Source organism: Metamycoplasma auris (assembly GCF_003253435.1).
Lineage (GTDB): Bacteria > Bacillota_I > Bacilli_A > Mycoplasmatales > Metamycoplasmataceae > Metamycoplasma > Metamycoplasma auris.
The window spans coordinates 57,672-115,342 of record NZ_QKUB01000001.1; the positions used below are offsets into that span (position 1 = coordinate 57,672).

General features: G+C 27.5%; 50 protein-coding genes and 10 tRNA genes (2 of these 60 cut by a window edge). 44 read left to right on the forward strand and 16 right to left on the reverse strand.

Features of this window, described 5'->3' with window-relative positions:
• The 10 genes from pepF to BCF89_RS00325 all read left to right on the forward strand — a co-directional run.
• Nucleotides 1–1,518, forward strand: the 3' portion of a protein-coding gene (pepF, locus tag BCF89_RS07395) for an oligoendopeptidase F (protein WP_111517976.1). Its footprint begins 309 nt before the window's first position; only the last 1,518 of its 1,827 coding nucleotides appear in the window; the start codon falls outside the window, past its left edge; its stop codon occupies nt 1,516–1,518.
• A gap of 236 nt (nt 1,519–1,754) precedes the next feature.
• Complete coding sequence (locus BCF89_RS00290) at nt 1,755–2,999, forward strand: DNA cytosine methyltransferase (RefSeq protein ID WP_111517977.1); 1,245 nt, start codon at nt 1,755–1,757, stop codon at nt 2,997–2,999.
• Between the two features lie 2 nt (nt 3,000–3,001).
• Nucleotides 3,002–3,574 carry a hypothetical protein gene (locus BCF89_RS00295; protein ID WP_277870027.1) on the forward strand — a complete coding sequence of 191 codons (573 nt, stop codon included), beginning with the start codon at nt 3,002–3,004 and terminating at the stop codon, nt 3,572–3,574.
• Complete coding sequence (locus BCF89_RS07400) at nt 3,564–5,327, forward strand: DUF262 domain-containing protein (protein ID WP_111517978.1); 1,764 nt, start codon at nt 3,564–3,566, stop codon at nt 5,325–5,327. The genes BCF89_RS00295 and BCF89_RS07400 overlap by 11 nt, the downstream gene beginning before the upstream one ends.
• A gap of 271 nt (nt 5,328–5,598) precedes the next feature.
• Complete coding sequence (locus BCF89_RS00305) at nt 5,599–6,441, forward strand: variable surface lipoprotein (protein ID WP_111517979.1); 843 nt, start codon at nt 5,599–5,601, stop codon at nt 6,439–6,441.
• Between the two features lie 177 nt (nt 6,442–6,618).
• Nucleotides 6,619–7,080: a variable surface lipoprotein gene (locus BCF89_RS00310; protein WP_111517980.1), complete on the forward strand. Its 462-nt coding sequence runs from the start codon at nt 6,619–6,621 to the stop codon at nt 7,078–7,080.
• A gap of 325 nt (nt 7,081–7,405) precedes the next feature.
• A complete protein-coding gene (locus tag BCF89_RS07405; RefSeq protein ID WP_277870028.1) occupies nt 7,406–8,815 on the forward strand; it encodes a hypothetical protein in 1,410 nt (469 codons plus the stop codon).
• Nucleotides 8,805–9,236, forward strand: coding sequence for a S41 family peptidase (locus BCF89_RS03890; RefSeq protein ID WP_277870029.1), 432 nt, complete (start codon nt 8,805–8,807; stop codon nt 9,234–9,236). Before BCF89_RS07405 ends, BCF89_RS03890 begins: the two co-directional genes overlap by 11 nt.
• A gap of 278 nt (nt 9,237–9,514) precedes the next feature.
• On the forward strand, nt 9,515–11,320 hold the full coding sequence (locus tag BCF89_RS07410) for a S41 family peptidase (RefSeq protein WP_111517982.1): 1,806 nt from the start codon (nt 9,515–9,517) through the stop codon (nt 11,318–11,320).
• Nucleotides 11,321–11,551: 231 nt separating this feature from the next.
• Complete coding sequence (locus BCF89_RS00325; RefSeq protein WP_111517984.1) at nt 11,552–12,097, forward strand: variable surface lipoprotein; 546 nt, start codon at nt 11,552–11,554, stop codon at nt 12,095–12,097.
• 37 nt (nt 12,098–12,134) lie between these two features.
• Here BCF89_RS00325 and BCF89_RS00330 read toward each other — a convergent pair whose 3' ends face one another.
• From BCF89_RS00330 to BCF89_RS00365, 9 genes are all read right to left on the reverse strand, one after another.
• Nucleotides 12,135–12,566, reverse strand: a complete 432-nt coding sequence (locus tag BCF89_RS00330) for a 23S rRNA (pseudouridine(1915)-N(3))-methyltransferase RlmH (RefSeq protein ID WP_111517986.1) — start codon at nt 12,564–12,566, stop codon at nt 12,135–12,137.
• Between the two features lie 9 nt (nt 12,567–12,575).
• A complete protein-coding gene (gene mnmG / locus BCF89_RS00335) occupies nt 12,576–14,411 on the reverse strand; it encodes a tRNA uridine-5-carboxymethylaminomethyl(34) synthesis enzyme MnmG (RefSeq protein WP_111517988.1) in 1,836 nt (611 codons plus the stop codon).
• 8 nt (nt 14,412–14,419) lie between these two features.
• A complete protein-coding gene (gene rbfA / locus BCF89_RS00340; protein WP_111517990.1) occupies nt 14,420–14,746 on the reverse strand; it encodes a 30S ribosome-binding factor RbfA in 327 nt (108 codons plus the stop codon).
• 2 nt (nt 14,747–14,748) lie between these two features.
• The gene (infB, locus tag BCF89_RS00345; protein WP_111517992.1) at nt 14,749–16,554 is read right to left on the reverse strand and encodes a translation initiation factor IF-2; all 1,806 of its coding nucleotides are present in this window, start codon (nt 16,552–16,554) and stop codon (nt 14,749–14,751) included.
• The gene (locus BCF89_RS00350) at nt 16,515–16,811 is read right to left on the reverse strand and encodes a YlxR family protein (protein ID WP_111517994.1); all 297 of its coding nucleotides are present in this window, start codon (nt 16,809–16,811) and stop codon (nt 16,515–16,517) included. Before BCF89_RS00350 ends, infB begins: the two co-directional genes overlap by 40 nt.
• Nucleotides 16,798–18,393, reverse strand: a complete 1,596-nt coding sequence (gene nusA, locus BCF89_RS00355; RefSeq protein ID WP_111517996.1) for a transcription termination factor NusA — start codon at nt 18,391–18,393, stop codon at nt 16,798–16,800. Before nusA ends, BCF89_RS00350 begins: the two co-directional genes overlap by 14 nt.
• A 145-nt stretch (nt 18,394–18,538) precedes the next feature.
• Nucleotides 18,539–19,087 carry a phosphatase PAP2 family protein gene (locus tag BCF89_RS07415; RefSeq protein ID WP_277870030.1) on the reverse strand — a complete coding sequence of 183 codons (549 nt, stop codon included), beginning with the start codon at nt 19,085–19,087 and terminating at the stop codon, nt 18,539–18,541.
• A 173-nt stretch (nt 19,088–19,260) separates the two neighbouring features.
• On the reverse strand, nt 19,261–19,602 hold the full coding sequence (locus BCF89_RS07420; RefSeq protein WP_277870031.1) for a hypothetical protein: 342 nt from the start codon (nt 19,600–19,602) through the stop codon (nt 19,261–19,263).
• Nucleotides 19,603–19,963: 361 nt separating this feature from the next.
• On the reverse strand, nt 19,964–22,129 hold the full coding sequence (locus tag BCF89_RS00365; RefSeq protein ID WP_111517998.1) for a helix-hairpin-helix domain-containing protein: 2,166 nt from the start codon (nt 22,127–22,129) through the stop codon (nt 19,964–19,966).
• Nucleotides 22,130–22,317: 188 nt separating this feature from the next.
• On the opposite strand from BCF89_RS00365, the gene BCF89_RS00370 reads away from it, so the two are divergent.
• A complete protein-coding gene (locus tag BCF89_RS00370) occupies nt 22,318–23,214 on the forward strand; it encodes a nucleotidyltransferase (protein ID WP_111518125.1) in 897 nt (298 codons plus the stop codon).
• Between the two features lie 54 nt (nt 23,215–23,268).
• Here the strand turns inward: BCF89_RS00370 and BCF89_RS00375 are convergent, their stop codons facing one another.
• A complete protein-coding gene (locus BCF89_RS00375; protein WP_277870032.1) occupies nt 23,269–23,829 on the reverse strand; it encodes a 5-formyltetrahydrofolate cyclo-ligase in 561 nt (186 codons plus the stop codon).
• Nucleotides 23,830–24,106: 277 nt separating this feature from the next.
• Between BCF89_RS00375 and BCF89_RS00380 the strand changes: the two genes are divergently transcribed.
• From BCF89_RS00380 to BCF89_RS00390, 3 genes are read left to right on the forward strand one after another with little or no spacing between them, the layout of a single operon-like run.
• Nucleotides 24,107–25,156 carry a Dam family site-specific DNA-(adenine-N6)-methyltransferase gene (locus tag BCF89_RS00380; protein ID WP_111518000.1) on the forward strand — a complete coding sequence of 350 codons (1,050 nt, stop codon included), beginning with the start codon at nt 24,107–24,109 and terminating at the stop codon, nt 25,154–25,156.
• A 12-nt stretch (nt 25,157–25,168) separates the two neighbouring features.
• On the forward strand, nt 25,169–25,369 hold the full coding sequence (locus BCF89_RS07425) for a DpnII family type II restriction endonuclease (RefSeq protein ID WP_111518002.1): 201 nt from the start codon (nt 25,169–25,171) through the stop codon (nt 25,367–25,369).
• 15 nt (nt 25,370–25,384) lie between these two features.
• Nucleotides 25,385–26,026 (forward strand): DpnII family type II restriction endonuclease, encoded by a 642-nt coding sequence (locus BCF89_RS00390; RefSeq protein ID WP_277870034.1) that lies wholly within the window; start codon nt 25,385–25,387, stop codon nt 26,024–26,026.
• 143 nt (nt 26,027–26,169) lie between these two features.
• Here BCF89_RS00390 and pip read toward each other — a convergent pair whose 3' ends face one another.
• Nucleotides 26,170–27,105 (reverse strand): prolyl aminopeptidase, encoded by a 936-nt coding sequence (gene pip, locus BCF89_RS07430; RefSeq protein WP_111518006.1) that lies wholly within the window; start codon nt 27,103–27,105, stop codon nt 26,170–26,172.
• A 74-nt stretch (nt 27,106–27,179) separates the two neighbouring features.
• Nucleotides 27,180–30,056: a cation-translocating P-type ATPase gene (locus BCF89_RS07435; RefSeq protein ID WP_277870033.1), complete on the reverse strand. Its 2,877-nt coding sequence runs from the start codon at nt 30,054–30,056 to the stop codon at nt 27,180–27,182.
• Nucleotides 30,057–30,121: 65 nt separating this feature from the next.
• Between BCF89_RS07435 and BCF89_RS00405 the strand changes: the two genes are divergently transcribed.
• A tRNA-Ser gene (locus BCF89_RS00405) sits at nt 30,122–30,211 on the forward strand.
• A 146-nt stretch (nt 30,212–30,357) separates the two neighbouring features.
• A tRNA-Ser gene (locus BCF89_RS00410) sits at nt 30,358–30,447 on the forward strand.
• A 71-nt stretch (nt 30,448–30,518) separates the two neighbouring features.
• Here the strand turns inward: BCF89_RS00410 and BCF89_RS07440 are convergent.
• The gene (locus tag BCF89_RS07440) at nt 30,519–32,195 is read right to left on the reverse strand and encodes a BspA family leucine-rich repeat surface protein (RefSeq protein ID WP_111518008.1); all 1,677 of its coding nucleotides are present in this window, start codon (nt 32,193–32,195) and stop codon (nt 30,519–30,521) included.
• 444 nt (nt 32,196–32,639) lie between these two features.
• On the opposite strand from BCF89_RS07440, the gene lepA reads away from it, so the two are divergent.
• From lepA to metG, 7 genes are all read left to right on the forward strand, one after another.
• Complete coding sequence (lepA, locus tag BCF89_RS00420) at nt 32,640–34,448, forward strand: translation elongation factor 4 (RefSeq protein ID WP_111518010.1); 1,809 nt, start codon at nt 32,640–32,642, stop codon at nt 34,446–34,448.
• Between the two features lie 47 nt (nt 34,449–34,495).
• On the forward strand, nt 34,496–35,401 hold the full coding sequence (locus tag BCF89_RS07445; RefSeq protein ID WP_111518012.1) for an MSC_0882 family membrane protein: 906 nt from the start codon (nt 34,496–34,498) through the stop codon (nt 35,399–35,401).
• Nucleotides 35,402–35,413: 12 nt separating this feature from the next.
• Complete coding sequence (locus BCF89_RS00430; protein WP_111518014.1) at nt 35,414–35,638, forward strand: YneF family protein; 225 nt, start codon at nt 35,414–35,416, stop codon at nt 35,636–35,638.
• Nucleotides 35,639–35,780: 142 nt separating this feature from the next.
• Entirely contained in the window at nt 35,781–36,026 is a 246-nt protein-coding gene (locus BCF89_RS07450) for a hypothetical protein (RefSeq protein ID WP_211305403.1), read from the forward strand.
• Between the two features lie 79 nt (nt 36,027–36,105).
• A complete protein-coding gene (locus BCF89_RS07455; protein WP_211305404.1) occupies nt 36,106–37,704 on the forward strand; it encodes an MFS transporter in 1,599 nt (532 codons plus the stop codon).
• Between the two features lie 155 nt (nt 37,705–37,859).
• Entirely contained in the window at nt 37,860–38,657 is a 798-nt protein-coding gene (locus BCF89_RS00445; RefSeq protein WP_111518016.1) for a tRNA1(Val) (adenine(37)-N6)-methyltransferase, read from the forward strand.
• A complete protein-coding gene (metG, locus tag BCF89_RS07460) occupies nt 38,647–40,209 on the forward strand; it encodes a methionine--tRNA ligase (RefSeq protein WP_111518017.1) in 1,563 nt (520 codons plus the stop codon). Before BCF89_RS00445 ends, metG begins: the two co-directional genes overlap by 11 nt.
• Before the next feature lie 95 nt (nt 40,210–40,304).
• Here the strand turns inward: metG and BCF89_RS07465 are convergent, their stop codons facing one another.
• Entirely contained in the window at nt 40,305–40,529 is a 225-nt protein-coding gene (locus BCF89_RS07465) for a hypothetical protein (RefSeq protein WP_111518018.1), read from the reverse strand.
• A gap of 140 nt (nt 40,530–40,669) precedes the next feature.
• Nucleotides 40,670–41,155, reverse strand: coding sequence for a hypothetical protein (locus BCF89_RS07470; RefSeq protein WP_111518019.1), 486 nt, complete (start codon nt 41,153–41,155; stop codon nt 40,670–40,672).
• A 227-nt stretch (nt 41,156–41,382) separates the two neighbouring features.
• On the opposite strand from BCF89_RS07470, the gene BCF89_RS07475 reads away from it, so the two are divergent.
• The 12 genes from BCF89_RS07475 (at nt 41,383) to BCF89_RS07485 (ending at nt 45,799) form a co-directional block, all read left to right on the forward strand.
• Complete coding sequence (locus tag BCF89_RS07475; protein WP_111518020.1) at nt 41,383–42,543, forward strand: phosphatase PAP2 family protein; 1,161 nt, start codon at nt 41,383–41,385, stop codon at nt 42,541–42,543.
• Nucleotides 42,544–42,561: 18 nt separating this feature from the next.
• Complete coding sequence (locus BCF89_RS07480; protein ID WP_170108349.1) at nt 42,562–42,735, forward strand: hypothetical protein; 174 nt, start codon at nt 42,562–42,564, stop codon at nt 42,733–42,735.
• 132 nt (nt 42,736–42,867) lie between these two features.
• Entirely contained in the window at nt 42,868–44,139 is a 1,272-nt protein-coding gene (gene obgE, locus BCF89_RS00470; RefSeq protein WP_111518021.1) for a GTPase ObgE, read from the forward strand.
• A gap of 105 nt (nt 44,140–44,244) precedes the next feature.
• Nucleotides 44,245–44,321: transfer RNA gene (locus BCF89_RS00475), tRNA-Pro, on the forward strand.
• Between the two features lie 5 nt (nt 44,322–44,326).
• A tRNA-Ala gene (locus BCF89_RS00480) sits at nt 44,327–44,403 on the forward strand.
• Between the two features lie 4 nt (nt 44,404–44,407).
• Nucleotides 44,408–44,484, forward strand: a tRNA-Met gene (locus tag BCF89_RS00485).
• 31 nt (nt 44,485–44,515) lie between these two features.
• A tRNA-Ile gene (locus BCF89_RS00490) sits at nt 44,516–44,591 on the forward strand.
• 2 nt (nt 44,592–44,593) lie between these two features.
• Nucleotides 44,594–44,684 (forward strand) — tRNA-Ser (locus tag BCF89_RS00495).
• Nucleotides 44,685–44,690: 6 nt separating this feature from the next.
• Nucleotides 44,691–44,765, forward strand: a tRNA-Met gene (locus tag BCF89_RS00500).
• A gap of 1 nt (nt 44,766) precedes the next feature.
• Nucleotides 44,767–44,843, forward strand: a tRNA-Asp gene (locus BCF89_RS00505).
• Nucleotides 44,844–44,847: 4 nt separating this feature from the next.
• Nucleotides 44,848–44,923 (forward strand) — tRNA-Phe (locus BCF89_RS00510).
• A gap of 93 nt (nt 44,924–45,016) precedes the next feature.
• Nucleotides 45,017–45,799, forward strand: coding sequence for a PQ-loop domain-containing transporter (locus BCF89_RS07485; protein WP_111518022.1), 783 nt, complete (start codon nt 45,017–45,019; stop codon nt 45,797–45,799).
• Between the two features lie 49 nt (nt 45,800–45,848).
• Here BCF89_RS07485 and BCF89_RS07490 read toward each other — a convergent pair whose 3' ends face one another.
• On the reverse strand, nt 45,849–46,193 hold the full coding sequence (locus BCF89_RS07490; protein WP_111518024.1) for a YigZ family protein: 345 nt from the start codon (nt 46,191–46,193) through the stop codon (nt 45,849–45,851).
• Nucleotides 46,194–46,225: 32 nt separating this feature from the next.
• On the opposite strand from BCF89_RS07490, the gene BCF89_RS00525 reads away from it, so the two are divergent.
• The 9 genes from BCF89_RS00525 to mip all read left to right on the forward strand — a co-directional run.
• Nucleotides 46,226–47,128 carry an RluA family pseudouridine synthase gene (locus BCF89_RS00525; protein ID WP_111518026.1) on the forward strand — a complete coding sequence of 301 codons (903 nt, stop codon included), beginning with the start codon at nt 46,226–46,228 and terminating at the stop codon, nt 47,126–47,128.
• A gap of 86 nt (nt 47,129–47,214) precedes the next feature.
• Complete coding sequence (locus BCF89_RS07495; RefSeq protein ID WP_111518028.1) at nt 47,215–48,228, forward strand: hypothetical protein; 1,014 nt, start codon at nt 47,215–47,217, stop codon at nt 48,226–48,228.
• A 51-nt stretch (nt 48,229–48,279) separates the two neighbouring features.
• Nucleotides 48,280–49,443 carry an ABC transporter permease gene (locus BCF89_RS07500; protein ID WP_111518030.1) on the forward strand — a complete coding sequence of 388 codons (1,164 nt, stop codon included), beginning with the start codon at nt 48,280–48,282 and terminating at the stop codon, nt 49,441–49,443.
• Nucleotides 49,444–49,474: 31 nt separating this feature from the next.
• Entirely contained in the window at nt 49,475–49,759 is a 285-nt protein-coding gene (locus tag BCF89_RS00540; RefSeq protein ID WP_111518032.1) for a hypothetical protein, read from the forward strand.
• Nucleotides 49,760–50,244: 485 nt separating this feature from the next.
• Nucleotides 50,245–50,661: a 30S ribosomal protein S12 gene (gene rpsL / locus BCF89_RS00545; RefSeq protein ID WP_111518034.1), complete on the forward strand. Its 417-nt coding sequence runs from the start codon at nt 50,245–50,247 to the stop codon at nt 50,659–50,661.
• A gap of 28 nt (nt 50,662–50,689) precedes the next feature.
• On the forward strand, nt 50,690–51,160 hold the full coding sequence (rpsG, locus tag BCF89_RS00550) for a 30S ribosomal protein S7 (RefSeq protein ID WP_111518036.1): 471 nt from the start codon (nt 50,690–50,692) through the stop codon (nt 51,158–51,160).
• A gap of 25 nt (nt 51,161–51,185) precedes the next feature.
• Entirely contained in the window at nt 51,186–53,279 is a 2,094-nt protein-coding gene (gene fusA / locus BCF89_RS00555) for an elongation factor G (protein ID WP_111518038.1), read from the forward strand.
• Nucleotides 53,280–53,540: 261 nt separating this feature from the next.
• Nucleotides 53,541–55,742, forward strand: a complete 2,202-nt coding sequence (locus BCF89_RS07505) for a putative immunoglobulin-blocking virulence protein (protein ID WP_170108350.1) — start codon at nt 53,541–53,543, stop codon at nt 55,740–55,742.
• A 50-nt stretch (nt 55,743–55,792) separates the two neighbouring features.
• Nucleotides 55,793–57,671, forward strand: the 5' portion of a protein-coding gene (mip, locus tag BCF89_RS07510; protein ID WP_111518040.1) for an Ig-specific serine endopeptidase MIP. Its footprint extends 731 nt past the window's final position; only the first 1,879 of its 2,610 coding nucleotides appear in the window; it begins with the start codon at nt 55,793–55,795; its stop codon lies off the right edge, out of view.

The following is a 57,671-nucleotide window of genomic DNA, read 5'->3' on the forward strand; positions in this document are numbered from 1 at the left end:
GAAAAAAAATTTGGATCAGAAATAAATCGAATTGCAAAGAATAAAAATAAGATTGAAAAATGAATTAATTTACCACAACTTAAGGATGTAAAAAAAGATCTTGAAGCAATCCTAAGAGAGTTAAATCATAAATTAGATGATAAGATTGAAAACTATTTGAGTGCAACTGCAAATGGTGAACCTAATGTTGAAGAGTTATTTAGTGTTTTAACTGATAGCGAAATTGATTATGGCCACGCGCATAATAAATGAGGAAGAAAATTTAAAATTACTGAAGGTACAAGAGCGAATCTTTTAAAAAATAAGGACGAAAAAGTTAGAAAAGAAACTTATTTTAATTATGCAAATGCATATTTAAAACATAAGCAAAGTCTTGCAAAAATGTTATATCAACATATTAAATCAATCTCAGTAGATGCACTATATCGTAATTACCCATCATCGATTGAATCAATATTAGCATCTGATAATATTGATAAAAAACTTTTAGAAATTCTTTTTTCTAATGTTAAAAATAATATTTCAATTTTTAAGAAATATTGAAATGCTCATGCACGATTTTTTGAAAAGAAATTCAATAAAAAAATGGAATTATGAGATACCGTACTTGATTTAGTTAAAATAAAAAATAAATACTCAATTGAGGATGGTCAAAGAATTTTAAAAAATATTAGTGAGATTATGCCTTTTGAGTATAAAGAAATTGTTGATAAAGCAATTAATGAAAATTGGGTCGACTATATAAATGTTCCTTCAAAAAGATCAGGAGCATATTCGATTGGTGGTTCGCATGGAATCAATAAAATATATATTTTAATGAATTGAGACTACACAATTAATTCAGTTAATACTTTATGCCATGAAATGGGACACTCAATGCATTCATATTTTTCTAACAAGAACCAAAGTGTTTTTCGTAGTCAATATCCTTTATTTTTGGCTGAAATTGCTTCAATCTTCAATGAATTATTGTTGAATGACTATCTAATTTCGAAAGCTAAAACAAAGCAAGAAAAATTCTTCCTAATAAATGAAAGTATCAATGATTTTATTGGAACTGTTTTAAGACAAACACAATGAGCTAATTATGAATATGAGTTATACAATAGAATTGATAAAAATGAACCGCTTAATTCATACGAAGCACTTGAAGAGTTATATGTAGAAATAGCTAAAGATTATGCAATTTCAAATCGAAGTCCTCAAATTAATGATGTAGCAAATGTATATAGTATTATGGTTCCACATTTCTATTACTATTTTTATGTTTATAAGTATGCAATTGGTTACATTGTTGCGAATGTATTCTTCCAAAAATACAAAAAAGAAGGAACTAAAGCCCTAGAAGATTACATTAATAAATTTTTAAGTGCTGGCGATCGAGATTGACCTGCAACAATTCTAAAGGAGGCAGGAATTGATGTATATTCATCATCAATTTATGACCAAGCATTTTCACTTTTGAATGAAAAAGTTGATCTATATATCAAACTTGGGAATGAAATTTTTGAAGATTAATTAAGTTTTAAATTTAGATAAAAAATAAGACTGCAATTTTTATTGCAGTTTTTTATTTTATATAAAAAAATGAATATGCTAAAATTAAAAAGAATATGAATAAAAGCAATTATATTGACTTTGGAATTATATATATATATATATATATAATAAACAATTAAGATTAATAAATAAGATTTTAAATTCAAATTTTTTGTTTCCTTCAAATAATAATTCAATCTCAAAGGTTTAATATCATGTCTAAGATTAATGTCTTAGAAGCTTTTTCTGGTATCGGAGCTCAACATAAAGCTATTTCAAATCTAGAAAGAAAACAAAAAATTAAAATCTTTAATATTGTAGCCACAGCAGATTGAGATGCTAGGGCTAATATTGCTTATTCCACAATTCATAATAACTTACTTTCCAAATTGGATAAGATCTTAAATAAACATAAATTAATTGATGAAAATAAGATTGATCGATTTCTAGAAAAATATTATTTTTCTTTAAATTCAAAGAATATTTCAAAAATAACTAGAAAAGATTTTGAATTTAAAAAACTACTTGCAGCCTCAGTACTATTAGATAACAATCAAGTAGATATTAATGATCTTGATCCTAAGATTATAGAAAAACTAAAAATAAATCTAATTACTTATTCGTTTCCATGTCAAGGATTAAGTATTGCAAATATGGGAAGAGCAAAAGGAATTAATAATGAGGAATCAAAATCTAATTTAGTTTGGCAAATATATCGAATATTAAATGAATCATCTTGTAAACCTAAATATCTATTAATGGAAAATGTCCCTAACTTACTATCAAACAAATTTAAGCCTGAGTATGAGCATTGAAAAAATAAACTTAGTGATCTAGGATACAAAACATTTACGATTATTCTTAATTCAATTGATTGTGGTTCGATTCAACATCGTCGACGAGTCTTTGCAGTTTCTGTACTTAAAGAATTAAAAACCCCATTTCGTAATGATTTTGAATTTAAAAACTATATCGATAAAATCACATCTAATAAAAAATTATCCTTAGCCAAAAAAAAGAAAAAATTTAATGATATATTTAAAAAATTTCCTCACAATGAAGAAAATCTTGATTGCTTAATCAATCATACCCCTTCAAGGATCAAGATGATTGATAGTGTAAGAATTATTAATGAATCTAATAATTATGAAATACCAACACTTACAACTAAACAAGATCGAATTCCTAACGTAGGAGTGATCAAACTAGAAAATGATTATACTCATAAGACTAACTATAGATTTATAAGTCCTAGAGAAGCATATAGGTTGATGGGTTTTGATGATAAGGACTTTAATAAGCTTATCCCTCTTATTGAAAAGAGAATTCTAAATAAAGAATCTTTATATCGACAAGCTGGAAATTCTATCTCAGTTGAAGCGATTGAAATTATTTTTCAAGTTATAAGTGAGATTGAGATGAATAATAATTCCAATGAAAATTTGAAAGAAGTAGAGTAAATATGAATACATTTGAGAGATTAAAAAATGTTGTCTTTCATACAATTGGAACAAATTGTAATGCTTATATTAAAAGATTTCAAGATAAATATAAGAATACATCTTTTTTCTATGATATAGATGTTGGCGATAGTCTTATTTATTTGTATGATGATAATAACAAAATAATTGATTTATTTAAAGGCAAATCTACATATAAACAATTTATAAGTGTGCTTCTTTCATTTGGTTTTATAGAAAATGGAATTGGTAAATATATCATTAAAAAAACTAAGTTTGATTATGACTATATTACTGAAATTCTCTTCGAAAAATCGAATACGGATGAAATTAATATCATAAGACAAAGTAGATTTATAACTCTACTATTAGATGCTAACTATATAAATAATGATAACTATGCTTCCTTTGAATTAAGGGGTATAAGGTCAAAAGAACCTCAATTCAATAAAATGAAATTAGAAATTAGTGATTGAGAAAAACAAACAACTAATGATTTTAAAAGACTAGCAAACGTGCTTAGCAAATTAGACAAATATGACTTTATAAAAAAGGAAAAAGAAAATGAGCAATAAGAGTGAAACAACCTTTAAATTTAAACAAAAAAGTATCCGTCAACTTTTTGAAGAGGAATTTGAGATTATTGAAATACCGCTTTATCAAAGAGAATATGTATGAGATGATGAACAGATTATTCCCTTACTCGATGACTTAATTGATCGATACAAAGATCAAAACCAACATTATTTTGGCATTATTGCGCAAAGCGTTAAACGGGTAGAAAAAGACGATAATTATAATAAGCATCGAATAATTGATGGACAACAAAGAATCACAACATCAATACTTTTAATTTATTATCTAGACAAAAAAATCAATGAAAATGAAAATACAAATATTTTTAATGACTTCAGAATTTCAGATATTCTGTTTGAAATAGGTGCAAATATCCGTGAGGACATATTACAAATTATAAAATCTCAAAATAGAAATCTAATTCCTCTTAAACATTCTAGAATTAAGAAAAATTATGAAATAATTGAAGAATACTTCAAAAATAGACATTTTAATAATGAGGAATTAAAAGAAATATTAAAGACATTTCTTGATAAGTTTATTTTTGGAATTTTAGAATATACAATTGAAAAAGAAAATGAGATGTTGGTTTTTGAAAACTTAAATTCTAAAGGTTCGCCATTAGATTCATTTGATTTGATTCGAAATGCAATTATTCTTCAAAATAAAGATAATGATTCTAAACAAAATCTTATAGATTTTAATAGTATTGTATTCAATGTATTGAAAGATGGATATTGGAGATCAGAAATAAAGGAAAGCAAACGTGGCGAAGAGTTTGAAGAATTTATTAAAAACTACACAAAATGATTGGGATATACTAAGAAGTATAAAAGTTATAAAACATATAAGAACTTCGAACAATTAATCAATGATAAAGTATCTAATGGAGATCAATTTAAGGAATTTCTTGGTGATTTAAGAAAATATTTAATTCTTTATTTGGAAATTAAACATCACCAAGATTCCCCTGATATTGGAAATAGACTTTGATATCGTGTAATTGAACAAAAAAATGTTCATATTCCTTTGGCATTCGAATTATTTTCAAGATTTTCACATTTTAATATTAATAATGATAAATGAGATACATCTAATAAACTAATTGATTTATACATGAAAGTTTGAGCATCACACATTATAAAATTAATATCTGTAGAAGGAACAGGGCAATCCTTATCTAATTTAGTTTTCACTGTCATTAAGTTGATTAAGGAAGGACTTCCACCAAGAAAAATTAAGGAGTATTTAAGTAAAATGGAATATTATAATACTCCTAGTGATTGAAAATTTATAGAGTCTCTAAAATCTCCCAAGAAGGAATCATGATTATCAAAATCAATTATAGATATTATTGAAACGGTTATTTTAGATCAGAATGCTGGGGAAAACATCAAACAAGTTGATATGCAAACAATTGAACATATAATGCCCCAAGATTTAAGTGAATGAAAAAACGACTTAGGTTATGAAGAGGAAAAATTGAAACAATTGCACTCAAAGTGTAAGGATCAAATCGGTAATTTAATTCATTTAAATAATAAACAAAATACCAAAATATCTAACAAGTCATTTAAGCATAAAGTAAATGAAGTGTATAAAAAATCATCTTCAATACTAGTAACAGCTAAAGGTCTTGAAAAGTATGGATTAAAAAATATTTGTGAATATGATCAATGAACATTTGACATCATTGAGGAAAGAACTGAAAAATTAGGAAAAGTCATTATTGATATAATGAATAGTGACTAAAAATAACTTATTTTGTTGAAATAAAAATAGACTACGAATATGAAGGGTAGTCATTTTTTATTCCTTTTTTTAGACTTTTTTTGTCATTTTAGCATTATTTTTTAGTGTTTTTTTGCTATTTTGGCAAAAAAAAAAAAAAAAGTAAAATTTGGACATAGCAATGCATAGTCCCTAAAAAACCAAACAAAAAATGTGGAGTCTAGACAATAAAAAATTGCTATATAAATTCAAATTAAGATATTTAAATATTTAAATTAAATTAGGAAGTTATATGAAAAAACTAAACAAATTTTTATTTGCTTTAGGTTCCGTTGCTTCATTAGCATCACTACCATTAATTGCTGCAAAATGTGGTGGTACTAAGGAAGAAAGCAAACCTGAAGCAAATAAGAATCCAAAAGATCCTAATCCTGGAAATAAGGATCCAAACACTAAAAATAAAATTAATTTAAGTTCCTTAGAAAGTTCAGTTGTAGATAAGATAAAAAAATCAATCAAAAATAATAATGTAGAACAAGCAGAAATTTTAGATATTTTAAAAGAAGTTAAAGGTCTAGAAACTTTAAGATTCGGTGATTTTAAAACTCTTGATTTTAAAGATTTCAAATTAACAATTGAAGCTAATACATCCTCTTCTTTAATTGAAGGAAAATTTGAATTTTCAGAAGAAATTAAAAAAGAAGAGAATGCAAAATTAAAGACAGAATTAAATATGTTTTTAAAAGAAAAACTTGTTGCTAATGTAAAAGTAAAGAGAGCAGATTTGATTGACTCCTTAGACTTTGATAACGTTAAGACAAAAGCAGACCTTTACGATGTCAAAGAAGAAATTAAAGATTTCATTAATGATTACTATTCTGTTTTTAGAGAAAAACTTAATGTTTTATCTAGAAATGTAGATTTCAATTTTAAAGAAGTATCTGAAGATGAACTAAGATTATTTATTCCTGAAGAATGATTACTAGAAATTGAAAAAGAAACAAAACAAGAAGATAAGCATAAGGTATTCGAACAACTACTATTGAACACACAAGTAATCAAAGAGGCTTTACAAGCTCAATATCAAGAACAAACTAAAGAAGTTGAAAAATTATTCAATACAACCTTAAAATAATCTAAAACTAGAATACCGCTATTAAAGCGGTATTTTTTTAATTAAATTTTTGCTATTTTGGCAAAAAAAAAAAAAAAAAGTAAAATTTTTCGAGTATTGCAAAACTGGCCCAAAGCAATACAAATAATACCTAATTTAAATATTTAATTATTACTTATAAGGATTACATATTATTTTATGAAAAAACTAAACAAATTTTTAATTGCTTTAGGTTCAGTTTCTTCTCTAGCAGCATTACCTTTAATTGCAGCATCATGTGATAAAACTAAAGAAGAATCCAAAGAAAGTAAAGATAATAAAAACAATGAAGGAAACTCAAACACAACAACTCCTTCAACCTCTCCCTCTGATTCATCTATAGAACAACCACAATCTGACCAACCATCTACATCGCCTTCAACATCTCCTAAATCTCCAGTCACTCCTAAAGGCGAGAGAGAAAGCAAAAAATATATTAGTAAACCTGCACTAGAAACAGTAAATAAACCAGGTAGTTCAATTCAAATTATTAAATTTGAAATTGGTACACCAAGTGGGGATATATTTTCAGAAGAACCCGGAGATAGAACAAGTTCCGATCGTGAAGATAGAATTGAGGATTGATTATATAAGAATAAAAAAACTATTAAAAAGCAATAGTTAAAACTAAAAACATTGATTTTCTTTTAAATTTAATTAAAACGTTATTTTGCATTACATCATAGCAAACTAACGTTTTTTATTTATCTAAATTTTCAATTGATTCAATCGTTTATCAAATCATTAATGCAATATTTTAATCAAATAGTTGAATGCTACCAAAAAATTAAAATATGAATTTATTATTTAAAATTCTTTAAAAAATTCAGTATTTTAAATCAATTAATTCAATCTTTGATTTATTTTAATTGAATTAGGAATACAATCTTTTTTAAGGAGAGAATCTTTTTTCTCCTTAAAAAAATAAAAAAAGGAATATAAATTTATGCTTGCAAGTAAAAATAAAAAATTTGGAATGCTTCTATCTTTAATGACTATAGCTACAATGCCAATCGTTACTCTTTCAGCTAGTTGTCAAACTAAAGCAAAAAATGATAATGCGCTTAATATGAATGTAACCAAAGCTTCATTTAAAAACTTCAACAAAGAATACACAATAAAAGATGTAGATTTATCATTATATACAATTAAAGATGAAGAAGAAATGGTATATGTTGATTTAGATGAATTTTTAAAAAATTTAGAAGGACTATTTGATAATAAGTCATTTAGTTCTCGAATCGATGAAAAGAATAATAAGAAGTTCTATGAAATTAAAAATGATAAGAATGAAGTAGTAAATAGATTAGTTATTGACTGAGAAAACAATAAAATAACAACTCCAAGTACAAATTTCTTTTTTGAAATTCAAAAAGAACAACAACTAACAGATAATAGTCAATTCCTTGAAACAAACTATGAAAGCAAAAAGGATAACGAGAAATCTGAGGTAGTTTTTGATCTAGGTAAATATAAGATGGATATTTTATATAAGGATAAAAAAATCTTGTTACCTTTTAATGTATTCAATACATTATTTATGAGTTATAGTTTTAATAACATTTATTGAAATGGCAAAAGTCTTACAAACCTAGAAGCAGGAATTGATGCACACGGTAATACTGAGAAGGAAATAAAAGCAAGAATTAAAAAAGACCAAGAAATAAAAAATAAACCTCAAACTAAAAAAGAGCGTGAAATTAACTTTAATCATCTAGCATTTGCAATGGATAATTTCTATGGTCTAAAATACCATAAAGAAATTAAGTCTTTTGAAGAATGAATCGGGCCTGATTATAAGCAAAAACTTCTTTCAATTGACCCTAAGGTATTCCATCAAGCATACATTGATATATTCCATAAAAAATTGAATGAATTACATACAAGAATTAATACATTATCATATTATGATGAATATGATGAAAAAGAAACAACAAGAGAAAAGTTAATCAAAGAAAAAGAAAAGAATTTTGGTAAATTCTTTAATGATTTCAATAAAAATAAGGCTGAGTTAGTTAAAAATTTTGAGGCTAAGTTTGGAAAGAAAATTGATGAATTTGGTCCAAATGACTATATTAGATACCATGGTAATACTGCGATTGTAACAACTCTTGGATTTGAAGATGGAACTAAAGATGAAATAGCAAAAGAAAATGAAGCTTGAAAACACGACACTTATTTTCTAATGCGTCATTTAATGAAACAAATTGAAGAGAGAAATAAAAAAGCAAAGAATAAAGAAAAAGAAGGTAACAAAGAACTCAAAGAAATTAAAAATATTGTTCTAGATCTATCTTTAAATGGTGGTGGTAGTGTTAATTCAATGGTTAGAGTTTTTAGGCTTTATGACTGATAAAGAAGTTTTGAATCGTGAATATAATATCCTTGATAAAAGAGCTGATCTAAGCAAATCTAAAGTCGATACCAATGGTGATAAAAACTATGATAATGATGCATACACTAAGTATAATTGAAGTCTACTTGTTGGAATTAATACATTTAGTGCAGCTAATCAATTAACAAGTATTGTTAAAGAAATGGGTATTGCAAAAATCATTGGTAAACAAGCAGGAGGTGGTATGTCTGCAATTATGCCTCTTGTATTAAATGATGGAACAACAATTACCATTAGTGGTCCAAATAATGCAGTCTTTGGTGAAAAAAATGAATCTATTGAAGGGGGAATTACACCTGATATTAATTTAGAATACAAAGACTTCTATAATGATGATGCAATCGACAAGGCTCTAAATGAAGCTTCAAAACTAAGTAAATAAGAGTCAATTTTTAAACTTTAATCTCCTTGTCTATTTATGCAAGGAGATTTTAATTATTAAAAATTTAACAAAATTTAGTATTTTTCGATGAAAAAATTCTTATATTTTTATAAAAATATAAGAGTTTATATATCAATCTATTCAATTAGTTTTTTGTTGGAATTTTTAATAAAAAGAATGTAAAAATAAGTTGAAATGAATGATTATTCAATATACATTGAGTGTAATTCAATATAATTTATCTAAGGGCTTATGCCCAAAAACATAAAAGGATTTATATGGAAAAAACATCGAATAAAACAAGGTTAGTTAAGTTTATATTACCAATACTAAGTGGAAGTATTTTGCCAATAGCAATGCTATCAGCAAAATGCCAAACAAAAGAATATTTAGATGATCTTACAATTACAAAACATTCATTTAAAAACTACAATCCAGAGTTTAATGTAAAAGAAAAAGCAGATTTAAAAGCTTATTGAAAAAATGAAGAAATGTATGTTGATGTTGATGAATTTTTAAGTACACTTGAAGGTTTTATTGATAACTCAAAATTTACAACAAAAATTGACCTAAATAAAAAAGAAAAATCGTATATATTAAAAGGTTCAACACTTGGAAATGAGGGAGAATCTGAAACACAACCTGATGCTTTAGTTATCAATTGGGAAAAAAATACAATCTCAGTTCCTAACACTTGATTCTTTTATTCAATTATAAAACCACAACAATTAACTGATGGTAATCAATTTCTTAAGAGTGAATATGAACAAAAGATTGATGCTACAGGAGATGTTGTATTTGATTTAGGCAAATATAATATGGATATCTTGTTTAAAGAAAATAAGGTTCTAGTACCATTTTCAGTCTTTAATACTTTGTTTGTAACACAAAATTACAATAATATTTATTTCAATGGCAAGACTTTTACAAATCTAGAAGCAGGAATTGATTCTTATTCTTCTTTTGGAACTCCTAAAGAAGCCAAATTAAGAATTCAAAAGGATGCTACAATTGCTAAGAAAAAACCTACAAAAAGACAAAGAGAAATTAATTTTCATCATTTATCTTTTGTAATGGATTATTTCTATGGTCTTAAGAGATATAAAAAATTTGATTCTTTTGAAAAATATATTGGTGAAGATTATAAGAAAAAATTTCTATCAACGAATCCAGAAGAATTTCATCAAGCATATATTGATGTATTTCACAAGAAACTAAATGAATTACATACAAGAATTGATTCATTATCTTACTACAATGGATATACTGAAGAATCACTAAGAAATTCTAAGTTAGCTAAGGATTCAAAGAAATATTATGGCGATTACTATAATGAATTCTTTAAGACTCAAGGTGAGTTACAAGATAACTTTAAAAAAACATTTAAAAAAGATCTAGACAAATTAGAATTAGATGACCATATTAGATTTGTTGGTGATGACACAGCAATATTAAGCACATTTGGGTTTGCAGATGCAACTAAAGATCAAATTGCCGACAAAAATAACACTTGAAGATATGACACTTATTTCTTAATGAAGAATTTGATGGAAAAAATAAAAGCAAAGAAAGAAATAAAAAATATAATCCTTGACTTATCCTTAAACGGTGGTGGTAGTGTGCAAGCTATGATAAGAACTCTTGGATTTTTGACTAATAATAAAGTCGTAAATCGTGAATATGATGTTCTTAACAAAATCGGTTCAAAAACACTATCACAAGTTGATGTTTTTGGGGATAATAAATTTACAAAACATAATTATGATAAATATAAATGAACTGCCTTAGTTGGAATTAATACATTTAGCGCAGCTAACCAAGCTACAAGTATTATAAAAGAAATGGGCATTGCTAAGATAATTGGCCAAAAAAGTGGTGGTGGTATGTCAGCTGTTATCCCTGCTACTTTATTAGATGGAACAACAATTACAATGAGTTCTCCAAATAATGCCACATATGGTGAAAAATACGATGACATTGAAGGCGGAATTGAACCTTATGTTAAATTAGATTATAAAGATTTTTATGATAATGAAAAAGTTAAGCAAGCAGCATTAGAAGCTCATAAAATCAAACAAAAATAATGAATAAATAATAAGAAAAATGGAATTTAGGAAAAAAACTAAATTCTATTTTTTTGTCTAGAAGATCTACAAAAATTACTTATTTTCATTGATTTTATGCTCCAAAATTAATTACTTTGCGCAAAAAAAAAAAAAAAAAGTAAAATGGGGGATGTAACAAAATAGGAATTGTTACGTTTAATGTATAACAAAAATTTAAATATTTAAATAGATTAAGGAGACTTAATAATTATGAAAAAACTTAATAAGTTTATATTAGCTTTAGGAAGCGTTGCTTCATTAGCATCACTACCATTAATTGCTGCAAATTGTGGTGGTACCAAGGAAGAAAATAAAACTCCAACTGAAAAAGACCCAGGTACAGGTAAAAAAGAAGATGATAAAGATGGAGGCAAAAAAGATAATGAAAGTGAAGTAAAGGATGACAAAACCAAATTCACTGAAGCTTCTGATAAAGCAATCAAAACCTTAAAGGAATTAGCTGAAAAAGTTAATAAATATGAATACGAAAAAGAAAAAGCTAAAAAAGTAGAAGGTTTTGGAGATCTAACAGATGAACAATATAAGGGTGTTAAAAAACAAATAACAGATCGTATTGATCATCTAGTTAAACAAATTGAAAGTTGAAAGACTAGCGGTCCTAAAAACATTGAAGAAGTTAACTTAGCAAAAGGCAATCATAAAACATATGATGAAGCATATGATGCTATGATAAAAAGTCAATTAGATGGCGCTATAAAACAACTTGAATCAATTTCAAAAGATTTAACAAAATAATTACAACAAAAAAAGTTGGGCGATAATGCTCAACTTTTTATTTGTGGTATTTAATATTCTTTTTAATTGCTAACCCACGATAAATTTGCTCAATTAACATTAGACGAAACATTTGATGTGGGAATGTCATTTTTGAAAAGCAAATTTTATTTTGAAATTTACTTTCATCAACGCCATTCGAACCACCAATAATAAAAGTAATATTATCCTCAACAAACAAATCTGAGAATTCTTCACTACTCATTTGCTTACCTTGCAATGATAAATAAAAGACTTTCGAATTTTTTGGAATCTTAGATAAAATTGCCTCAGTTTCTTTTGCAATTTTAAGCTCGATATTATCATTTAGATTTTCTTTTATTTCAATAAGATTTATTGAAGCTAAAAAATTGATTTTCTTAAGATATGAATCATAAATTTTTTTATGATCCTGACTTAGAGTTCCAATTGCAATTAAATTTATTTTCATTTATTTTGATTAAGACTTATTGATTTTATTGTTTAGATGGTAGATAAGCATTTGGATATCAGCAGGGTTAATACCACTAATTCTTGTTGCTTGACCTAGAGTAGTTGGTCTAATTAGATCAAGTTTTTGGCGTGCTTCAGTTGCGATATTTTGGATTGACCAATAGTCAAGATCTTTTGGAAGCTTAAGATTTTCTAATCTAAGCATTTTTTCTGCAGCACTTTCTTGTTTTTTTAGATAACCAAATAAACGCACTTGGGTAGTTATTTCATTAATGTAAGGATAGTCATCTCCGAGGATATCTTTTGGATCGACTGCAGGATTAGATAGAAGTTTTAGATATGATTGACCATTAATGACATTGTATTTAATTCCTAAATCACTTTTAGATGAGACATAAATATTTTTTAGTTCTTCAATTTTAGTTTGAATATTTTGATACTTATCTAGTATTTTTTTGTATTCATCCTGAGAAATCATCTTATTATCAAATGCATATTTTCCAAGTCTTTCATCAACATTATCATTTCTTAAAAGAAGGCGATATTCAGCTCTACTTGTTAGCATCCGATATGGTTCAGAAGTACCTTTTGTTACAATGTCATCAATTAAAACACCAATATATCCATCATTACGTTTAATTTCCATCACTGGTAATCCTTGGATTTTGTTTGCGGCATTAATTCCAGCAATAAGACCTTGAGCGGCTGCTTCTTCATAGCCACTAGTTCCATTAGGTTGCCCAGCGGAAAAGAAATTTTCAATTAATTTTGTTTCAAGAGATTTATATAAAACTAAAGGATTGATTGCATCATATTCAATAGCATAACCATACTTCTGAACTCTTGCGTTTTCAAGTCCAGGAATTGTTTTGATGATTTCGTCTTGTACATCAGCAGGCATTGAGGTTGAAAGGCCATTGATATACATAATGTCACCTTTTGTTGTTTCAGGTTCAAAGAATACATGATGCGTTTCTTTATCTTGAAATCTTACAATTTTGTCCTCAATACTTGGACAATACCTAGGTCCAACTCCAACAATTACTCCTGAATAAAGTGAACTTTTATCAAAATTTCTTAGAATAATTTCTTTAGTTTCCTTCGTTGTATGGGTTAAGAAACAAGAAGTTTGTTCATCAAGTTTAATATTAGTTTTAGATGAAAAGCATAATTCTGTCTTGTCAAGAATTTCTTTTTCTACTTTTGAAAAATCAATGCTATCTGTATAAATACGACATGGAGTACCTGTTTTTAATCTTTGAAGTTCAAATCCATATTTTGCTAAATTACTTGAAAGTGTGGAACTATTTTTTTCGCCATCTGGTCCATCATTTTTAATATCCATTCCTCTTAGGATTCTTGAATTCATATATACACCAGTTGTCATAATGACAGCAGATGCATATATATTCCCATTTGCTACTGTTTTGATCCCAATACATTTTTTATTTTCTACAATCAAATCAGATGCTTCATCTTCAATTAGAGTAATGTTATTTTCTTTTCTAACTGCTTCAAGAATAATTTGCGAATATTTTTCTTTATCAATTTGTGCTCTTAATGATCAAACAGCTGGACCTTTTGATGAATTTAACATCTTAATTTGAATCATTGACCTATCAGCAAAAATACCCTGAACACCACCTAGGGCATCAATTTCACGGGTAATAATTCCTTTTGCTGATCCTCCGATTGAAGGATTACAAGGAAGCATTGCAAGTTTATTGATATTTAGTGTTACTAAAGCAACTTTTAGATTTCTTTTTGCTAAAGCAAAAACTGCCTCAATTCCGGCATGGCCGCCACCAATTACAATGGCATCGAATTTATTTATATTATTCATTATATTAACTACTTAATTTCATTTAGAATTTTTTCAATTCTAGCTGCTTCAGGTTCAACTTGATCAATCAAGAAAACTAATTCTGGTAATTTTTTGTATTTTCAACTTTTAGCAACAACTGAACGAATAAATGGAGTCATTGAAGTGATTTTTTCAAAGTATCTTTCTTTATCTTTGAACAAAGTAATAAATACTTTTGCATGTGAGCCATCATTTGATAGGATAACATCATTAATTGCAATGTTTGTTACATCAAAATCCTTTAAATCATAAAAACTATTTCCAATTAATTCTAATAGTAATTGTTTTTTTCTTTCATGCATAATTGTGTTCATAATTAAACTAATACATCCTCATAAAATTTTAATTCGTCATCTAACTCTATTTTATCAAAATCCTTTATGTGAGTTCCGAAATCAAAACCCTTTTCAACGATCTTAACATCATTTTTTTCAATCTTCAAGGAGTTTATTGTACCCTTAAAAATACTCTTGCCTTTTCTAAAGACTTCTACTTTAGAAAATTCCTTAACAACACCATCAATTACCTTACATCCAGCAATCGTTCCAACTTTAGAATAAAAGAATAATTTGATAATGTTAGCAACACCAATTTGTCTTTCTTCATAAACTGGTTCTTTTAGCGTACTAATTATTGCCTCAACCTCTTCAACAATCTTATAGATAACATTATGTGAAATAATTTTGATTTTCTTTCCATCTGCTAATTTTTTAATTTCAGCTGAAGCATTATTGTTAAATAAATAGATTCTTGCATTTGATGTTTCAGCTAATAGCAAATCAGCTTTAGTTAATTCTCCAGATGTTGCTCTAATTACATTAACATTAATTTCATGATTCTTAATTTTAATTAATGATTGTTTAATTGCTTCAGCAGTACCCTGAACGTCAGTCTTAATAATAATATTTAATGTTTTTTTACCATCTTTGATTGAGAATGAGTTTCTTTCGTTTAACTCTCTTTGTTTGTTAATGAATGATTTTTCTTCAGCGATTTTCTTTGCAAATTTTTCATCGCTGATCACAACAAATTTGTCTCCAGAAAGAGGATTTTTATTTAACCCTGTAATGATACATGGATCTCCTGGCAGTGCTTTTTCAAGAGGTTTTCCATCAAATGTCATTAAGCTTCTTATATTTCCATATTGCCCGCCTGCGATAATAAAGTCACGAGGTAAAAGTGTTCCATTTTCAACGATAATTGTTGTAACAATTCCTCTTCCTTTATCAATTTTGGATTCAATAACAGTTCCAAATGGGTCACGATTTAGATTAGCTTTTAAATCAAGCAGGTCAGCCTGTAAGAATATTGCTTCTAGAAGACTATCAATATTTTGATTCTGTGCAGCAGAACCGTAAATAAATTGAACATCTCCTCCCCATTCTTCACAAACTATGTTGTGTTCACTTAATTGACTTTTAACTTTCTCAGGGTCAGCACCTGGTTTGTCCATTTTATTAACAAAGATAATAATTGGTAATTCTGCTGCCTTAGCATGATCAATTGCTTCAATAGTTTGAGGTTTAACTCCATCATCTGCAGCAACGACGATAATAACAATATCAGTAACTTTAGCACCACGGGCACGCATTTCAGTAAAAGCTTCATGCCCAGGAGTGTCAAGGAAAGTAATTTTTCTTCCGTAGTAGTCAACTTGATAAGCACCAGTGTGTTGAGTGATGCCACCAAATTCAGAAGCAAGAACGTTACTTTTTCTTATTTTATCAATTAATGTTGTTTTACCATGGTCAACATGCCCCATTATTGTAACAATTGGAGGTCTAGAAAAAAGGTCATTTGGATCATTGACAATTTCGAGTTTATCAAATAGATTTTCAGCGTCTACGCTTTCTTCTTTTTTAAAGTCTAGATCGTACATTAAACAAAGTTCAGCAATTTCTTCTTCATTTAAAAAAGTATTAATTGTTTTGATAATTCCTTTTTTGAAATAATAAGTCAATATTTTTGCTGCCGTTTGATTTATTTTTGCACTGAACTCAGAAATAGTCATTGGCCCACTAAAAATAAAAACTCCATTTTGAACTTTAGTTTCAACACTATTAAGTTTTTCTTTAATGATTTCTACATTTGAGATTCTTTTATTATTTTTTTGTTTAGCCATATTTCTACCTCTTCTTTCAATTTTTGATATGTTTCTTGATCAATGTTTTGCCTAAAAGCTTTGTTTAATAATCTTTTAGAAAACAATGTGTTGATTTGGGTTTCATTATCTAAACAATATGTTCCTCTACCCTTTAATTCAATGTTTGGATCGAAATAAAATTGGTTATTAATTTTTGCAAATCTAACTAGTGATGCGACTGGATAAATTTTGTTATCAACAATTGATTTACGACTATATTTTTTATCAGTCTTCATTATCTAAGTCACTTAAATCTAGATCTTCTAATCCAGCACTCAAATCAGCATCTCTTTTGAAATCCTTCATTTTTGTTGAAGTAATTTTTTCATAGTCTGCTTCAATTTTTTCTTTGTTCTTTTCTTCTTTTTTATTGATATCCTCTGAATAAATATCAAGATCATCATCAATAGAATTATTTAATTCCATTTGAATTTCTTCAAGCGCTTTTTCAATTTCATCATCAATATTTGTATCAGATAAATGCTTTTCGAATGCTTTTTCAGTTTGCGAAGCTTTTTGTCTTAATTCAGCTAGATCTTCATCAAATTCAGAGATATTGAATGAATAATCAAAAAGACTGTCCTTTCTCTTTTGTGGTCTTGAAAATGATTTGTAGTGTAGTTTCTTTCCTTCGTATTTTAATTGAGCTTCTTCTTCACTGATATTTGCATTATCAAATGTATATTTAATTCCAAGTTGGTCAGCTTGAGCTTGGCTTATTATATCTAAACGAACTTTTGTTAACTCTGATGCCAATTTAACATTTTGTCCCCTTCTACCAATTGCTAATGTATGTTGTGCATTGGGAACAATTACAAGAAAACTATTAAAGTCAGCTCTTGAATCTTCTTTGTGAATGATATCAATAACTCTTGCTGGGGCAATTGCATTCATAACAAAGGTTGGTTTATCTTCATCATAAAGAATTAAATCAATTTTTTCGCCATTTAGTTGTTTTGAGATTGCTTCAATTCGCTCAGAATTTTTTCCGATGATACTACCTAGTTCCTCAAGTCCAAAAGGAGCAAATTCAGATTTCTTTATTGCAACTTTCGCTCTTTCACCAGGAATTCTAACTACTCTAACTAATTCAATATAACCTGCTGCTACTTCAGGAATTTCTTGGGCAATTAGTTTGTTTAATAACTTGGATTCAATTGATGAAACAATGACTTGAGCATTTTTTGATTCTTGTTTAACTTCTTCAATATAAACATCAATTAAATCGCCTGGTCTTAGATTTTCTAAAAGACGCAAATTAGTAGTTGAAGATGGCATATATGCAACTACACCATCATGTAGTTCCATTAGTGTTCCATTTTTTGTAATATTTGTAATCTTAGCCTTAACAACATCCCCAACTAAGTTAACATATTTTTGGTAAGTTAGTTGTTTTTCTAATTCTCTGATTTGTTGATTAAAGATACTTAAAATTTTTTGATAATCTTTTTTAGCAAAACGTTCAAAATCAATTTCAGCTGAAATTAGATCTCCTTCTTCAATGTTAGGATCTATTTTTTTTGCTTCTTCGACAGTAATTTCGATGCATGGGCAGAAATTATCTTTTTCGTCATCTGTTTTAGGAGCTTGGGTAACAATTTTTGTATGATTGATTACTCTAAATTCTCTGTTATCTTTATCAATAATAAATTCTAGTTCTGCATCTGGATCATATTGTCCAACAATAACTTGTTCGACAGCAGCTTTTAAAAGTTTAATCACTAATTCTTCATCAATATTCTTAATTTTTGAAACGTTGTATATTGCATTAAAAATTTCATTAGATTTAGTATTTATAATATTAGATTTAATGCCCATATGTCCTCTTTCTTATTTGTATATTTTATCAAAAAAGAATTGGCAACCTGCCAACCCCTTTTTAATTTAATTAAAAACAGTAACTATAATTTTAATTCATTTTTCTAAAAAATTAAAGTATTTTTTAAATTATTGATTATTTAGTTTATTTTGCACTTATTCATCTTGCTTTCTTAATTTTGATTTTGGTTCAAGTTTTTTGCTTGATTTTTATACCAATGTAATGTACAAATACAACAACTGGTATACCCCAAACATATGAAAATGCAATATCACTAACCCAATGACCGCGGTTAACAATTAAAGCAAAAGTCATAGACCAAAAATAAATCTGGTAAATAATAATTCAAATTACTTTCTTTCAATTTAATTTTTTATTGTTTGAAAGAAAGAAGAAAAATATAAGTCCAATGTTAAGAGTAGCAATTACATGTCCTGAAGGAAATGCTCATCGAAATCACTTATTAAAAAAATTCATTCTTGGATCAGGATGAAAGGCTTTACCATTAATGACATACCAAGGAAGTTTGATGTATGAAGGGATATTTCAACGAAATACACCATCACCATAATTAAAACCATGTCTAAAGACATTTTGATTTAAATAATAACTAACTCATTCAGGATGCTCTTGTTTTACACTTTCAAGTAAATCTCCATAAATAACATTGTAGTAGTATGGCCTTGATGTCATCCCTTTAAGCAAAAGGATAATAAAATAAGAAATTAAGTTAAATAAAATAAATTTAATTGATTCAACTCAATATTTGTTTGTTAAAAAATCCTTTGATTTAGAAAATTTAAGATGTAAAAACAAACCTCCGAAAATAAAGAAAACTGAATTTAGAAGAATACTTAAAATTAATGCTACTTTACGATATATAAACTTTGTAGCATATACCGCATCTCCCCCCCAGTTCCAAAACCGTTGCCGGTTCTTATTTCATTATGTGCACTTAATGAAATCATCAAAATATAGATTATTGGATATATAAAATAAACTAAAGGTAATATTCATTTAGTTTTAGATCAAAAATTTCTTTGGTTATTCTTAGTCTTGTATGAATAAAGACTTTCAATGATAACCATAACAACAAAAAACAAAAAGACACCTAATAGCGTGTTACCTGAAATCTCAAAAAAAGCTGATCAATATCTTATAAATTCAGATTTTAAAAATCCTTGTTCAAAGAATTTAGCAAGTTTCAAATCAACTGAATAAGGAGATGAAATAATAAAGCTAATTAGTTAAATAAAAAATAATAGAAGTAAGCCAAAAAATACTAAATTAAAGATTGTGTCTTTTTCTTTTTTAATTTTATAACTTACTTTGTTATCCATTTTTAATCTTTTCTTATGTTTGCTAGTATTAATAATATCAATAAAATAAATAAATTATTAATTAAATTCTAGATGTAAAAATTCAAATAAGAGACGACTAGTAAAAGAGTTTAAATTCCTAAATTAACTTATTAAAAAAAACCTCAATAGCATTTGAACTATGAGGTTTTTTATTTAACTGATGAAAAGGTTATTGTATTAACCTTGTAATTAATTGATATTCAATAATTTATTCAATGTTTCAAAGAATTTTTCCTTGAATTTTTTTGTTATCTTTATCAATCTCAATTATTTCTATATTGATATTATCACCGATTGAAACTACTTGTGTTGGATGTTCGATGTAATGATTTGTATCTTTTTTCATATTAGTAATATGGATTAGAACATTTTCTTTAAGTCCAATGTAAACAAAGACTCCGAAGTTTGTAATATTTTGAACTTGTCCAATTATTTTTTGACCGACAAAAAGATCTTCAAACTTTAATACTTTATCATTGACAATGAAACCTTTTTTATCGTCTCTTATATCTTTACCTGGTGAAATTAATGAATCAATAATTAAACTTACTTCATACTCATTTGAATTTAGTTTCGAAGCTAATTCTTTTTTATCTATACTTAAAAGATATTCTTTGTCAATATCATTTAAATTGATTTCTAGTGTTTTGACAATCTTGTTAGCTAACTCATAAGAATCTGGATGAATATTTGTTTTATCATAAAAGTTTTCAGAATCATAAATTCTTAGGAATCCAGCACATTGTTCATATGCTTTTGGACCTAATCCTTTTACGTTTTTAAGTTCGCTTCTTGATTTAAAAAGACCATTTTCTTTACGATAGTCAACAATGTTTTGAGCTATTGTTTTAGATAGACCTGAAACATATTCTAAAATAAATTTTGTTGCTGTATTCAAGTCAACGCCGACCATATTTACTGCTTTTTCAACTTTAAATGAAAGTTTATTAGCTAGTTCTTTTTGATTGACATCATGTTGATATTGGCCAATACCTAAGGATTTTGGATCAATCTTAATTAATTCATTCAATGGGTCTTGGAATTTACGTCCAATGTTGATTGCGGATCTAAATTCTAATTCTAAATCTGGAAATTCTTCCTGAGCAATTTTGGAAGCTGAATATACTGAGGCACCAACTTCACTTACAATTGCAAATTTAGTATCTAAATTTTTATTATTCGTATGACGGTTTGTTAAGAATCTAGCAATGAATTCTTCAGTTTCACGACTAGCAGTTCCATTACCAATTACAATCAAATCAATTTGATGATTATCTAGAATGCTATGCATTTTTTTAACTGTTTCAAGAAATTTTTCTTTTGAATTTGAGAAAGGGTAAACAATGAAACCTTCAAGATAATTACCATTTGCATCAATGACTACACATTTACAACCATTGGTATATCCTGGATCGATTGATAAAATTCTTTTGTTTTTTGTTGCAGGGGATAAAAGAAGATCTTCAAGATTCTTAGCAAATACTTCGATTGCCTCAACTTCTGCTCTTTTAAATAGATCAGTTTTAATTTCGCGAATGATTGAAGGAACAATTAAACGTTCTAATGAATCTTTTATTGCTTCGTTGATGATCTTGGCTGTTCGTTTATTAATAAAGAATTTATTATTTAAATGATAAATAATTACTTTCTCATTGAACTCAATGGTATAAGATATGATATTTTTTTCTTCGCCTCTTGAAATTGCTAAAATTCGATGATTAGGGATATACTTAACCTTTTCTTTGTAATCATAGTATTGTTTAAAGGTTTGTCCTGGATCATCAGTATTTTTTTTCTTGGTGATGATGATTCCATAGTCATATAGCTGACTTTTAACATAATCGCGAACATTTATATCTTGCGAGATATCTTGAGCAATAATATATTTAGTTTGTTCAATTACTTCATCAGCTTTTTTTAGGGTGTCATTGTTTATATATTTAGCAGCTTCCTTATAAACATTAAATTTTTCATCTTTATTAGTCATAATTAACTGCGCTAAAGGACCAAGTCCAAGTGCTAAAGCGTCAGTTGCTTTAGTTTTCTTGCCAACTTTAAAGGGTTCATAAATGTTTTCTATTTCTTGCTTAGTTTGGGCTTGTTCAATTTTTTTTGCTATTTCATCATTAAGAAGTTTCTTTTCTTCAAGAACTGATCTAACATATTCTTTTCTTTTTTGTAATTCAACATCATATTCATATAAGGTAGCTACTTGTTGAACTTGTTCCTCATCCAGTCCACCAGTAACATCTTTACGATAACGTGAAATAAATGGGACTGTTGCCCCTTCATTTAGAAGTTCTAGTGTTTTGGTAACTTGTTCTTGCGTTACATGCATTTTTTTTGCAACATTTTCTATTGATAAATTGCTCATATTCAATTCCGATCTTAGTTTTCTATTTTTAAAATCTAAATCCCACTGTCTTTAAAAGTATTTAAAAATAAAAATAGGATGCTTTAAATTTTATGTAATTATATTACTATAATTTAGTTAATAAATGCTTATTTGGATTAAGTTGTTAGATGATAAAAAAACTATTTGATAAGGAAATATTATTTGATATGAAAAAAATCGGTTTGATTGCGGAATTTAATCCATTTCATAATGGGCATATTTATCTATTAAATAAAATCAGAGAGAAATATCCGCAATCAAAAATAATTGTTGCCCTATCTTCAAATTACACGCAAAGAGGTGAAATTGCAGTTGCTTCTTTTGCTAAAAGAAAAGCAATATGTAAAAAATATGGTGTTAATCAAGTTTTAAAATTAGACTTTAAAACCTCAACACAAGCAGCAACAGTTTTTGCTTCCAATGCAATAAAACTTCTATCTAAGCATCATATTGATCTGCTTTTTTTTGGTGTCTCAGATACAAATGACATCAGTAAATATATCAATGCAGCTAAGATAATTAAAAGCAATAAAACAACCTATGATGAAAATATTAAACGAATCTTAAAGAGTGGTAAGTCCTATGTTGCTGCATCTTTTGAATCTCTAAGAATGCTTATTAGTGATGAAAATATTCCAGAAGATATTTTAGGATTTGAGTATACAAAATATATCATCGATAATAATTTAGATATTGAATTAGATTGTATTAAAAGAACTATTGCTCATGCTTCAGATGAAAGCAATTTTATCTATGCTTCAGGCACTAATCTAAGAAAAATGTTAAAAGAAAAGCAAGATATTTCTTTATATTCTCCAATGAAGATTAAGAGAATTAAAAGAATTGAAGATACCTATCCTAAGTTTCAAAAAATAGTAAAAAAAACAGATGCTTCCAAGTTAGCAAAAATTACCTTAATGTCAGAAGGGATGGAAAATCTATTCAAAAAAAATATAAATAAAGAAAGTTATGATGAATTTATTGCAGCATGTACCTCAAAAAGATATACAGCTTCAAGAATTAAACGAGTATATTTATATGTTCTAAAGAAAATTTATAAGTAGCAAAAACAATTTATTAAGTTTAAGTAAGTTTGATTCTTTATGTTATTTTAATTACTATTGATAAATTTTTTTCTCAGTAATAATTAAATCTAACTTGCAATCATGGTCTTCAATCTCAAGGATATCATCTAGTTTTTGTTTATCAAAAGCAATACCAATTTTTAGATAATTTTGTTGATGAGAATTAAAAAACGAATCATAGAAACCACCTCCCATACCAAGGCGATTAAGATTATCATCAAAAGCTACTAATGGGCAAAAAATACATTCAATATCATTTAGATTAGCACTTTTAAAAGCAAAGGGTTCATTGATTTTAAAAGTGTTAGCTACATATTTCGAATCCTTAGTAATTAAGACCATTTCCATATTTCTTTTGTCCAAAACTTTTGGAACAAAAACATTAATATTATTTAGAAAACATCACTTGATTATTTCATTAGTCTGAACTTCAAATTTTGTTGATAAGTAGATCCCAATATTTTTAAATTTTTTCTTCTTAATTAGGTAAATAACTTTCCTTGATATTGCAATATTTGATTTTATAAAATAATCACTGCTAAGTTTTTTTCTTTCAAGAAGTTTTTTTGTTCTTGCTTCATTTTTGTTTATCATAACTTTATTTTATACTCATTCAAATAATCGTGTTAAGTTTTTAAATACGATTTAAAACTATTGAAAAAGATTGAATTTTCTTTTAAAAAATCTGATTAAAAATATTAAAATAGAACACCTTTTTTATTTTATTTACGAAGTTAAGAATAATTTCTAAAACTTAAAAGAATTTAAGATTTCAAAAAAATACTATAAGTAAAATTCTTTAATTTTTTGATATAGATAATAATACTTTAAATGTAACTTATAATACACATTTATGATAAAATGAATAATCATGAAATCAGAATTATTAAGATCATTTGGAACTAAAATCAAAACATTACGTGAAAAAAGAGGATTATCTCAAAATGAGCTTTCGCAGTTATGCAATTTTAAAAGAGAATATATTTCAAAAATTGAAAACGGAAGTTCTAACGTTACAATTGAAACTATACAAAAATTAGCTAATTCCTTAAATATAAAAATGAGTCAATTACTTGAAGATAATAATGACCTAAAGTCAAAACCTTTTGTAAAATGAGCTGGTGGTAAGAATCAAATTCTTAATAAATTAATTGAATTTATACCAAAAGAATTTAATCGATACTATGAGCCATTTATTGGTGGAGGAGCACTCCTTTTTAATCTTAAGCCTAATACAATAATAATCAATGATAGTAATAAGGAATTAATGTATGCATATCAATGTTTTTTAGATAAATACAAACTTAATAAGTTAATTAAAGAATTAGAGATGCATGAGTTAAATCATTCTGAAGAATATTATTATCAAGTAAGAAATTTAGATCAGAGCAATTCTTTTGAGAAATTAAAAGACTATCAAAGGGCAGCAAGGTTAATATATTTAAATAAGGCTTGTTTTAATGGACTTTATAGAGTTAATAGTAAAGGTTTTTATAACACTCCATATGGAAATAAGCAAAAAATTAATGCTTTTGATAAAGAAAATTTTTTAGATATTTATAAGTATTTTTCTATTTCTAATGTAGCTATTAAAAATGAAGACTTTGAAGAATGTGTTAAAGATGCAAAAAAAGGTGATTTTGTTTATTTTGATCCTCCTTATGACAGTTACACTGACAAGAATTCATTTACAAATTATGATTCTAAAAAATTTGGTAAGGATGAACAAATTAGATTAAGAAATGTTGCTCTTAAGTTATCAAAAAGAGGTGTAAAAGTGATGCTTTCAAACCACAACACTCCCTTTATAAATGAATTGTATAAGGATTTTAATAAACACGTTATTGAGGCAAGAAGAATAATTAACTCTGATGCTAAAAGAAGAGGAAATGTTGAAGAATTAATAATTACTAACTTCTAGTAAAATTAAATTATGAATAAAAATATTGACGAATTACTCAATACAATGAAAAAAGGAATTGAAGATTGAGATTACTATGTTAATTTTTCAAAAGTAGAATGAAATTTTATTTCAAAAAGAGAAAAACTGGATAAATTAAATTCAATAATTGAGTCAACAAATATAGAAAGCGATTTTACAAATCTAATAAAGAACGACCATTCCATTTTATAAATAGTACCTATTTTATTAGGAACAAGAGATACAAAAATATTAATAAATGATGAAGGCAGAATTATTGAGTTTGATTTTAAAAATATTAACCATACTTTTGAGGAGTATGCAAATTTTTTAGAAGAAATTGGATTATTCAAATTTCTTCAGAAAATGAAAATGTCTTCCCTTATCGACTATGTTTTAGGAATTGAGGTTGGACTTGATAGTAATTCAAGAAAAAATCGTAATGGCAAAAAGATGGAGCAATTGGTTGAAAAATATTTAGTCGATTCTAATTTCAAAAAAGAAGTTGATTTTTTTACCCAAATGACCACTAAAAAGCTTATAGATATTTTTAAAATTGATATTTTAAATGAGTTACCAATTAAAAAATTTGACTTTGTTATAAAGTATAAAAAACAAATATATGCAGTTGAATGTAATTATTATAAGAGTGGTGGTTCGAAAGTTTCTGAAATAGTAAGGTCTTATAAAAATCTATTAGATGATTTAAGAAAGATCAATAACTTCCATTTTCTATGAATTACGGACGGATTTGGTTGAATTAAAGAAAAAAACCATCTAAAAGATGCCTTATTATCAATAGATAATATTTTTAATCTTGATGATTTAGAGAAGAAGGGAATACTTAATATATTAGAATCAATAAAGTAGATATTAGAATTCAAGTATAAATGAATCAAAATGAGTGTATTTTTCTAAATAAATAGTTAAAAAAAATTCAAATGTATCTCTATGTTAAGAACATTTGAATTTTTTAATCTAATCTAAGACTTTAAAAATCTAGTTAATTTCTTTTAGAGATCTTTAAATTCCTCAGTTGCCTCAACTAGTTTTTTAGCAATCTCTTCTTCCTTAGATGAATGTCCTGCTGTAACAAAATATAATTTAGAGTTAGCCAAATTTTTGTGTAACAAATATGCACCAATTGGACGACAGATAAGATCATATCTACCATGAATAATGATTGTTGGAATATCCTTTATTTTTTCAATATTATTTAAAATATAGTTATCATCATCTAAAAAGATATCATTAATAAAATAATGATTTTCAAGTCTAGCTAATTCTAGATTGGTTTTGTTATTTTCTAATATAACTTCTAGATCAGGTATTTGTTTAAGTGCAAGATTGCTTAATTCCCATTTGGCTCAGTGGTATGCAGCCCTATATGCAACATCCAAATTATCTGAGTTTAAATATTTGTTGTATGCAACAATTAAGTTATTTCTTTCTTCTTTTGGAATGATTGAAATAAATTCATCAAACCCATCTGGTATTAAATATGAAGTTCCTTCTTGGTATAGAAATTCATTATCTTCTCTGCGTCCTAAAAAAACTCCTCTTAAAATAAGACCTTTGGTATGTTTTGGATGATTAATTGCATAAATCAAACTCAAACATGAACCTCATGAACCACCAAATAAAATTCAATGATCTATCCCTAAATGCTCTCTTAATTTTTCCATATCAGCAACCAAATCAAGAGTTGTATTATTTCTTATTTCTGCTGATGGAGTTGATTTTCCACACCCTCTTTGATCAAAAAGGATAACACGGTAGAATTTTGGATCAAAATATTGTCGACTTGATTCAGAAATCCCTCCCCCAGGGCCACCATGAACAAATAGAATTGGACTTCCTTCTGGGTTTCCAACTTCTTCATAGTAGATAGTATGAATCTCATCTACTTTTAAATATCCAGTGTTATATGGTTCAATTGGTTCAAACATAAATTACCTCTTTTTTTAATTTAATTTTATTCTTACTTAAGATTAGTTAGTTTTATATTTATCTATTTATTTTTCTAATTTGATAATGATAGTTTCATTTTTCTTTTTTCAATTAGTAATAAAGTCATTTTGTGAGTAGCATAAATTGGAATTAGAATCAATGGAAATCCTAGTCCATAACTAATTAGAATTGAATGCTCGGCTAATTTGTCGTAACTTTTAAAGAAAGTTGCAATTTTTCCTACAAACGAAACTAATAGTAAAAAGAATAATGAGAATATTACTGAAGCATACACTTTTCAATAATAAAAAGGGTTTGATAGAATCACTGGTTTCTTTGACATTAAATTAATTGAGTTAAATGTAGCTGAAATACCTAAAACTAGGAATGCGACTGTTGAAGCAGATTTAATAATGTCATCTGGATTGAAATTATTATTCTTGGCATATAGTGCTCCAAGATAGTAACCAAGCATTGAAATAATCCCTACTAAGATTCCTTGTCATAAGGTATTAATTCCCATACCTTTAGCAAAGATTGATTCACTTCTTGAAGTTGGACTATTATTCATATAGTTTTCTTTTGAGTTTTGAAGTCCTAAAGCAATTGCAGGAAAACCATGGGTAAATAGATTGATTCATAAAAGTTGAGTTGCTGATAGAATATAAATTTCTTTTCCTTCTAATTCTTTCCAACTTTTGAAAACAAAAGTAAAGATTAAAAGACCAAATAAAACAAGAATAATTTCAGCAATCGAGGTAATAAGAAGGTTTTGAATGACATTCTTTATTTTTTGGTAGATTGAACGACCATTTTTAACGGCTAAAACAATTGTTGAAAAATTGTCATCTAATAAAATCATGTTTGCAGCTTGTTTTGATGCTTCAGTACCAACCCTGCCCATTGCACATCCAATATCTGCTTTTTTTAGTGCCGGTGCATCATTGACACCATCACCAGTCATTGCTACAACATGATTTTTAGTTTGAAGAGCATTGACAATTCTTAATTTATCATTTGGTGCTACACGGGCATAGACTGAATATTTTTCAACATTTTGAAGCAATGTTTCATCATCAAATTCATTTAATTGCGCACCAGTGATTGCTAAGTCACCTTCTTTATAAATGTTTAAATCTTTTGCGATTGCTATTGCTGTATTGATATTGTCTCCAGTAATCATTATTGGTTTAATTCCTGCTCTTAAACATATTTCAATCGCGTCTTTTGCTTCATTTCTTGGAGGATCAATCATTGCAACCAAACCATCAAATGAAAGATTATTTTCCAAATATTGCATTTGTTCTTTTTCATTAACATTTAAGATTATATTAAGTGTCTTATCATCAATTTCTTTTGAGGCTACACCTAAAACCCGGAATGCAGAATTAGATCACTCAATGTTTTTATTTATGATTTGTTCTTTTATAGTCTTGGAAATATTAATTTTATTAACTAGAATATCAGGAGCACCTTTTACAATAACAATATATTTGTCATTAATTTTATTGATTGTTGTCATTAACTTACGATCTGAGTCAAAAGGTAAAACAAAGATTCTTTTGTGTTTATCTTCTAGATTTTTTTTCTCTTTTGTTTCTGAGTATTGATTTAAACGATATAAGAAAGCAATTTCAGTTGGATCTCCGACTTCCTTAAATTGATTGTTTTGCGAATCAAAAACTAAATTTGCTTCAGAACAAAGTGATCCATATTCAATTAACTTAAGGAAATTTTCATGTAGAATAAATTGATTATTTTCCTTAGAAAAATTAAAGTCAAGTTCATTTTGCTCTAAGGTATATAACTTCATAATTGTCATCTTATTTTGAGTTAATGTTCCAGTTTTATCAGAACATATAACACTACAACTACCCAGTGTTTCAACTGTCATTAAATCTTTGACAATTGCTCTTTCTTTAGCCATACGCTGTATGCCAATAACTAAGATAATTGAACTAAATGCAATTAGACCTTCAGGAATTGCAGCAACTGCTAATGAAACTCCATTAATTGCAACTGTACTTCAGAAAAGTGGATCTTTAAAATGTGAAGTATTAGGTATGGCAAAAAGAATTTGCATAAGTACACTACATAAGAATAAAGAAATTCCTAAATATCCAAAAATCTTTCCTAATTTGTTAATTTTGGTTTGTAAAGGACTTAAACCTTCTTTTTGTTCAGAGATAGCACTTGAAATTTTTCCTAATTCAGTTTGCTGTCCAATTGCGCTTACAACAAAATATGCAGTTCCTGTTGCAACAACAGAGGACGAGTAAACCATAAATTTACGATCAGCTAATGGTAAAGTTAAATCTCTTTTAGCTAAATAATCTTTATTAGATGGTTCACTTTCACCAGTTAGTGATGCTTCAATTACATTTAGATTCGATGAAAAAACTAAATAACCATCAGCAGGAATTACATCACCAGCCTCAATCATTACAATATCACCAATTGTAATTTCAGACGAATCAACAATAATTAAATTGTTATTTCTTACCACTTTAGTTTTTAAAGGATTGAGTTTATTTAGCGCATCAACAGCTTTTGCACTCTTAATTTCTTGAATTGCTCCAATGAGTGAATTACTAAATACAACAAATAAAATAATTGTAGGTTCAATAAATTCAACAATTAACTCAGTGTTAAATTCTCAATTTTTTCTAACTCCACTTACTATTGCTAAAATATAAGAAATCAATGCAGCAAAAAGTAAGATAATAACTAATACATCCTTAAATTGTTTTAAATAAACTAAAAAAGGATTAATTTTCTTTGTTTTTTTTAGTTCATTTAAACCAAATTTTGTTTGTCTTTCAAATACTTCCTTGTCATTTAATCCATGTTTCATTGATGTATTTAGGAGTGAATCATTCAGATTGACATTACTAATTTTCTTAGTGTTTTTATCATTTTTTTTAGTCTTATTTTTATTGTAAGAAATCATATTTAAAAATTTTATATTATTTTATGAATATAACTAATACAATAGTTATATTGTAATTTATATAAGGGCAATTACTCAAGTGGACGAAGAGGATAGCTTGGAAGGTTATTAGGAGTTAATAGCTCGCAAGGGTTCGAATCCCTTATTGCCCGCCATATCATTTGCCAAATCATTTTCTAAGAAAGCAAGCATCATATATTAAGGTTGCTTGCTTTTCATTTGTTTTTTAAATTAATTTATATTAGATAAATAAAAACTAATTTATTATTTAAATTAAATTAAAATAATTATGTTAAGTATTGGGCAATTACTCAAGTGGCCAAAGAGGACAGTCTCGAAAATTGTTAGGAGTTAATAGCTCGCAAGGGTTCGAATCCCTTATTGCCCGCCATATCAGTTAAATGAATAAAAAAAAAGATATGATCTTGTTGTAGGTCATATCTTTTTTGTTTTGGTTAAGGACTAGAATGCTGATCTTGAAGAATTTCTAGATGATGACACTCTCATTTTCTTAACTTTATCTTTTAATTTGTTAGGCAAGTGATTTTCATTATCATGAATCATTGAGCCTTCAGCAAATTTATAGTATTGATAATTTTTAGTTAATTTATCAGTATTTCAATTTTTAATTTCTTGATTAAATTCCTTTGCGTTATGAAACATTTGAGCCATACTTTCAACCATTTTTGTATCTCAATTTCCAATTGGCTTATTAAATTTGACAGCCCCATAAAACATATAACTCATATCAGTAACTGATTCGGTTTTTCATTTGTTTAATTCTTGATTGAATTGTAAAGCGTTTTCAAACATACGAGACATATTTTTTACTTTGGATGTATTTCAATCATTAATTGAATGATTGAATGTTTGCGCATTGTTAAACATTCATGACATATCAGTTACTTTTTCAGTTTTTCATTTTGAGATGTCTTGGTTAAAGTTCTTAGCATTATAAAACATAGCGCGCATGTTTTCGACATTATTAGTATTTCAATCTGATAGTTTTCCATTAAATTTTTCAGCAAAACTAAACATATTTGAAAAAGATTTTACTTTTTCAGTTTTTCATTTTGAAATATCCCCACTGAACTTCTTGGCTCTTTCAAACACAGATTCCATATTAGTTATATTTGATGTATCTCATTCATCAATTCCATCAACATTTTCGCTCTCTAGATCTCTAAAAGCACCTTCTAAACTTGTTATTAATGTTGGAAGTTTCTTAGGTAATTTTTTAACATTTTTTGGAAAAGAAGTAATTACAAATTCATCACTTCTAGAATCATGATAAAATCCAATTTCAAGGATTTCAGTAGAATCTAAATCCTTTAAATTTCTATCATAAGTAGATTTAATATTTCCTCTATTATCAAGGTATTTAGTAGCTTTTTTTCCAGGACTAATTTCTCCGATTTCTAATTGTAGTTCATCGCCATCAATTTGAAGATTAAAAGTTGAAGGTTGTGTTTGTTCTTTTTCTTTTTCTTCCTCTTTTTCCTTTTTTTCTTCTTTTTGTTTCTTTCGTTCTTTATAAATTGAATAGAATTCTTTTTTGCTATCTTCATCTTTTAATGATAATTTTGAATGCTTACGATTTGATTTACTAATAACAGCTTCTAAAATCTCAGAGAAGTTTTGGGTAGTAGTTAGCTTTCCCTTAAATTCTTTAGCTCATAAAGATTGAAGTTCTTTCTTTGTTTCTTCTTTGTATTGGGATTTTGTTTGTATTTGAAAACTTACTTCTAAAACACCTAAATATTTCTCTTTTATATTTGATGAAAATTTTGCCTTACTATTTGATGTTTCTTCTAACTTTAAACTTTCAAAAATACTACTATCAATAGATGGATATTTAGATTTTAAAGCATCAATAATTTCTTTGCTTGTTGGTTTTGAATCGTTAGTAATAATCAATCCTAATTCTTTATTCTCAAATAACTTATCTAGGTCTATAGATGCCATTTCAGACGGCATGTAATTATTTTTATTAGAACTCTCATCGTCCTGTAAATTTTTATCAGTTATAGGTTTCTTATCTTTCTTGCTTAATAATATAGCTGTTGGAATGGCAATGGTTGGAACTAAAATTGCGCTTGCAGTTGAAATGCCAATGATTAATTTCTTATTTTTTGTCATTCTGTATTTTCCTTTTTTTAATTTTTATAAATTTTTGTGATTACTTAAACTTTCTAATTAAATGGCTATGTTTTTAAGACATTAGAATCATGAGGAAATATTAAAATGAAAAGTATAACTAAAATTGGTTAATCATGCAAAAAAAATGACAAAAAAATATCAATTTTATTGATAATAAATTGAAAATTTATTCATTTTAATTAAATTCTGACTATTTATCTAACGAAATATATTTAAATTTTTCTTATTAAAGCTAAACATTTTTAACTTATATTTAGGATTTTTTTTAATTAAAAAGTTGAGTTAGTAAAATCTCAAAAATATCTTTTAAATATGCTCATTTAATTATATTTTTAGTACTAATAAGTTTGAGACTTATTCAATCATAAGTATCAAAAATTAAATATAAATAAATTTTAGTTTTATATCTATAATTATAAAAATATGACAAATGAGAAGATAAGAAATTTTGCAATAATTGCGCATATTGATCATGGTAAAAGTACGCTTGCAGACCGTATTTTAGAATATACTGATACAGTAAGTAAACGAGATTTGAAACCACAATTACTTGATTCAATGGACTTAGAGCAAGAACGGGGCATTACAATTAAATTGAATGCTGTTCAAATTAAGTATAAGGACTATGTTTTTCATTTAATTGATACACCTGGACACGTTGATTTTACTTATGAAGTTAGCCGTAGTTTAGCAGCTTGTGAAGGAGCGCTTCTATTGGTTGATGCAACACAAGGAATACAAGCACAAACACTTGCAAACGTATATTTGGCAATTGAGAATAATCTTGAAATTATTCCTGTAATCAATAAGGTTGATTTGCCAAGCGCTGATCCAGAAAGAATTAAAAAGGAAATTGAAAATATCATTGGAATTGACGCTTCCAATGCAATTTTAATTTCAGCTAAAACAGGAATCAATATTGATAAGGTGATTGATGCGATTATTGAGCGAATTCCATATCCTAAAGAAGCAAGTCCAAATAAACCACTTGAAGCATTAATTTTTGATAGTTACTTTGATAATTATAGAGGCGTAGTAATTTATACGAGACTTTTTAATGGGGAACTTAAAGTTGGAGATGAAATTTATTTCATGCAAACTAAGAAGAAATACCTTGTTACAGAATTAGGAGTTAAGAATCCTAATGAAGAAAAAAAAGACAAACTGAGTGCTGGTGAAGTTGGATGAATTGCTGCTTCAATAAGGGATGTTAAAAGTGTTTCGGTCGGGGATACAATAACTCTTGCAAATAATCCCATTTCTTATCCTCTCCCAGGGTATAAGAAAATGAAACCAGTTGTTTATACTGGATTTTATCCTGTCGATACAAGAGATTACAATCTTTTAAAGGATGCACTTGAAAAAATAGGTTTATCTGACTCATCCATCGTTTGAGAACCAGAAACGTCAAAGGCTTTAGGTTTTGGGTTTCGAATTGGTTTCTTAGGCTTACTACACATGGATGTATTACAAGAAAGATTGGAAAGAGAATTCAATATTGATATTTTAGCAACAGCGCCATCTGTTGAATTTGTTATAACCTTAACAAATGGCAATGTTGAATACATTACTAATCCTTCCTTGTTTCCAGATCGCAGTGTAATTAAAAGCATTGAAGAGCCATACATAAGATCTTCGATTATGTTGACAGAAGAATACATTGGCCCAATTATGGAGTTATGTCAATCAAAACGAGGAAAGTATATTGATATTGAGTATCTTGATGATAAGAGAAGACGTTTAATTTATGAATTACCTTTAAATGAAACAATCTTTGATTTCTTTGATTTAATGAAGAGTTACTCAAAAGGATATGCTTCTTTTGATTATGAACATATTGGACTTCGCGAAAGTGATTTGGTTAAAGTCGATATTATGCTAAACGGTGAAAAAATTGATGCTTTAGCATTAATTGTACATCGTGATTTTGCATATAATCGAAGTCGAGAACTAGCAGAAAAACTCAAAGAAGTTGTTCCAAGAAAAAATTTTGAAATTCCAATTCAGGCTGCAATTGGGGGTAAAATAATAGCAAGAGAAACTATTAAGGCCTATAGAAAAGATGTTACAGCAAAATTGTATGGAGGCGATGTTACAAGAAGACAGAAACTTCTAAAAAAACAAAAAGAAGGAAAGAAAAGAATGAAACAAATAGGAAGTGTTGAAGTTCCTCAAGAAGCCTTCTTAGCAATTTTGAAAACCGAAACATCTAGCAATAAGAAAAATAAATAAAATCTAATCATTTTACTTAATACTTAAATTAAAGAAGGAGGTGTACATTGGAAATTAAACCATTGATTGTCAATAATCAAACTGATAATCTTTTATTTAATGATCAAAAATTAAATTCATTGAATTTGAACGTTCAATCAGAAGAAGGCAATGAAGGTAGAATATCGCAAACTCTAAAAACTCTTGATCCAGAAAAAGTTATTCCAAATGAAATTTATAAACTTTTTTTGTCAGAAAAAACCCAAAAGAAAATTAGTTTGATTTTATTTAGTATTGTTTTTGTATTTTCCTTTATTGCCTGCTTATTGTTTGCCTTTGCTAAGGATTTATTTATTAAGTTAAAAATTGTTGATGCAACAATTAAATCAATTCCATGAGGTTGATATGTAATTCCAATTATTTTAATTGTGATTTCATTTACTTATTTTTCACTCAATCTTATTGAATTTGTAGGTATTAAAAAATCAATAGTTTTCTATCGGATTGAACTAAGAAACGGAAATAAAAAAGCACCGCAATATATCGAGAAACTTTACTTAAGATTATTAAAAAAACAAGTACGCCGAACCTGATTAGTTGTTGCACTTTTATTTTATGTTGGACTATTTACGCTTATTTTTTGAGCTTTGCAAGATCAAAAATGAGGCAAACTAGATTTTAAGAAATGAATTCACAATTCATTTTCAAACCCTAACATTTTAGTGTATACGCTTTGTGGTATAATGCTATTGGTATTATTGCTATTTATCATCGGTACAATCTATCGTAAGAAAAAAATTAGTGATATTCAAGTATTTTTTGGTAACGAAGTAATGAATTATAAAGATTATGCTGAGATAAAAACCAAAACACATAAGTTTTGAGCAAAAATATTCTTTTTAAGTGTACTAATTATTCTTATAATACCTGCAATCATTTTGTTAATAGTTTTGAAAGTAAGAAAAAAGATTTAATAAGGGAGAAAAATGCCTACCTGAGGAATTGTATTATTAGTTATATTACCATTGTTGTTTGCTGCGATTTCGGCATTTGTAACATTGTATATTGCAAAGAAAAAATTCGAAAAACAATTGAGAGAAAACCCACCAATTAATGAAAAAATGATTAGGGTTATGTTCCAACAAATGGGTCGCAAGGCATCGGAAGCACAAATTAGACAAGTTATGCGCTCAATGAAAAACGCTAAATAATCAAATTAAAAAAATAATAAATCTCAATGCGTATTGAGATTTTTTTATTTTCATGTTAAAAGACAAAAAAAATTATAAAAAAATGATCTCTATATGCTAATAATGATAAACTTATATAGTTTACATTTTTGGGATTAGAAAGATGAAAACATACACAAAAAACAACATAAAATATACTAGTTCTCTTACTCTATCAATGATAGGTTCAGAGGCATTTAAACTTGGAACTTCAATTTTTATATATAAATTTACAGGTAACCTTTGATTAGTAACAATCTTTTATTTATTAATTCAACTTCCTTCGATCTTTGTTTACCTATTAAGTTCGAAAATTGTTAAGAAATTAAAGAATGATAAATTAAATTTTATTGATTGCCGATATCTTTAGTTTTATTTATCTAATCCCGGTGTTAATTAATTTATTCCTGATTGAGAATAAATTGATTCTTTCAATCGTATTGATCATATTGAATACTTGCCTTGGAATTATTCACTCATTTAGATTCATTTATCTAAAAAATGTTGTTTATTATATTGCAACAAATAATAAGGAAATGAAAACGCTAAATATATCTAACTCATTTGCAACATCATTTGGTCTTCTTTTATCTGCAATTCTTTCATTCTTCTTATTTAAGAATTTAGCATTTTATTGATTAGTAATTCTAAATATGGTTACATATTTGATTTCTGGTTTCTTATATTTCTCGCTGCAAACTACAAGTTCATCAACAAACTTTCAAACAGAAAATGATCATAGCAAACAAATTATTAAAAAAACTAAATTGAAGTCATGAATTTTTATTCTTTGTGGTACATTTTTAGTTGGTATATTCTTGTATCCAAAAATCTCTGGACTCTCGCAATTATTTTCAAGTTTGACTAGTTATAAGATTGATACGTGAGGATTTTATTTATCAATAATCTTTACTTTGTTTTCATTGCTTGGTGTGATAGTATCTTATTTTTTAAGATCAAAAGAAAAATATCAAAAAACATTCTTTATTATCTTAATTGCTTTAATGTTAATTTTAAATTTTGTTTGATTACCATTTAAGAATACAAAAGAAAGTAGTTATTTGATAAGTTATATTGCAATTACTACAACACAACAATTTCTATTTTCATTGTTCATTCCAATCTTTTATTCATTATCATATGAATTATTTGATAAGCATAATTTTCATAAGCAAAATGGAATATCAATCGTCTTTAGAATTCTGTTATCATCGCTAATTAATTTGATATTAACATTGATAACAATACAATTTACATACTTTTATGCTTATTTATTTTATTCAGCAGTTATTTTAATTGCTTGTTTGGGGATTTTTTATTCTATGTTTGATTTAAGAGATTTAAAAATTAAAAAATATTACAACAACAAACTAATTTCAGATGAATATAAGGAAACAACTACAAAAGGTTTATGAAAATCTGAAAAATTAATCTTAAATGATCTAATTACTAAGAAAGTTAAAATAACAAGTATTTTAGACATTGGATGTGGAACTGGAAGAACAACTTTTGAATTGGAAAAAATTTTTCCAGAAGCAAAAATTATTGCCATTGATATCTCAAAAGAGTTAATGAAAAATTTAAAAGATACAAAAAATATCACTTTTTTAATGCAAAATATTCTAACTTTCAAAGAAGATACCAAATTTGATTTAATCTTCTTTAGTTTCAACGGGTTAACCAATATAATTTCTAAAAGAGATCTTGATAAATTCTTTAAAAAAATCAATAATCTTCTAAGAGATAAAAATAGTCATTTTATATTTACAATTCATGATATGTTTTCATCAGACGAATATAAAGATTTTTGAACTAATAAAATTAAAGTTTATTCTCTTCCATTATTTTCAAATAAAAAAGTTCTAATCAATACGCGTCTGGGCATTAAGCATATAAATAGATTTTATACACATGAAGATATGCTAAAAATCTTTGATATTTATTCTTTTAAATTAAATAACCATTTTAAACGTAATGATGATCTTGAAGAAGATTGAGTTAAAGATTTTTCAATGCCTATAATTTTCTACGATGTTTCAAAAAAATAATAGTAAAATTCGAAACTTAGCTTTCGAATTTTTAAATTCTGATTCTTAATAGCGATTAAGAAAATGAAATTAATTTAAATACTTTTTAAATAACTAATAAAGGCAAAAATTAATTTAGTTATGTGTCTAAATATTTAAATATAATTTAATAGACGATGAAAAAAGTTGGTATTTTCAAAAATAATTTAGGTTATGGCAATGATCTTTTTGTCTATCAAGATAAAGAGATGTTTAATTATTCAGTTGATACAATTTTATTAGGCAACTTTATTTCAATTAATCGAAATGTTTCTAATATTTTAGAGATTGGAACAAATAATGGAGCACTTTCAATATTTGTTGCAGCTAGATCGAAAAGAATTAAGATTGATGCAATTGAAATTCAAAGTAAGGCAGTTGACTTGGCTAAAAAAAATGTAAAACTCAATAATATGCAACAACAAATCAATGTTATTGAAGCTGATTTTAGAGTTTATGCAAAAGAATATGCATTCAAATGTGGAAATAAGTTAGCAAAAAAATATTCTTCAATTATTGCCAATCCTCCTTACTATAATGAAAACTTTAATAAACCTAGAAACACAGGGACTTATGAACAAAAATTAGCTACACATGAAATTAATTTAAATCTTGAGGAACTTATTTCTTTATCATCTAAAATCATTGAACAAAAAGGTTATTTATCAATTGTTCTACCGATGGCTAGATATATTGATTTAATATGTCTATTAAGAAAATATAACTTTGAACCAAAAAGAGTGCAACTAATTCATACAAGAATAAATTCGCAACCTAAATTCTGTTTAGTTGAATCAAGATTCAATTCGGGTTGAGGAACTTTTTTTGAACCTAATATTTATTTACATAATGAAGATAAAAGCGATCACTCATACAATGAAGAAACAAAAAAACTGTATATTCCAATCAAAGAAGGTATTAAAGATGCAAAATAAAAAAACTTTTTATGTTTCAACTCCAATTTATTATCCAAGTGGAAACTTACACATTGGACATCTTTTAACTACAACGCTAGCATGAGTCTATCGGAATTATAAAAAATCAAGAGGATATGATACTTTTTTTGTTACTGGAATTGATGAGCATGGTCAAAAAATTCAAAAAAAAGCGCTAGAGCAAAATTTGGATCCACAATCATATGTTGATAAAGAATCACTTAAATTTGTAAACTTATGAAAAATGCTTGATATTGATTATGATTTCTATAGTCGAACTACAAATAAAGAACATGAATCAATGGTACTTGAAGTTTTTTCAAAAATGTTTGAAAAAGGATATTTATACAAGGATAAGTACATAGGATTATATTCGGTTAATGATGAGGAATTTTTAACTAAAACTCAAGCAATTTTAAAGGACAATCAATACTATCATCCAACTTCTGGACATCTACTTCAAGAAATAGAAGAAGAAAGTTATTTCTTTAATATGAAAAAGATGCAAGAGTGAATTAATTTATTTTTTGCATCTAATCCCAATTTTCTAACTAATAAAAATATACAAAAAGAATTAACAAGTAACTTTCTTCAAAAAGGATTGGAAGATTTATCAATTACAAGAATTTCTTTTGATTGGGGAATCAAGATACCAAAGGAAAAATATAATGATTCAAGACAACATGTAATTTATGTTTGACTTGATGCATTATTTAATTATCTAAGTGCATTAGGATATAAGAGTAATAATGAAAAGAATTATTTGAAATATTGAGTTAATGGAGATGAGAGAATTCATGTTTTAGCTAAAGAAATATCAAGATTTCATGCGATTTATTGACCTATTTTTCTTAAGAGTATTGATATAAACCTTCCAACAAAAGAAGTAGTTCATTCATGAATTATTACACCTGAAGGAAAAATGTCTAAGTCAAAGGGAAATGTAATTGAGCCTATTCCTCTAATTGAAAAATATGGTGTCGAAGAAATTAAGTATTTTTTTAGTTCGCAAGTGAATATTGATAGTGATTTCTCCTTTAGTGAAGAACTTTTAATCAATGTTTTAAATGCAGATTTAGCAAATAATTTTGGAAATCTAGTCAATCGCACAATCAAAATGATTAACCAAAATTTTGAAAATGGAGTTTCTTATATCAAGGAAGACTTAGAAGCAATAGATATTGAAACACTAAGTTTATATTCACAATATTACTTAGATTATGTTACTGAATTAGATAATTTTCATGCGGATAGAGCTTTAAAGATAGCAATCTTGCTATCATCTAAATTGAATGAATATATTGATTTAACTAAACCTTGAAGCTTAAAGGAAAATAAAAAACGTTTAAATTGTGTATTAGATGTATTGCTTAATGGAATTTATGCAATTGCATTTATGCTTTCAATTGTAATGCCTAAAAAAATGCAAAAAATTCTTTCATTCTTAAAATTAGATGAGTTTAGTGATAATCAAATCAATAATCATTCCAAATTTGATAATCTTATTCCAGATGCAACTGAAATTTTATTTTCTAGAATTATTAAAAAGTAATCAATCTAATAGAATTCAAGATGTTAAATTTCATCCAATAACTAAATTAAAAAAATAGAGTATCCTGATTGGAACTCTAATTTTTTATTAAATAATTATCATTCAAAATTAAATGTAATTAGAAATGCTGATAGATATTTAAAGTTATTTTTAACTTTTCTATTTTTAACTAAAATAGCAGTTATTTTTGTTATATATGAAATAATAAAGATACCAACAAATAAAACAATTATAGTGATTAAACCAGTTCAACCTGCTTTTCAGTAATCAAAAGTATAATTTGCTCATACAGTAATGATTGAAATAACAAAATATGTCATTAATAAACAATTAATTCACAAGTAATTGATTGTATTTCCACAGTTAACTTTGTTACTTGATTTTGACTTATACAATAGTGGAATTAGTAGATTGTCAATCAATATAATTCTTATCAATGAAAATGAAGCAAATGCAATAATTACTTGATGAATTCAATCATGTTTGCTTGAAGTATCTTATATGCAAAAGTAATAATAAGTGTGTGAATAAGAATATAGAAAGCAAATCAAATTAAATTAACATAGAACTGTAAGTTAATCAAACTAGATTTTGTTTCCTTATTTGAATCTTTTTCAATAATATATTTTGCAATACTGTAACTTTGAATATTTTTTAAATTATTTGAGTCAGAAATTAATCTATTAATTGTTGGACTTATGAATGTAAAATTGATGATTGATATAGTAATGAATATGAAAAGTTTAGCAATGGTAATTGCAAATATTGCTGGGCGATTAGTTGCAACAACATTAATTTTGATTGAAATAATATCAATTGCATAAATCAAAATGAAAATAGCTTGAATTATTCAACTGAGACTTAGTGCAAGATCACGTTTTTTTGATCTATTCAATGAATAAAGTAAGTGACTTGAGCTAGATATTGATGTGTGTAAATATTTCATGTTTTCTTCTAGGTTATAAGAGAGATTTTATGTGTATTTATTATATCTATACACACTTAATTATATAACTTATAGGATGAATAATTTTGTATCATAAATGCTAAACTAATTCAATAAAATTAATAGTGCTGAAATTACAAAATTCAGTTTTTTTGTTTTAAAGAATATTGATAAATTCAGTTATTTTATTGATATTATTAAATTAATAGAAAACAAGAATTTTGAAAATGAGCAACAATGTAAGATATAAATCTAAAAAAGAAAAAGACACAGTCTTTAATTTAGTATTTTTTAGTTTGCTTGCATTATTCTTTATTTCATTAATTAGTTTTATTATCTCAAGCCCATACTCAGGAGATTTAAAACTTGCTAAATTTTTTGAGCAAGCTTTTTTAAAATCTGAATTTGCTAGATATTGATCAGTTTTTATGGAAATTTCAGGTAATACGCTATTGGGTGTCTTTTTATTCTTTGCTGCGATGGTCATATTTGAAACTCTATTTTTAGTCAAAGCAAAAAATAGTAAGAAAAATCTTTGATTTCAATATCGATGAATACTAAATGCAGGTTACTTTATATATCCAATGATATTTATTTGTGTGTTATGTTATAAAGCATATATTGGAATAAAAACCGGTAACGGTTTTGGAAGCGAGGGAGATGCGATATATGCTACAAAGTTTATATATCGTAAAGTAGCACTAATTTCAACTATATTTGTTCATCTTGCATTGTTTATTTGAGGTGGTTGATATTTACATTTTAAGTTTGCAAGGTCACAAGATTTTTTAACAAACAAATATTGAGTTGAATCAATTAAATTTATTTTATTTAGCATCATCTCATACATTATTATTATCCTAGTAAAGGGACTCACATCAAGACCATATTATTACAATGTTATTTATGGAGATTTACTTGAAAGTGTGAAGCAAGAACATCCTGAATGAGTGAGTTATTACTTATCTCAAAATTGAGCAAAACATGGTTTTGATCTCGGGGATGGAAAATATGCAGGAAATATACCGCTTGATATCCAACTTCCTTGGTATGTGATTAATGGAAAACCATTTAAACCAGATCCACAATTAAAATTCTTTGATAATTGAGTTGATTGAGCATTTCCTTCGGGACATGTAATTGCTACTCTTAACATTGGACTTATATTTTTCTTCTTTCTTTCAAACAATAAAACATTGAATTACAAAAAAATAATTTGAATAGTTGTGTATTTAATTTATTTTTGGTCAATGGCAGTTGGTCTAATTGTTAATCGTGCACATTGGGTTAGTGATATTGCATTCTCTTTTCTTTGAGGAGCTCCGTTAGTTGCAATTGTACATTATATAGGATTAAAAATCAAGAAAAAACATGCAATGAAAATATAAATATTACTTAAATTTAGAATGGGTAATTTTTGTTCATTTGCATTGAATTTGATTGAATTAAATAATTACATTGGTATATATTCAATCAATTCTAAAGACAATTTAATTCAATTAGATTGTTTAGAATTCAATGTAAATAAACATATGAAATTGAATTGAATAATTAGTATAGTATGAAATTGAAGAGATTAAAATATATACTTAATATTTTCATAAATGCTTGGAAAATTACTAATTAAAAAATGAAATTTCTAATTATTTAGGATAAATAACTTAATAATCTAAATATCCTTAAAAGAGCTATTTTTTGATAAAATAAATCACATGAAATTTATTGATGAAGTTGATATCATAGCAATTGCAGGAAAAGGTGGTGATGGAATCATCAGTTTTCGTCGTGAAGCAAATGTGGATAAGGGTGGTCCAGATGGTGGTGACGGTGGTGACGGAGGGTCAATTTACTTCCAAGGAGACTCTGGACAAAATACACTTTTAAGTTTCTATTATCAAAATAAGATCGTTGCTGAAAGTGGTCAAAATGGAAAGCCTAAAAATGCTTATGGTAGGGGAGGCGAAGACTTAATTGTAAAAGTTCCGCTTGGTACTTCTGTTTACAAAGATAATAAATTAATTGCTGATGTCGTTAGTGAAGACTTATATTTAATTGCCAAAGGTGGCAAAGGTGGCAAAGGCAATTTAAGATTCAAATCATCAAGAAATACTGCGCCTAGAATATGTGAAAATGGTTTACCAGGCGAAAAATTTAATTTGCATTTGACTTTAAAAGTTTTGGCGGATGTTGGACTAATTGGTAAACCTAGTGCTGGAAAAAGTACAATTCTTTCTTTGATTTCCAATGCAAAACCCAAAATAGCGGATTATGATTTTACTACATTAGTTCCTCAATTAGGATTGGTTAAATATTTTGAGAATAATTTTGTCATTGCTGATTTGCCAGGTTTAATCGAGAAGGCTTCAGAGGGTAAAGGATTAGGGATTCAGTTTTTAAAGCATATTGAACGTTGTCGTGTCATTTGTCATGTTATTGATTTTGGAGATCCAAACAAGGATCCAATTTCAGATTTTGAAATTATTAATCATGAACTTAAAAGTTACAATCTTAAATTGGAATTACTTCCACAAGTCGTTGTTGCTAATAAGTCAGATTTAGAAGCATTTGATCATCATATGAGTTTATTTAAAATAAAATATCCTCACATAAACTTAATTGTTAACTCAGCTTTTAATGATTCGAATATTGAAGAAATTAAGAAGCAACTCTGAAATACACTAAAAGATGCAAGAGATAATTTAATTGATAATATCGACGAAAATGAAGATGTAGTTTTAATTCAACTAGAAAAAAATAAGATTGAAATTAAACAATTATCAAGTGATACATATGAAATTATTGGTGATGATGTATATGCAGTATATGACAAAATTCCAGTTATTTCATTAGATAATCTTTGAAGATTTAATACAAAACTAAAGAACCTAGGAGTCTTTGAATTGATAAAAAACTCCAATATTAAAGATGGTGACACAATCAAAATCAAGGATTATGAATTTGTTTGAAATGAAGAGGATTTCTAGAAATAAAAAAAATAATATTTTTATATCTTTTTTATGAAAACATATATAATTTTTTAGTGCTTAAAGTGCTTAAGCAAATAATAAGTTAAACTAAATAAAAAGTGTGGAGAAGTAGCTCAGCTTGGTAGAGCACTTGACTTGGGCTCAAGCGGTCGCAGGTTCGAATCCTGTCTTCTTCACCATTTATGGGGGGGTAGCTCACCTGGCCAGAGCGCCTGCCTTGCACGCAGGAGGTAGAGGGTTCGAGTCCCTTCCTCTCCACCATTATGGCACTGTAGCTCAGTTGGTTAGAGCATCCGGTTCATACCCGGAAGGTCAAGAGTTCGAATCTCTTCGGTGCTACCATATGTGCATTCGGCTCAATCGGGAAAGTTTTGGACCCATAGCTCAATGGTTAGAGCAACCGGCTCATAACCGGTCGGTTACAGGTTCGAGTCCTGTTGGGTCCACCAATGGGCAATTACCCAAGAGGCTGAAGGGAGCAGTCTTGAAAACTGCCAGGGGCTTCACGGCCCGCGGGGGTTCAAATCCCTCATTGCCCGCCATTATATCGCGGAGTAGAGCAGAGGCAGCTCGTTGGGCTCATAACCCAAAGGACGTTGGTTCGATTCCAACCTCCGCAACCACGGTCCAGTGGTAAAGTGGTTTAATACGCTTCCCTGTCACGGAAGAGATCGCGGGTTCAATTCCCGTCTGGACCGCCATTTTGGCTCTGTAGCTCAGTTGGTAGAGCAACGGACTGAAGCTCCGTGTGTCGCTGGTTCGATTCCTGCCGGAGCCACCATTTCAGAAATGACAAAGAAACACCCCTGGTGTTTTTTTATTTTATTTAAAATAAATAAGATAACAAAATACCTAAATGCTATAATAATTATTTATGATATTAGATATATTTATTCAGATATTTGGAGCCGCAGGAGCTATTTTTACAATCTCACTCGGCATTCCCCAGTTAATTAGATTATTAAAAAATAAGAAAGCAGAAAACATTAATTATTATTCCTTTTGGATCTTTTTTGTGGGCATTGTAATTTGAATTATTTATGGAGTATTTACACCAAATGAAGATGGCTGATATGTATTTTTAGCTAACTTAATTTGTGGAATTATTTTTTCCTTCACAATTTATTACACTTATGCATACAACAAAGAAATCACTAAAAAGCAACTAAAAATTGCAACACTTTTTATTGTTTTAATTGATTTATTAATTGCAGCTTTTTTTGCTGTTTTTGTTGTTTTGGTAATCCAAAAAATTCAAACAAAAATGTTTTATCCAAAAGAAAACAACAAAATTGCCACTTTTAGTAAAAATGCCTCCATCATTATTGGATTAATTACCCCATCCCTAACAGCATTAGCATTTTTACCACAATTAGTTAAAGGATTTATGACAAAAAACTTCCATGGTTTAAGTCCTTGAATGCCATTTTTATTCATTCTAAACTGTTTATCATGAATGTTATTTTTTACTTTGGTTGTTATCAAAGCAAAAAAACCGGGAACTGATATAGAAGAAAGTAAATCAATTATTAATGCAGCTATTGGTGCTTTAATATGACAGAGTTTAGCTGTTATTTTATACACAGTGCAATTTGCTTTTATTATTGTACATGAACAAAAAATAAAAAAAGCGCAATTTATTGTTAAGGAAGCATAAAAAAAACAAAAATGCCTAAATCAAGTTCTGATTTTAAAAGGCATTTTTTTTATTTAATGAGTAATTTAGCTGCACTTAAATAAGCTCTTAAAAGATTACTTTTTCCTAATTCAATACCGCCATAATAGCGAATGACAACTAGCATTTTATTATAGATTTTTTTAGATTCTAATAGAGTATACAAAGGTATCCCAGCTACACCTTTGGGTTCAGCATCATCACTATAACCATTAATTGTAATTTCGCCATTTTTAATAATATAAGCATAAACTATATGCCTTGCTTTTTTATTTTTATTTCACAAATCTTTAAGAATTTCTTTTGTTTCTTCTTTATCTTTAACGTCAAATAAAAGCGGAATAAATTTTGATTTTTTAATCTCTAGGAAATCCATTTTATCAATTATTATATATAATATTTAACACTATGTTGAAGTTAATTGCTAACTGTGTGCAAAGAATTGATAAATATATTGCATCTAATTCATCAATTTCAAGAAATGATATTCAGCAACTTATTGAAGAAGGTGCTGTTTTTGTTAATCAAATAAAAATTAACAAAAACAAATATATCCTTAAAGAAGGGGATGAGATTGAAATAACAAGACTAATTGATAAGCAAATTAATCTTAAAGAACAACAAATTCCACTTGATATTGTTTATGAAAATGATGATTATTTAATTATTAATAAACCATCAGGATTAGTTGTCCACCCGGCCCCCGGACATAAGGAAAATACACTAGTAAATGGACTAATGTATCATTTTAAGAATAATCTAAGTAATGTTAATGGTCTGCTTAGACTTGGAATTATTCATCGTATCGATAAGGATACAAGTGGACTTTTAATTGTTGCAAAAAATAATGAAACACACGACTATTTTGCTTCATTGCTTAAAGAACATAAAATCAATAGAAGTTATATAGCAATTGTTGATGGCAAAATTGCCAATAAGAAAATTCACATCGATCTTCCCATTGGACGTGATATCAATAATCGCCAAAAGTTCGCAGTTACTGAACAAAATTCAAAAAATGCCTTTACATCAATTGAAGTTATTGACTATTTAAAGATTGATAACAAGGATAAAACAGTTATTAAATGTCAACTAAAAACTGGAAGAACACATCAGATTAGAGTGCATCTTAGTTACATTGGACATCCGATTTATGGCGATCCAATTTATAATAAAAAAGTTGATGATTTTAATCAAAGATTACATGCATATTCACTTGAATTTATTGATAATAAAAATATACAACGAAGTTTTGAAATTCCACTTCCTGAGATTATGGCAAAAGAAATTGAAGCAAATAAATTGAAATAATAATCATATATAATTTATAGATATTTAAATTACTAGTATATATAATATTATGATTTAAATTAGATATTAAAATCAAGGAGGTTTTAATGAGAAATATTGATATAACACAATATTCAAGTCCAGAGGAATTATATGATGATCAAAGCAAAAAGTTTAATTTGTGATGAATTCTATTTTCTTGTTTCCTAGGTGTGTTATGCATACTTTTGTTTAGTATGTTTATCGAATTTGCACTAAGAAAGGATCATTACATAAATCATTATATTGAAGCATTTTCATCTTCAGCAAACCATGGTTCAAATGTTACAGATTTTGACAATCAGGCTTCATTATTCTATACAAGAAAATTTGCATTCTCAATTGTAACTGTGTTTATTTCGCTTGGAATGTTTATTTGACATATGATTTCTTATATTATTGCAATTAAGAAAAAAGATTTTGGTAAATACTCACCTTGATTATCTACTTTATATACTTTTATTATTACATTTGTTGTCATTAATTTATTTTTCTCAATTGGTGGATTCTTTAGATTTCCAAGTTGAGATGTAAATCGTATATTGAATTTCATTTTTACAATTATGTTGCCAATCGGTTACTTTGTATTTTATTGACCATGTTCAAAAATTATGAGAATGTTTAGATATTTAAGAGCTCAACAACAATTAAAACAATTAGGTATTAATGGGAATCCATTTAATATGTTTCCACAAATGTTTGAGAACAATCAAAATCAAAACCTAAATAACAATCAAACTGAATCAAATAATTTCAATCCAGATGAAAAAGCACCACTTGTTATCTTAGATAAAAAAGAAGAAACTAAAATTGATTATCGAAGTCAACTTAATACATTGGATGACAAGCAATTAATCGCGATGGCACAAAAGTTAAACATTTTTGGAGCTTCAGAATTAAGTCGAAATGAATTAATTGAAAAAATTATTTTAATCTTTCAAAGCAATGAGAATTCTAAGGAATCTAAACCTAAAGATAGCAATTCCTCTATAACTAAGGAAGAAACAAAAGAAATTAATGAATTAGATTCAAAGCATCATGATAGCAATAAAGATAATAAGGATGACATTGAATCAAACTAAAAAACTAATTAAGATTTTTTAGTTATTTTAAGTTAGGAGAAAAAAACGAATATGGAATATGCTTTATTAGAGACAAGTACAAAAGCAAATGCAGATGTACAAAAAAGCTCAAGTTCATTACTAATATATTCATTAGTGTTAACACTCTTGTTCATCGTTAACATCTATTTCATGATTAAATTTTTTATTAATTACAAACGAAGTATTGATAAAACAAAAACAACACTGGATGGATACTTAGTAAAAAAATACATGCAAGGAATTAACCTTAAAAGCAATGGATTTTTTAATATTATCTGAATTGCTTCTTTAATATTGGCACAAATCATCATGTCAGCAATTTTACTTGCTAAAGTATATGCAAAACTTGATGTTGATAAAAAATATCTACCAATATTTTATATAACATTAATCTCAGGTATTATTCTACTGTTATCACAAGCTGCAGGACAAATAATTATTTTTTATGTTAAATTTAATTATCCTCAATATAAATCTAAACAAAAAGATATTGAAGCTGAATTGGTTTCTTTGAAAGAATTTAAGAGTGCTGAACTAAATAAAAATTATCCAAACAAGATTAATATTGACTTTGATCGTTTGAAAAATGATAATGTACTTTTATCAAATATCCTAACAAGATGAATGCAATTTTATAATCAAATGAATGAAGATAAAATTGTTACAACTAAGACTCAACAAACAACGAAACCAATATATAGTCAAAAAAAACAATACAACTTATTTTTAAATCAACTATTTAAGATCAATTACTTCCATGAAACATTAGAAGACATCAATAAAAAAGAAGCTCAAAGAGCACAAATGCTTGAAGAGAACAACAATAAAAAAGATGCTATAATCTCAGAAGAAACTAAAATTCAAAATGAAGTTGAGTGAATGAAAAAAATGGATGATAAATCCAAACTTCTAAAAGAACATTCCGAAAGCAAAGAGATGTCAAAAGACGAATTCAAGAAAAATTATGATGAGTATGTAGCAATGAGTCGTTCAATGGATCCAATATATCAATCATCACAAAAAAATTCATGATTATTTTATCGTGATGCAGAAGTTGAAGATTTATTTTATAATGTAAATACAATTATCCATTACACTCTTGAAAATAATGAAATTGTCTTAGAAAAAGAAATTTCAGAATTTCTAGAAGAATATAAGAATCATTTGATTTCAAAATTCCTTTTAACTAGATAATAAAACTAGATATAAAGTCAGGTTAGATACAATGAAAAAAGTAACAAAATTAATGCTATTTTCGTCGCCAATAATAATTAGTTGTTTTAGTGTTGTTTCATGTGCTCCAATTAATAAATTTTTAAATACAATTAAGAATAAAAGTCTAATTGAAATTGATAGAAATATTGAACCTTTTTTTAATGAAGCAAAGAAGGAAGATAAAGATATAAGAGAACTTGAAAATGACATTAAAAAAGCAGTTAGTGAATTAAGAAAAAAAAGAAATTTCAGATTCTTATCCAATAGGAAAGTTCTTTGAAGATTCAAAGGATAAAATCATTAAATCAATCGATAATTTCTATAATTTAAAATTACAACAAGCTCAGGAAGTTATTGAATATGTTAAACAATATAACGAGCTACGAAAAATTGTTACAAAAAATAATTTAGAAAAATTAGAAAATAACAAAAAATTAAACAAAGAAGTATCCGAATATTTTGAAAAAAACTTTAGTAATAAAAACTTTGATATCAACAACTTGAATCTTGATAAATTAAAGGAACAAAGTATTGATCTTGCTAAATTTATTAATGAGATTAAAAATAAATATAAAATTGATATTTAGATTCTTCTAACTTAGAATTTTTGAATTATTAAATTAAGACCTAATGGTCTTTTTTTAATACCTAAAAAAATTAAAAAAAAGATAAAACACCGGTTTAGTTGTTGTATAATTTATTCGTATTTTATTTATAAGATAAAAAGAGTAAAATAATAAATTAAAAATTAATTAAAAATATCTAAATAAGGAGAAAAAAATGCCTACAGTTGCGCAATTGGTTAAACAAGGTCGTAAGGCTAAGAGCACAAAATCAAAAGCTCCTGCTTTGCTAAAAATGTATAACTCATTACAAAAAAAAGAAAAAGCAATTTCTGCGCCATTTAAACGTGGTGTATGTACTCGGGTAGCAACAATGACACCAAAGAAACCTAACTCAGCGATTCGTAAATATGCCCGTGTTAGATTATCAAATGGTCAAGAAGTTACAGCATATATTCCTGGAGAAGGACATAACTTACAAGAACACTCAGTAGTTTTAATTCGTGGTGGTAAAGTTAAAGACTTACCTGGTGTTAGATACACAATCGTTCGTGGAACACAAGATGCAGCAGGTGTTAATAATAGAAAACAAGCTCGTTCACTATATGGAACAAAGAGACCAAAAAGTAATTAATTAGAAAGTTAAAAGAAAGGAAATAAATATGTCAAGAAAACATAAAGCACCAGTTAGAGATGTTTTAGCAGATCCAGTTTTTAACTCAAAAATTATTACCAAATTAATTAACACAATTATGTTAGATGGTAAGAAATCCGTTGCCGAAAACATTTTATATAGTGCATTTGATATTATCAAAGAAAAAACTAATAAAGATCCAATGGAAGTATTCAATAGCGCATTGGAAAATGTAAGTCCACAACTAGAAGTTCGTTCAAGAAGAGTTGGTGGTTCTAACTACCAAGTTCCATGTGAAGTTAGTGCCAAAAGAAAACAAACTTTAGCATTAAGATGAATTATTCAATATGCCAGATTAAGAAATGATAAAACAATGGAAGAAAAGTTAGCTCACGAAATTATTGATGCATCAAATAAAATGGGTGGTGCAATTAAGAAACGTGAAGATACACATAAAATGGCTGAGTCAAATAAAGCATTTGCTCACTTCAGATGATAATTATTTAAGAGTTTAGGAAAAACATATGTCAAGAGAATATAAATTAGATGATTATCGAAACATCGGAATAATGGCTCATATTGATGCTGGAAAAACTACAACAACAGAAAGAGTTTTATATCACACAGGAAAAATTCATAAGATTGGTGAAACACACGAAGGTGCTTCACAAATGGATTGAATGGTTCAAGAACAAGAACGTGGAATTACAATTACTTCTGCTGCGACAACAACATATTGAAAAAATAAAAGATTAAACATTATCGATACTCCAGGACACGTTGACTTTACTATTGAGGTCGAAAGATCATTACGTGTACTTGATGGTGCTGTTGCTGTTTTAGATGCCCAATCAGGTGTTGAACCTCAAACTGAAACCGTTTGAAGACAAGCAACTAACTATAGAGTTCCAAGAATTGTTTATGTAAACAAAATGGATAAAATGGGCGCTAACTTCAAGGCTTCTGTTGAATCTTTAAAGAAATTATTAGGAGCTAATGCTCACGCAATTCAACTAAATATTGGTGAAGAAGCACAATTTAGTGGAATTATTGACTTGGTGACAATGAAAGCATATGAATTCGATGGTGGTGTCGATGAAAATATGAAGGAAATCGAAATTCCAAGTTATTTGAAGGATGAAGCTTCATTAATGAGATCATCTTTAGCTGAATCATTAGCTGATTTTGATGAAGAATTAATGGAAATGTTATTGATGGAACAAGAAATTCCAGTTGATCTAATGAAAAAAGCACTTAGAACAGCAACATTAACTGCTAATTACTTCCCAGTAGTATGTGGAACATCATTCAAAAACAAGGGTGTTAAGTTAATGCTTGATGCAGTTGTTGATTATCTACCAAGTCCACTTGATATCCCTCCAATGAAGGCATACAAAAATGGTGAAGAAATTACAATTCCAGCTTCAGATGATGAATTCTTTTCTGCTTTAGCATTTAAAGTTATGAATGACCCATTCGTAGGAAATCTAACATTCTTTAGAGTATACAGTGGTGTTATTAATAAAGGTTCATATGTAATCAACTCAACTAAAGGCGAAAAAGAAAGACTAAGTCGGATCTTATTAATGCATGCTAACTCAAGAAGTGACATTGAAGAAGTTAGAACAGGAGATATTGGTGCTGCTGTTGGATTAAAATATACAACAACAGGAGATACATTAATTGATGAAAAACACAAAGATGTAGTTCTTGAAAATATGAACTTCCCTGAACCAGTTATTTCACAGGCAATCGAACCAAAGACAAAGGATGCTTCTGAAAAGTTGTCACTTGCTCTACAACGTCTAGGTGCAGAAGACCCAACATTTAAATACTACACTGATGAAGAAACAGGTCAAACAATTATTGCTGGAATGGGTGAATTACACCTTGATATCATTATTGATCGTTTAAAGAGAGAATTTAGAGTTGAAGTAAGTGTTGGTGCTCCTCAAGTTTCATACCGTGAAACAATTACCAAATCAGCAGAGGTTGAAGGTATTCATAAGAAACAATCTGGTGGTAAAGGTCAATATGGTCATGTTTGAATCAAATATGAACCAAATCCAGATGGTGGTTTTGAATTTGTTGATAAGATTGTTGGTGGAAAGATTCCTAAGGAATACATTAAGTCAATTGAAAAAGGACTTAAAGAAAAAATGGCAATTGGAATTCTTGCTGGCTATCAAATGATTGATATTAAAGCAACATTATTTGATGGTTCATACCATGATGTCGACTCTTCTGAATTGGCTTATAAGATTGCTGCCTCAAAATCACTAACAAAGGGACGTGATCTATTAGGCACTGTATTACTAGAACCAATTATGGACGTAGCAGTAGTAGTTCCTGAAGATTTCTTTGGTGATGTTATGGGAGATATTTCTCGTAGAAGGGGTCAAATTCGTGATAACGAAACAAGAAATGATGGCGCACATGTAATTAAGGCATATGTTCCATTGAGTGAAATGTTTGGTTATGCAACACAACTAAGATCGATGACAACAGGTCGTGGTACATACCAAATGTGATTTGACCACTATGAAAAAATTCCACGTAATCTAGCTGATGAAATCATTAAAAAACGTGGTGGAAAAGTTTCAATTGATGAAGATTAAAATAAACTTTTATCAATTAAAAAATTAAAAAACTCATTTTTAATAAGTCAAGTAAAACCTTGAAAAGAAGGTTACTTGACTTATTTTTTAGTAATTTTTCTAAATTTTAGAATTTTAAAAAGTATCTCAATTTGAGTTGAAATCGTGCATTTTACTTTAGAAAATTGTTTTTTTTTTTTTTTAGTAAATTATTTTGCTATACTTTTGTTTTTAAATTTTTAAGTATTAAAAAATATAAATAATAAAGGTCTAGTTTTAGTTATGAGATTATTTAAAAGTAAGAAAAATAAAAAAATTGCAATCGCACTAGGATTAAGTTTAGTTTTGGGAATAGCATCCTCTGGAATACTGTATGCTCATAACCAAAAAAATCATCTTGGAATAAGTTATGTTAATCATAACCAAGCATCCCCTGAGATTTTTAATCGTGGTGCTGCTGATACTTCTAATGCTGCAATCTCAAATACAGATAGAAACCTAAAAGAACTTACTACTCCAATTGAAACTGAAGATACTAGACCAATTGTCCAACCAATTGAAATAACTAAACCTGAAGAAACCCCCAAGGATGAACCTCAACCAACCCCTATGCCAACACCATCTCCAAAACCAGAACCAAAAAAAGAAACTGAAAGTGTAGTTCTTGAACTCAATGGTGTTAGAGTAAATGCAATTGTTGAAAAACCAGCAGGTCAAACTTTAAATGATGCTGACATTGCAGCAGGAATTACAAATAGAAATCCTTTTGTGTATGACTTAGTTGGAAGAGTTGTTTCTGTCGAAGTAACAAAAGAATTAGAAGCAGCCGTTTCTAAAGACTTATTAGACCATAAAACTCTAGGTCTTAAAGCATTTCAAACTTCATTTTTTAGTAGTTTTTCATTTGAAAAAAGAGAAGGAGAATATGATCCTGAATTATTTTTCAAACAAAACTATGATTATTGACAAAGAGTTTTACAACGTTTTCGTAAATTATTAGATGGCCCAAGAGTACTTGAATTTCTATTACCCGAGAAAAAAGAAGAATATTCTAACAAACATTTTGATTCTGATGATATTAGGTATGCTTGATTGATCCAAAATCTAGATTATTCAAAATTTAATACTTTATCTGCTGGAGCTAAAAAATTCTTAGGTGAAGGATATACTGCAACTGCTGATAATGTTTACATCAATGAAAATGGTGAATTAGATTCATATGGATATGATGTTCCTGCAGGTTATAACAAAGTAACAACTCTTTACGAAAAACTAAATAAAGAAAGAAGAGTATTTAGTATTTCAGGATACTATGGAAGAAATCCAGACCAAATTAATAAAGGGGAATATCCTGGATGAACCAAAAGAGATGCTACAGGTGAATTTAATAGTTATGGCATAGGTAACGGGGATGACATCAAAGTATTTGAATTAAGTAAAACTGAAGATGGAAAAGAAAGAAAAGAACTTGCAGTTGAAATAGATGCAGCAAATTCTGAAGGGTATAAAAAGACGCTAGAATTCATAAATAAACTAAAGAGTGATGGCAAAAAAATTACTTCATATCGTATTCGAAATATGGGTAAAAATGATCCAAATCAAGCATTTAAAGAAATTATGAAAGCACTTCCTGATGATTTGCCTCACCTTGAATTATTCTTTGCTGCTAGTGCAACAAATACTGCATCATTGATTGAACTTGAAAATAAAAAAATCAAAGAACTTTCATTATTTACATTAGGTAACATTCACCTTGATAGTTGATCAATTAATCCTCTTGCTCTAAAAGGTGTTGAATGAATAAACACAATTGATTACTCAAACAATTATGGCATTCAAAATGCGGCTTCAAGAATTGTCTTTAATACCTTAGCGTTCGAAGAAAGTGATATTCAAAATAACTCATCAGATAAGTATAAACGAATCAATGATGGGCTAAGAATGGCTTACTATGTAAGAAATAATGAAGGTATTTTCCAAGGTAACTTTGGACCTGGAAATAATCCAGATAATGACGAAGGAAATAGTAGTTATCCAACAAGACTTGATTTTTCAGGAGCACCTTCAATTAAGAGTCTAAAAGGTTTAGTATTCTATGATAAATTTAATTCAAATAATCGACCAAGAAAACTAAAGAACCTAAAATTCTTCAATGATAAATCATATTTTGAAGTATCTGGAGATGACTTAGATGGTGGTCAATTAGATAGTGTCATGGCAATTGGCGAGCCAGCACCTCCTAAAACTAAGATTGAATTTAGTAATGGAACAATTACCCAAAAAATTAGAATTAAAGGAAAAGCTCAATTAACTGAATCAGCGCTATCTAATTTAGGTGTCTTAATTTCACTTGCTGAAATTCCTAGAAATATAGAAGTTGAAGGTGATGCTAGTGAACTTAAATCTCAATTAAGTGCTAGAGGATACAATGTATCTGAATATTCAGGTTCCTCTTCTTCATCAGAGGATGATTCGTTTAACTAATGCTTAAATTAAAAAAATATCGTATTGATTAATTAATAAGGAAAAAACTTATGAAAAAAAATCTAAAGCATAATAAGATATTGTTTTCTTTTATTGGAACAGCAATGCTTAGTGTTCCATTTTTATTAGCAATTTCTTGTGAAAAAAATAACAAGATTAATGATGACAGTGAAAATAAAAATAACGAAGTAGATAAAAATTACTCTGATGACCAATTTAAGAAAGATATTGCTTCTTTTGATGGAAAAAATCTTGAAGATATTTTTGAAGTTTCTTTTGCTAAATTCTTTTCAGGTAAAAAAGATAATGTATATGCTTCAGAACTTCAATCGCAACCAGGTTTTTTAGATCTTAAATTTAAAAATAAGAAATTTGAGAAGCAAATTGACTATAGAGTTGATGGAATTAAATTAGAACCAAGAGCTAATGTCACCGGTGAAGCAGAGATTATTGTTGTATTTAATAATAAAAACAAAAAAAACAAAACCCAGGAAGTAAAGACCTTTAGCTTGAATGGATTAGCTTCAAATCCAAATAATACTGATCGAAGTGGGAATAGGCCTTCTAATTACACTCCTTCTTCATTGAAAAATGAAGAAATTAATGAGTACATTAGAAAATCACAAGAAGAGCGTTTTAAGATTGATAATGAAAAACATCTAAAAGGGTTAAAGGATTATTTGGCTTTTGCAACTGGAATTAAAGAATGACAATCATTAAGAAAAGATCTTAAGGCTTCATCAACTCAAATATCCACATTTGATGAAAAAGCAAAAAAACTAGGTCAAGATACTTTTGAAAATCAAGCTTATAAAGGTTTTAGTCTACCCTCATATAAGAATGGTGGGTCAGAAATTGATGGACTAGATATTCTAGAAGGTCAAGAAATGCCAAAGAGACCATCTGAAATTGATGTTATTGGAAAACAAAATCCTGATGCTTCAATTGGTTTGGCTAGAAAAATTGTTAATGAACATTATTTAGATATTGCTAAGCAAACCTACTCAATACGTTTAAGTAATTTAAGAGATTGAAAAAACGAAATAGCAAAAAATGAATCTGATATTGAATATTTGACAAAGAATACTAATGAATTTGATAAATTAAAAAAGGATAAATTAGAACAACTAAAAAAAGATAAACAAGTTGTTGAAAAAGAATTTGATGCAAAAATTGCAAAGTTAGACAAAACTTTAAAAAATGCTGAAGAAGAAAGAAAAAAGAAAGCATTAGATGACTACGATAAAAGTATTAAATATTATGAAGAATTAGACAACAATAAATATATTGAATTTTTAACAGATCAAATAGCTGAATTTAAGAAAAAAGCTGAAGAAAATAAAAGAGAGAAGAAAGAACTTATTCCAGAAAATGGAACTATGTGAATTCTAGATTATCAACTTAATGAGCAAGGATATCCAACAAAATGATATTTTGGAACTAATTCACATGTTGCTAGAGCTCTAACTGATAATTTGGAGACTTTTTCAATTACAAAAGTTAGTGATGATTTAAAAGTTGGTTCAACATTGAAACTTTCATGATTGGATGATAAGATCCATACCTATGGGTTTACAAATGATGCAAAAGGTGCAATAAAAAAAGTATTTGATGGTGTTGACTTCTTAAAAGATGATCATAAAGCACAAAAATTCTTATCAGAAAAATCAAAGGCTAAATTTGGAGATTTGCACTCCTTTGCTGACTTCGCAGTGCTTGAAATTGACTTTTCAAAGATAAAAAAAGAGCATCTATCAATTACTGCAAATAACAATTCTCTTCTTGATAAAAAATCATATGTAAAAAATGAAACTGATAAATTTTCAGAAGAATTAGCTAAAGATATTACTAATAATTACAAAGATAGAACTAATAAGCACATCAAATTTAAAAAAGATTCATATCTTAAAGATTACAAAAAAATCGATT